51 protein-coding genes (1 of these 51 only partly in view) are annotated in these 56,928 nt (G+C 68.6%); 37 read left to right on the top strand and 14 right to left on the bottom strand.

Going from position 1 to position 56,928, the window contains the following annotated elements:
- Positions 1–604 carry the end of a sigma-54 interaction domain-containing protein gene (locus tag KHO18_RS12890; RefSeq protein ID WP_211943331.1) on the top strand. Its footprint begins 1,130 nt before the window's first position, so only the last 604 of its 1,734 coding nucleotides appear in the window; its start codon lies off the left edge, out of view; the stop codon is at positions 602–604.
- 16 nt (positions 605–620) lie between these two features.
- Here KHO18_RS12890 and KHO18_RS12885 read toward each other — a convergent pair whose 3' ends face one another.
- A complete protein-coding gene (locus KHO18_RS12885; RefSeq protein ID WP_211943316.1) occupies positions 621–1,046 on the bottom strand; it encodes a DUF1801 domain-containing protein in 426 nt (141 codons plus the stop codon).
- Positions 1,047–1,254: 208 nt separating this feature from the next.
- On the opposite strand from KHO18_RS12885, the gene ybaL reads away from it, so the two are divergent.
- On the top strand, positions 1,255–2,973 hold the full coding sequence (gene ybaL / locus KHO18_RS12880) for a cation:proton antiporter domain-containing protein (RefSeq protein WP_211943315.1): 1,719 nt from the start codon (positions 1,255–1,257) through the stop codon (positions 2,971–2,973).
- A 176-nt stretch (positions 2,974–3,149) separates the two neighbouring features.
- Positions 3,150–3,899: a metalloprotease LoiP gene (loiP, locus tag KHO18_RS12875; RefSeq protein ID WP_144195340.1), complete on the top strand. Its 750-nt coding sequence runs from the start codon at positions 3,150–3,152 to the stop codon at positions 3,897–3,899.
- A 20-nt stretch (positions 3,900–3,919) separates the two neighbouring features.
- On the opposite strand, the gene KHO18_RS12870 is transcribed toward loiP, so the two are convergent.
- Positions 3,920–4,843, bottom strand: coding sequence for a LysR family transcriptional regulator (locus tag KHO18_RS12870; protein ID WP_144195342.1), 924 nt, complete (start codon positions 4,841–4,843; stop codon positions 3,920–3,922).
- A 109-nt stretch (positions 4,844–4,952) separates the two neighbouring features.
- On the opposite strand from KHO18_RS12870, the gene KHO18_RS12865 reads away from it, so the two are divergent.
- Positions 4,953–5,381: a VOC family protein gene (locus tag KHO18_RS12865; RefSeq protein WP_144195344.1), complete on the top strand. Its 429-nt coding sequence runs from the start codon at positions 4,953–4,955 to the stop codon at positions 5,379–5,381.
- Position 5,382: 1 nt separating this feature from the next.
- On the opposite strand, the gene KHO18_RS12860 is transcribed toward KHO18_RS12865, so the two are convergent.
- Genes KHO18_RS12860 through KHO18_RS12850 form a run of 3 tightly spaced genes read right to left on the bottom strand, consistent with a single transcriptional unit; the run spans position 5,383 to position 8,029 of the window.
- A complete protein-coding gene (locus tag KHO18_RS12860) occupies positions 5,383–6,036 on the bottom strand; it encodes a DUF3299 domain-containing protein (protein WP_144195346.1) in 654 nt (217 codons plus the stop codon).
- 5 nt (positions 6,037–6,041) lie between these two features.
- Positions 6,042–7,316, bottom strand: a complete 1,275-nt coding sequence (locus KHO18_RS12855; RefSeq protein WP_211943314.1) for an ABC transporter permease — start codon at positions 7,314–7,316, stop codon at positions 6,042–6,044.
- A complete protein-coding gene (locus KHO18_RS12850; RefSeq protein WP_211943313.1) occupies positions 7,313–8,029 on the bottom strand; it encodes an ABC transporter ATP-binding protein in 717 nt (238 codons plus the stop codon). Before KHO18_RS12850 ends, KHO18_RS12855 begins: the two co-directional genes overlap by 4 nt.
- A gap of 145 nt (positions 8,030–8,174) precedes the next feature.
- Between KHO18_RS12850 and KHO18_RS12845 the strand changes: the two genes are divergently transcribed.
- Complete coding sequence (locus KHO18_RS12845; RefSeq protein WP_211943312.1) at positions 8,175–9,674, top strand: SulP family inorganic anion transporter; 1,500 nt, start codon at positions 8,175–8,177, stop codon at positions 9,672–9,674.
- Positions 9,675–9,683: 9 nt separating this feature from the next.
- On the opposite strand, the gene KHO18_RS12840 is transcribed toward KHO18_RS12845, so the two are convergent.
- Complete coding sequence (locus tag KHO18_RS12840) at positions 9,684–10,688, bottom strand: LacI family DNA-binding transcriptional regulator (protein WP_211943311.1); 1,005 nt, start codon at positions 10,686–10,688, stop codon at positions 9,684–9,686.
- Between the two features lie 193 nt (positions 10,689–10,881).
- Between KHO18_RS12840 and KHO18_RS12835 the strand changes: the two genes are divergently transcribed.
- The 21 genes from KHO18_RS12835 (at position 10,882) to KHO18_RS12730 (ending at position 34,566) form a co-directional block, all read left to right on the top strand.
- The gene (locus KHO18_RS12835) at positions 10,882–12,012 is read left to right on the top strand and encodes an L-talarate/galactarate dehydratase (protein ID WP_211943310.1); all 1,131 of its coding nucleotides are present in this window, start codon (positions 10,882–10,884) and stop codon (positions 12,010–12,012) included.
- Between the two features lie 143 nt (positions 12,013–12,155).
- Positions 12,156–12,314: a periplasmic nitrate reductase, NapE protein gene (gene napE, locus KHO18_RS12830; protein WP_144195360.1), complete on the top strand. Its 159-nt coding sequence runs from the start codon at positions 12,156–12,158 to the stop codon at positions 12,312–12,314.
- An 86-nt stretch (positions 12,315–12,400) separates the two neighbouring features.
- Positions 12,401–12,808, top strand: a complete 408-nt coding sequence (locus KHO18_RS12825) for a chaperone NapD (protein WP_144195362.1) — start codon at positions 12,401–12,403, stop codon at positions 12,806–12,808.
- Positions 12,780–15,275, top strand: coding sequence for a periplasmic nitrate reductase subunit alpha (gene napA, locus KHO18_RS12820; RefSeq protein ID WP_144195364.1), 2,496 nt, complete (start codon positions 12,780–12,782; stop codon positions 15,273–15,275). The genes KHO18_RS12825 and napA overlap by 29 nt, the downstream gene beginning before the upstream one ends.
- Positions 15,276–15,304: 29 nt before the next feature.
- On the top strand, positions 15,305–15,778 hold the full coding sequence (locus KHO18_RS12815; RefSeq protein WP_244844761.1) for a nitrate reductase cytochrome c-type subunit: 474 nt from the start codon (positions 15,305–15,307) through the stop codon (positions 15,776–15,778).
- Positions 15,779–15,797: 19 nt separating this feature from the next.
- Positions 15,798–16,388 (top strand): cytochrome c3 family protein, encoded by a 591-nt coding sequence (locus KHO18_RS12810; protein WP_144195368.1) that lies wholly within the window; start codon positions 15,798–15,800, stop codon positions 16,386–16,388.
- Positions 16,389–16,451: 63 nt separating this feature from the next.
- Positions 16,452–17,087 (top strand): cytochrome c biogenesis heme-transporting ATPase CcmA, encoded by a 636-nt coding sequence (gene ccmA / locus KHO18_RS12805; RefSeq protein WP_144195370.1) that lies wholly within the window; start codon positions 16,452–16,454, stop codon positions 17,085–17,087.
- A complete protein-coding gene (gene ccmB, locus KHO18_RS12800; RefSeq protein WP_144195372.1) occupies positions 17,087–17,752 on the top strand; it encodes a heme exporter protein CcmB in 666 nt (221 codons plus the stop codon). Before ccmA ends, ccmB begins: the two co-directional genes overlap by 1 nt.
- A gap of 4 nt (positions 17,753–17,756) precedes the next feature.
- Positions 17,757–18,518: a heme ABC transporter permease gene (locus KHO18_RS12795; protein ID WP_211943308.1), complete on the top strand. Its 762-nt coding sequence runs from the start codon at positions 17,757–17,759 to the stop codon at positions 18,516–18,518.
- 18 nt (positions 18,519–18,536) lie between these two features.
- Positions 18,537–18,689: a heme exporter protein CcmD gene (ccmD, locus tag KHO18_RS12790; protein WP_144195376.1), complete on the top strand. Its 153-nt coding sequence runs from the start codon at positions 18,537–18,539 to the stop codon at positions 18,687–18,689.
- Positions 18,686–19,147 (top strand): cytochrome c maturation protein CcmE, encoded by a 462-nt coding sequence (gene ccmE / locus KHO18_RS12785; RefSeq protein ID WP_211943307.1) that lies wholly within the window; start codon positions 18,686–18,688, stop codon positions 19,145–19,147. The genes ccmD and ccmE overlap by 4 nt, the downstream gene beginning before the upstream one ends.
- A complete protein-coding gene (locus KHO18_RS12780) occupies positions 19,144–21,153 on the top strand; it encodes a heme lyase CcmF/NrfE family subunit (RefSeq protein ID WP_211943306.1) in 2,010 nt (669 codons plus the stop codon). Before ccmE ends, KHO18_RS12780 begins: the two co-directional genes overlap by 4 nt.
- On the top strand, positions 21,150–21,689 hold the full coding sequence (locus KHO18_RS12775; protein WP_144195382.1) for a DsbE family thiol:disulfide interchange protein: 540 nt from the start codon (positions 21,150–21,152) through the stop codon (positions 21,687–21,689). The genes KHO18_RS12780 and KHO18_RS12775 overlap by 4 nt, the downstream gene beginning before the upstream one ends.
- A complete protein-coding gene (locus KHO18_RS28740; RefSeq protein ID WP_377731461.1) occupies positions 21,682–22,695 on the top strand; it encodes a cytochrome c-type biogenesis protein CcmH in 1,014 nt (337 codons plus the stop codon). The genes KHO18_RS12775 and KHO18_RS28740 overlap by 8 nt, the downstream gene beginning before the upstream one ends.
- A gap of 109 nt (positions 22,696–22,804) precedes the next feature.
- The gene (locus KHO18_RS12760) at positions 22,805–23,512 is read left to right on the top strand and encodes a FadR/GntR family transcriptional regulator (RefSeq protein WP_144195384.1); all 708 of its coding nucleotides are present in this window, start codon (positions 22,805–22,807) and stop codon (positions 23,510–23,512) included.
- A gap of 28 nt (positions 23,513–23,540) precedes the next feature.
- Positions 23,541–24,953 carry an FAD-binding oxidoreductase gene (locus KHO18_RS12755; protein ID WP_211943305.1) on the top strand — a complete coding sequence of 471 codons (1,413 nt, stop codon included), beginning with the start codon at positions 23,541–23,543 and terminating at the stop codon, positions 24,951–24,953.
- A gap of 78 nt (positions 24,954–25,031) precedes the next feature.
- A complete protein-coding gene (locus KHO18_RS12750) occupies positions 25,032–26,240 on the top strand; it encodes an efflux RND transporter periplasmic adaptor subunit (RefSeq protein ID WP_144195388.1) in 1,209 nt (402 codons plus the stop codon).
- Between the two features lies 1 nt (position 26,241).
- Positions 26,242–26,961, top strand: coding sequence for an ABC transporter ATP-binding protein (locus KHO18_RS12745; RefSeq protein ID WP_244844757.1), 720 nt, complete (start codon positions 26,242–26,244; stop codon positions 26,959–26,961).
- Between the two features lie 56 nt (positions 26,962–27,017).
- Complete coding sequence (locus KHO18_RS12740; protein WP_144195392.1) at positions 27,018–28,172, top strand: ABC transporter permease; 1,155 nt, start codon at positions 27,018–27,020, stop codon at positions 28,170–28,172.
- A 28-nt stretch (positions 28,173–28,200) separates the two neighbouring features.
- A complete protein-coding gene (locus tag KHO18_RS12735) occupies positions 28,201–29,367 on the top strand; it encodes an ABC transporter permease (RefSeq protein ID WP_144195394.1) in 1,167 nt (388 codons plus the stop codon).
- A gap of 135 nt (positions 29,368–29,502) precedes the next feature.
- The gene (locus KHO18_RS12730; RefSeq protein WP_211943304.1) at positions 29,503–34,566 is read left to right on the top strand and encodes an ESPR-type extended signal peptide-containing protein; all 5,064 of its coding nucleotides are present in this window, start codon (positions 29,503–29,505) and stop codon (positions 34,564–34,566) included.
- Between the two features lie 74 nt (positions 34,567–34,640).
- Here the strand turns inward: KHO18_RS12730 and KHO18_RS12725 are convergent, their stop codons facing one another.
- A complete protein-coding gene (locus tag KHO18_RS12725; RefSeq protein WP_144195398.1) occupies positions 34,641–35,531 on the bottom strand; it encodes a LysR family transcriptional regulator in 891 nt (296 codons plus the stop codon).
- Positions 35,532–35,666: 135 nt separating this feature from the next.
- Between KHO18_RS12725 and KHO18_RS12720 the strand changes: the two genes are divergently transcribed.
- Complete coding sequence (locus KHO18_RS12720) at positions 35,667–37,622, top strand: FUSC family protein (RefSeq protein WP_211943303.1); 1,956 nt, start codon at positions 35,667–35,669, stop codon at positions 37,620–37,622.
- On the opposite strand, the gene KHO18_RS12715 is transcribed toward KHO18_RS12720, so the two are convergent.
- The gene (locus KHO18_RS12715) at positions 37,510–38,490 is read right to left on the bottom strand and encodes an SRPBCC family protein (RefSeq protein WP_144195402.1); all 981 of its coding nucleotides are present in this window, start codon (positions 38,488–38,490) and stop codon (positions 37,510–37,512) included. The two genes, KHO18_RS12720 and KHO18_RS12715, sit on opposite strands and share 113 nt — an antisense overlap.
- Positions 38,474–38,830: an ArsR/SmtB family transcription factor gene (locus KHO18_RS12710; RefSeq protein ID WP_144195403.1), complete on the bottom strand. Its 357-nt coding sequence runs from the start codon at positions 38,828–38,830 to the stop codon at positions 38,474–38,476. Before KHO18_RS12710 ends, KHO18_RS12715 begins: the two co-directional genes overlap by 17 nt.
- A gap of 232 nt (positions 38,831–39,062) precedes the next feature.
- Here KHO18_RS12710 and KHO18_RS12705 point away from each other — a divergent pair, with 232 nt between their 5' ends.
- The 7 genes from KHO18_RS12705 to KHO18_RS12675 all read left to right on the top strand — a co-directional run bounded on the left by KHO18_RS12705 (position 39,063) and on the right by KHO18_RS12675 (position 46,403).
- The gene (locus KHO18_RS12705; RefSeq protein WP_144195405.1) at positions 39,063–39,737 is read left to right on the top strand and encodes a CDP-alcohol phosphatidyltransferase family protein; all 675 of its coding nucleotides are present in this window, start codon (positions 39,063–39,065) and stop codon (positions 39,735–39,737) included.
- 8 nt (positions 39,738–39,745) lie between these two features.
- A complete protein-coding gene (locus tag KHO18_RS12700) occupies positions 39,746–40,585 on the top strand; it encodes a HalD/BesD family halogenase (RefSeq protein WP_144195407.1) in 840 nt (279 codons plus the stop codon).
- Complete coding sequence (locus KHO18_RS12695) at positions 40,582–41,583, top strand: flippase-like domain-containing protein (protein WP_144195409.1); 1,002 nt, start codon at positions 40,582–40,584, stop codon at positions 41,581–41,583. Before KHO18_RS12700 ends, KHO18_RS12695 begins: the two co-directional genes overlap by 4 nt.
- Positions 41,584–41,655: 72 nt before the next feature.
- Entirely contained in the window at positions 41,656–42,441 is a 786-nt protein-coding gene (locus KHO18_RS12690) for a phosphocholine cytidylyltransferase family protein (protein ID WP_144195411.1), read from the top strand.
- Positions 42,438–44,147 (top strand): phosphoenolpyruvate mutase, encoded by a 1,710-nt coding sequence (aepX, locus tag KHO18_RS12685; protein WP_144195413.1) that lies wholly within the window; start codon positions 42,438–42,440, stop codon positions 44,145–44,147. The genes KHO18_RS12690 and aepX overlap by 4 nt, the downstream gene beginning before the upstream one ends.
- Positions 44,144–45,349 carry a phosphonopyruvate decarboxylase gene (gene aepY, locus KHO18_RS12680; RefSeq protein WP_144195415.1) on the top strand — a complete coding sequence of 402 codons (1,206 nt, stop codon included), beginning with the start codon at positions 44,144–44,146 and terminating at the stop codon, positions 45,347–45,349. The genes aepX and aepY overlap by 4 nt, the downstream gene beginning before the upstream one ends.
- A complete protein-coding gene (locus tag KHO18_RS12675) occupies positions 45,336–46,403 on the top strand; it encodes a 2-aminoethylphosphonate aminotransferase (protein ID WP_144195417.1) in 1,068 nt (355 codons plus the stop codon). Before aepY ends, KHO18_RS12675 begins: the two co-directional genes overlap by 14 nt.
- Positions 46,404–46,532: 129 nt before the next feature.
- Here the strand turns inward: KHO18_RS12675 and KHO18_RS12670 are convergent, their stop codons facing one another.
- Both KHO18_RS12670 and KHO18_RS12665 read right to left on the bottom strand, forming a co-directional pair.
- Complete coding sequence (locus KHO18_RS12670) at positions 46,533–46,868, bottom strand: helix-turn-helix transcriptional regulator (protein WP_186296738.1); 336 nt, start codon at positions 46,866–46,868, stop codon at positions 46,533–46,535.
- A 62-nt stretch (positions 46,869–46,930) separates the two neighbouring features.
- Entirely contained in the window at positions 46,931–48,547 is a 1,617-nt protein-coding gene (locus KHO18_RS12665; RefSeq protein ID WP_244844755.1) for a phospholipase D family protein, read from the bottom strand.
- A gap of 130 nt (positions 48,548–48,677) precedes the next feature.
- Between KHO18_RS12665 and KHO18_RS12660 the strand changes: the two genes are divergently transcribed.
- Positions 48,678–49,757 carry an alkene reductase gene (locus KHO18_RS12660; RefSeq protein WP_211943302.1) on the top strand — a complete coding sequence of 360 codons (1,080 nt, stop codon included), beginning with the start codon at positions 48,678–48,680 and terminating at the stop codon, positions 49,755–49,757.
- A 45-nt stretch (positions 49,758–49,802) separates the two neighbouring features.
- On the opposite strand, the gene KHO18_RS12655 is transcribed toward KHO18_RS12660, so the two are convergent.
- Positions 49,803–50,942, bottom strand: coding sequence for an aromatic ring-hydroxylating oxygenase subunit alpha (locus tag KHO18_RS12655; RefSeq protein WP_144195423.1), 1,140 nt, complete (start codon positions 50,940–50,942; stop codon positions 49,803–49,805).
- A gap of 242 nt (positions 50,943–51,184) precedes the next feature.
- Between KHO18_RS12655 and KHO18_RS12650 the strand changes: the two genes are divergently transcribed.
- The gene (locus KHO18_RS12650; protein ID WP_211943301.1) at positions 51,185–53,098 is read left to right on the top strand and encodes a PAS domain-containing hybrid sensor histidine kinase/response regulator; all 1,914 of its coding nucleotides are present in this window, start codon (positions 51,185–51,187) and stop codon (positions 53,096–53,098) included.
- A gap of 230 nt (positions 53,099–53,328) precedes the next feature.
- Complete coding sequence (locus KHO18_RS12645) at positions 53,329–53,850, top strand: CinA family protein (RefSeq protein WP_144195427.1); 522 nt, start codon at positions 53,329–53,331, stop codon at positions 53,848–53,850.
- A gap of 1 nt (position 53,851) precedes the next feature.
- Here the strand turns inward: KHO18_RS12645 and pdeM are convergent, their stop codons facing one another.
- Together pdeM and KHO18_RS12635 are read right to left on the bottom strand one after the other, a co-directional pair.
- Positions 53,852–54,544, bottom strand: coding sequence for a ligase-associated DNA damage response endonuclease PdeM (gene pdeM, locus KHO18_RS12640; RefSeq protein WP_211943300.1), 693 nt, complete (start codon positions 54,542–54,544; stop codon positions 53,852–53,854).
- Positions 54,541–56,928: ligase-associated DNA damage response DEXH box helicase (locus KHO18_RS12635; RefSeq protein ID WP_211943299.1), on the bottom strand; the 2,388-nt coding region annotated here is incomplete at its 5' end. The genes pdeM and KHO18_RS12635, both read right to left, overlap by 4 nt.

Raw genomic sequence — 56,928 nt, 5'->3', positions numbered from 1 at the left:
GGGCAGCCGGCAGGCGCGGCGGGTGGATTTCCGGCTCGTGACCGCCACCAACCGCGACATCCAGGCGCTGATCGACGGTGGCCGCTTCCGGCTCGACCTCTACTACCGCCTCAGCGGCGTGGTGCTGCGCGTGCCGGCGCTGGGCCAGCGGCTGGAGGACATTCCCGCCCTGCTCCATCACTTTGTGCAGGCGTTCTGCCAGCGCAACGGCGTGCCGGTGCCGCAGGTCATGCCCGATGTGGCGCGGCACCTGGCTTCGCGGCGCTGGCCCGGCAATGTGCGCCAGCTACGGCAGAAGATCGAGGAAGCGCTGGTCTTCTGCGACGGCAGCCGGCTCCGGGTGCAGGACTTCGCCCGGGGCGAGGAAAACCATATGGCGGCGATGGTGGCGACCATGACACCGCCAGCCGCCCACCCGCTTGGGCAGGTCTTCGCCTCGGAGGATGCCCCGGCCCCGGCCGCAGCCCGCCTGCGCGACCTCGCGTATGACGCGGTGCTGCAGGCCATCGCCCGGCATGGCGGCAACAAGAAGCAGGCCGCGCTGGAGCTGGGCATTTCCCGCTCCCATCTATATAAGATGCTCGAGCGCGGCGGCGAAGCCTGAACCGGGAATTCCGGAACTAGCCCTTGCCCTGGTTCAGCGCCACGGCGGCGCGGATCAGGGCTTTCAGCGCCTTGGCATCGATCTTCTCGCCCTCGCGGAAGTCGATGGCGCGCCGCGTGTTCCCGTCCAGGCTCGAATTGAACAGGCCGGACGGGTCTTCCAGCGAGGCGCCCTTGGCGAAGGTCATCTTCACGGCGCTCTTGTAGGTCTCCCCTGTGCACAGGATGCCGTCGTGGGACCACACCGGCACGCGCCACTTCCATTCCTCCACCACCTCGGGGTCGGCTTCCTTCACCAGCGCGCGCAGGCGGGCCAGGGTTTCGCCGCGCCAGTCGACCAGTTCGGCGATCCGGGCGTCGATCAGGGCTGCCGGGGACTCGTCCGCTGGCGCGGTGGCCTTGGTTGCGGTCTTGGCCGGGGCTTTGGTCTTCGTCTGGGTCATTCCCGCCTCTCCTCTCGTATTTGTCCGCCTTTTGGTGCGTGTATGGTTGTCGAAGTGGCGCGCCTTGCCAAGCCCCCGGCGCCGGGCGCTGGCCGGAATCCGCCCGTTTTTTCATGGGGTCCGCCGTCGAGGCCGGGCACCTGCCGTTACAATTGCCCCTCGCCCCAGCATTTCACTGGCCGCTTGCGCAGCACCCCGCAGACGACGCATGGACCACGACTTCACCCTCATCACCACCATCGCCGCCGGCTTCGGCATCGCCCTCGTGCTTGGCTTCCTGGCTGAACGCGTCAAGATTCCCGCCCTGGTCGGCTACCTCGTCACCGGCATCATCATCGGCCCCGGCACGCCGGGTTTCGTCGCCGATGTTCATCTGGCCTCGCAATTGTCCGAAATCGGCGTGATGCTGCTGATGTTCGGCGTCGGCCTGCATTTCTCGCTGGGCGACCTGCTGGCGGTGAAACGCATTGCCATTCCCGGGGCGGTGGTGCAGATGGCGCTTGCCACCGCGCTGGGCATGCTGGTGGCGTGGATCTGGGACTGGAGCCTGGGCACCGGGCTGGTCTTCGGCCTGTCCCTGTCTTGCGCGAGCACGGTGGTGCTGCTCAAGGCGCTGGAAACCCGCAACGTGCTGGAAACCATGAACGGGCGGATTGCGGTGGGCTGGCTGGTGGTGGAAGACCTGGCCACGGTGCTGGTGCTGGTGCTGCTGCCGCCGCTGGCCGGGCTGCTCGGCGGCACGGGCGCCGCGCCGGACCAGAGCGCCCAGGCGCTTGGCTTCACCATCCTCAAGACGCTGCTCCAGGTGGTGGCGTTTATCGCGCTGATGCTGGTGGCCGGGCGGCGCATCCTGCCGTGGCTGCTGTGGCAGGTGGCCAAGACCGGCTCGCGCGAGCTGTTCACGCTGGCCGTGGTCGCCGTGGCGATTGGCATTGCCTATGGGGCGGCCGAACTGTTTAACGTGTCCTTCGCGCTGGGCGCCTTCTTTGCCGGCATGGTGATGCGCGAGTCGGAGTTCAGCCATCGCGCCGCCGAGGAGTCGCTGCCGCTGCGCGACGCGTTCTCGGTGCTGTTCTTCGTCTCGGTGGGCATGCTGTTCAAGCCGGCCATCCTGATCGAGCAGCCGCTGCACGTGCTGGCGGTGGTGGCCATCATCGTGTTCGGCAAGTCGCTGGCGGCCTTCGCGCTGGTGCTGGCCTTCCGCTATCCGCTCAACACGGCGCTGACGGTGTCCGCCAGCTTGGCGCAGATCGGCGAATTCTCGTTCATCCTGGCCGGGCTGGGGGTCACGCTGGGGCTGCTGCCCGAGGAAGGCATGAGCCTGGTGCTGGCCGGCGCGCTGATTTCCATCGCGATCAATCCGCTGCTGTTTGCCGGCGTGGAGCCGCTGCGAAACTGGATTCTCAAGCGCTCGGCGCTGGCGCGGCGGCTGGAGCAGCGTGGCGACCCGTACGCCGAGCTGCCGATGACCACCGAGCGCAAGTATCTGGAAGGCCAGGTGGTGCTGGTGGGCTACGGCCGCGTGGGCAAGCGGATTGCCCAGGCGATGCAGGAGCGTGGCATTCCCTTCGTGATTGCGGACGAGAACCGCGAGCGCGTGGAGTCCCTGCGCCGCGCGGGCTTCGCGGCGGTCTCGGGCAATGCGGCCGACCCGGCGGTGCTGATCCAGGCCCATATCGCCCACGCGGCGATGCTGGTGATTGCCGTGCCGGAGCCGCTCTACGTGCGCCAGATGGTGGAAACCGCCAAGACGCTCAATCCCGACGTGGAGATCGTGCTGCGCACGCATAGCGAGGACGAATCCGCGCTGCTGCGCAAGGAAGGGCTCGGCACGGTGTTCTATGGCGAGGAGGAACTGGCCAAGGGCATGACCAGCCATGTACTGGGGCGCTTCGTGCCGCGCGGCGCGCATGAGGCCACGGCCTGAATCGCGTCAGGATCGATTCACGATTGGCTCAGGATTGATGCGATTGGCAGAAATCCGATTTCTTTAGCCGGCGCGCGGAAACACGGCGGACCTTGATCTGGATGCGGGTTCGCCCGCGATGAAGTGGCATAGCCTCCCATTCCCGGGAAACTCCCGCCACTACCTCGCGAACCGCTATGAAAGGCTTTCTCGTACTTCCGCTGCTCACCACCGCCCTGCTTGCCGGTTGCGCCGGCACCGATGTCAACAGCCTGGTGACCGCCGGCACCTCGCTGGCGCAGGCCGCCACCCTGACCGACGCGGATGTGAAATCGCTCTCGGACCAGGCCTGTGCCGAGGCCGACCAGACCAACAAGACCGCCGGCTCGCGCACCAACTACGCCAGGCGCCTCACCAAGATCATGGGCGGGCTGAAGAACAGCGACGTGCCCAATCTCAACGTACGGGTGTACCTGACCAAGGACGTCAATGCCTGGGCCATGGCCAACGGCTGCGTGCGCGTCTACAGCGGCCTGATGGACATGATGACGGACGACGAGGTCCGCGGCGTGCTGGGCCACGAACTCGGCCACGTGGCGCTGGGGCACAGCAAGAAGGCCATGCAGGTAGCCTACACGGCCACCGCCGCGCGCAGCATGGCCGGCGCCGCCAACGGCGCGGTGGCCGCGCTGTCTTCCTCCCAACTGGGCGAACTCGGCGAAAAGCTGGTCAACGCACAGTTCTCGCAGGCGCAGGAAACGGCTGCCGACGACTTCGCCTTCGACCTGCTGACCAAGAACAAGGCCAACACCAAGGCGCTGGTCACCGCGTTCGAGAAGCTGGCCAAGCTCGATGGCGGCAAGTCGAGCATGTTCGGCTCGCACCCCGGCTCGGAAGCGCGCGCCAAGCATATCGAGGACCGCATCAGCAAGGTCGCCTCGAAGTAAGACTGGTACGAAACGGGGGCCTAGGGCGTGGCGATGCCGCGCAACCGGGCCTCCAGCGGGGCGAGCCGCTCGCGCAGCAGTGCCTGCAACTGGCGCACCGCCGGCGAGAACTGCTTGCGATGCGGGCAGATCAGGCTGAGCGGCGCGCTCTCCCCCGGCTGGCCGGGCAACACCACCTCCAGCGTGCCCGCCTCCACATCCGCGCAGACATCGAGCCACGACTTATAGGCGATGCCCTGCCCCGCCACGGCCCAGCGGCGCGCGACATCGGCATCGTCGCAGATCATCGCCCCGTTCACCGCCACCTGCCGGCGCTTGCCCTCCACCGGAAACACCCATTTGTCATAGATGCGCCCGCCCAGCAGGTACAGCACGCAGCGGTGGCGCGACAGGTCGTCCAGGTTCGCCGGCCGCCCCTGTGCAGCCAGATAGCCGGGCGATGCGACCAGCACGCGGCGGTTCTCCGGCGCCAGCGGCAGGGCCACATAGCTCGCGTCCTCGGCCAGTCCGTAGCGGATGGCCACATCGACCGGTTCCCGGAACACGTCGCTGACACGGTCCGAGAGCAGCAGCCGCAGCGACAGGCGCGGATGGCTCGCGCAGAACGCCGTGATCCACGGCAGCAGCACGTTGCGGCCGACATCGGACGGCGCCGACACCTGCAAGATCCCGCTCAGATCCCCTTCCTCGCTCCGCGAGCGCTCATGCCCCTCGTGCAGCAGCGCGAGCACATCGGTGGCATACGGCAGGTATCGCTCGCCCTCGGCGGTCAGCCGCAGGCTGCGCGTGGAGCGCACGAACAGGCGCAGGTCCAGTTCCCGCTCCAGCCGCTGGATGGCGGCGCTGACCTGCCCGGGCGGCAGATCGGCCTCGCGCGCGGCGCTGGAAAAGCTGCCGAGCGCGGCACTGCGGACAAACAGGTTCAGGTCCTCGAGTCTGAGCATCGGATCATTGTGGTTTGGGGCGCGGGCGTGCGGAAAGCGCATTCTGCCGCATCTCCGCCGAGGGGGAGGGATCGGCGGTAAGCTGTCGCACCGAAAACGGAGACAGCCCATGAAACCCTACATCACCCTGATCACGCTGGGCGTGGACGATCTGGAGCGCTCGCTGCGCTTCTACCGCGACGGCCTGGGCCTGCCGACCGCCGGCATTATCGGACAGGAGTTCGAGCATGGCGCCGCCGTGTTCATCGACCTGCAGGGCGGGACCAAGCTGGCACTGTTCGCGCGCGAGAATCTCGCCCGCGAGGCCGGCCTGCCGGTGGCGCCGCCCAGCGCCACCGAATTCTCGATGGCCCACAACGTGCGCAGCGAAGCCGAGGTCGATGCGGTGATGGCGGAGGCGAAACAGGCCGGCGCCACCATCGTCAAGCCCGCCCAGAAAACCTTCTGGGGCGGCTATGCCGGCCATTTCCAGGACCCGGACGGCCACCTCTGGGAGGTGGCGTACAACGTCAACCTGTTGCCGCCGGACGGGATGTAGCCTAGCGGGCCGGCTGCGCGGGCTGATACGGTTCGAGCCGCGCGTCGTGCATCGCGTAGCCGGCGTCGCCCATCATGGTTTCGGCGCGCTCCACGCGCATCACGCCGCTGATCCAGACTGTATCCATCGTGCGCAGGCCCTCCAGCGGCTTGGCCGCGCGCACGTGCACGACCTGGTTCGACGGCGGGGGCGGCACGTGGATGCAGGCGCCGAAGTACGGCACGAGCAGGAATTCCCGGATCGCCTCGCCCTCCCCGTCCAGCGACACCACGAAGCCGGGCAGCCGCACCGCCTCGCCGTCGAGCGCGGTCTCGATGGGCGCGTCGCGCCAGAACTGCCGCGCTTTCTCCAGGGCGGCCTGCGCACGCGGGTCGCCATCCTCCATCTCCTGCAGCGGCAGCCCCTTGAACGGCGCCATCGGGTCCCAGCCCTTGGGCAGCAGGGCCTGCCAGTCGATTTCGCGGTAGCTACCGGCGGCCGGCGCGGCGGGCGATGGGGTCAGCGTCTGGCCCACCGTGTAGCGCTGGTCGGACTTGGCCTGATCGGCGGACGGCCACGCCAGCCAGCGCACCAGTCCGGCGATGCAGACGATGCAGACAACGGCGGCGATGGCCAGGAGGGGCGCCGACAGGCGCAGCTTGGAAGGTAGCTTCATGGATATCAGGTATGTGGCGTCAGCCCATCGCTCAGGCTCAGGCGATAGGCGCGCCAGCCCGGCAACAACGAGGCGATGGCGCCGGCGGCAAGAATCGCCCCCAGCAGCGGCAGTTCACTCGGCCGGGGCCACGCCACCGGCAGCGCCACGCCAAGGCGGGCCTCCAGCCACGGCGCGCCGGCCAGCGACAGCCCGGTCAGCAGCAGGTAGCCGGCCAGCGTGCCGGCGAGCATCAGCACAAAGCCCTCGCTCGCGAGCAGGATCAACAGGTCGATGGGACGGGCGCCGACCGCCCGCAGGATGGCCAGTTCACGCCGCCGCTCGCCCAGCGCGGCCAGGATCGAAGAGACCAGCCCCGCCAGCCCGACCACCCCGATCAGCGCGGACATCCCCAGCAAGCTCTTCTCGCCCACGCCGACGATCTGCCACAGCGCATCAAGCGCCACGCCGGGCAGCACCGCCATCAGGGCCTCGTGCGGATCTTCGTCGATCTCGCGTTGCAGCGCGAACACGCGCGAGCGCAGCTTCAGGCCCACCAGCACGCCGGTGATGTGCGTGGGCGTCAGCTGGAACTTGCCGACCAGCGCCGGCGGAATCGACATGCCCGGCACCGGCGCGCCGGCCTGCCAGTCGAGGTGGATGGCTTCCATGCCATCGAGCCGGATATGGACCGTGCGATCGACCGGCGTGCCCGTCGGGGCCAGAATGCCGGTGACCACGAAGGGCTTGTCGGCATGGTCCGCATGATGGTCGTCGTCGCCATGCGCGGGCTCGCCGTGGCTCAGCACGATGCGGTCCCCCACCCGGTAGCCCAGCCGCCGCGCCACCTCCGCGCCCAGCACGGTCTCGAACACGGCCCCGAACGGCCGCCCGTCAGCCAGCGCCAGTGCGCGGCGGTCGCCGTAACGGAAGTGCCGGAAGTAGTCTTCCGAGGTGGCCAGCACCGGAAACCCGCGATGGGAATCGCCGAGCGAGACCGGGATGGTCCACGCCACGAGCGGATGGTCGGCAATGCGCTGGGCGCTGGCCCACGACATGCCGTGCGTCACGCCGCCCAGATGGAACACAGTGGAGAGCGTGAGCTGGACCGGGCTGGTGCGCGCCCCGACGATCAGGTCGGTGCCCGAGATCGCCTGCGCGAAGCCGGCGCGCACCTGATGGCGCAGCCGCTCCACGCCCAGCAGCAGCGCCGTCGACAGCGCAATCGCCACGATCATCAGCAGCAGGTTGTAGCGGCGGTTCCAGGCGCTGCGGGCCGCCATGCCGGTGAGCGTCATCATGCCGGCGCCGCGACAAAGCCGTGCGGCATGGCGAGATGGCGGTCGAAGCGCGGCATCAGGCGCGTGTCATGGCTGACGAACACCAGGCTCGCGCCCACCGCACGGCATTCGCGCTGGAGCAGGTCCATGAAGGCCGACTGGCGATCCGCGTCCAGCGCGGAGGTCGGCTCATCGGCCAGCACCAGCTCCGGCCGACCGAGCAGCGCCCGCGCGGCAGCCACGCGCTGCTGCTGGCCGACCGACAGCCGCGCCGCGGGCCGGTGCCACAGCGGCTCCGGCAGGTCCAGCCGCGCCAGCAGCATGCCCGCCGCCGCGGCCGGGCTGCCGCCCTGCGCCACGCTGCGCTGGCGCCGATGGGCCGAGAACTTGCACCCCAGCAGCACGTTGTCCAGCACGGAGAGGTAGGGCAGCAGGTTCAGCTGCTGGAAGATGATGCCGATGTGGTCGGCGCGAAAGCGGTCGCGCCGGGCGCCGGACAGCGCACTCAGATCCGTCCCATTCACCTCGATGCGGCCGTGCGCCGGGGTCAGCACGCCGGCCAGCAGGCCCAGCAGCGTGCTCTTGCCGCTGCCGCTGGCGCCGGAGACGAAGACGTGCTCGCCAGCGCTCACCTCGAAATGGTCCACCCGCAGGTCAGGGCCGTCCTGGCCCGGCCAGGCGAAGGCGATGTCGCGGAGCGCAGCCACGGGCTGCGCGGGGTCTGGGAGTGCCATGAGGTGCGTGGGACCAGCAAAGGAGTCGCCGATATTAACGCAACTCGGTTGCAATGGCGAGGCGCTTGAGCCGTCAACGATTAGCCGAATGCCCTTACAATGACGCGCCGCATCAATCCGCCCCATCCTCCGCTTCAAGCCCCCAATGTCTTTACATACCCTCCGCCAGGAATGGCTGTCGAATATCCGTGGCGACCTGCTCGCAGGCACCGTGGTCGCCCTGGCCCTGATTCCGGAAGCGCTCGCGTTTTCGCTGATCGCCGGCGTCGATCCGCAGGTCGGCCTGTACGCGGCCTTCGCCATTGCCGTGGTCACCGCCATCGTGGGCGGCCGGCCCGGCATGATTTCCGCCGCGACGGGCGCGGTGGCGCTGCTGATCACCTCGCTGGTCAAGGATCATGGCGTGCAATATGTGTTCGCCGCCGCGCTGCTGGCCGGCCTGTTCCAGATCGGCGCGGGCCTGCTCCGGCTGGGCGGGCTGATGCGCTTCGTGTCGCGCTCCGTGGTCACCGGCTTCGTCAACGCGCTGGCCATCCTGATCTTCCTGGCGCAGTTGCCGGAGCTGATCGGCGCGCCGCTGGCGGTCTACGCGCTGACGGCAGGCGGGCTGGCCATCATCTACCTGTTCCCGCGCCTGACCCGGGCGGTGCCGTCGCCGCTGGTCTGCATCGTGGTGATTTCGGTCATCGCGGCCCTGCTCGGGCTCGATGTCCGCACGGTGGGCGACATGGGCGCCTTCCCGGACCACCTGCCCAGCTTCGCCCTGCCAGCCGTGCCGTTCACGCTGGAGACGCTGCGCATCATCTTCCCGTACTCGGTGGCGATTGCCGTGGTCGGGCTGCTGGAGTCGCTGATGACGGCCGCCATCGTCGATGACTTCACCGACACGGCCAGCGACAAGAACAAGGAATGCCGGGGCCAGGGCATCGCCAATATCGTCGCCGGCGTGCTGGGCGGCATGCCCGGTTGCGCCATGATCGGCCAGTCCATCATCAACGTGAAGTCAGGCGGCCGGGGCCGGCTGTCCAGCTTCGTGGCCGGCGCGCTGCTGCTGGTGCTGGTGGTCTTCCTGGGGCCGTGGGTCAAGCAGATTCCGATGGCGGCGCTGGTGGCGGTGATGATCATGGTGTCGATCAGCACCTTCAGCTGGCGCTCGGTGCGCAACCTCGCCACCCATCCGAAAAGCTCGTCGGTGGTGATGGTAGCCACGGTCATCGTGGTGGTGGCCACGCACAACCTCGCGCTGGGGGTGCTGGTGGGCGTGCTGCTGAGCGCGGTCTTCTTTGCCGCCAAGGTGCGGCGTGTGCTGCACGTGGACGCCACGCTGGATCCTACGCTGGACCCCGACGGCCAGACCCGCCGCTATACGGTGCGCGGACAGGTGTTCTTTGCCTCGTCCGAGCAACTGGTGGCGGCGTTCGACTTCCGCGAACCGGTCAGCCAGGTGCGGCTGGACCTGTCCCACGCGCATTTCTGGGATATCACGGCGATCGAGGCGCTCGACCGCATCGTCCACAAGTTCCGCCGCAACGGCGTGGCGGTGGAGGTCACCGGCCTGAACCGGGCCAGCGTGACGATGGTGGAGCGCTTCGGCACGCATGACAAGGCCGGCGCCGGGGCCACGCCGCCAGAAGCGGCGCACTAGCACCGGCCCTTACGTGGTGCCCCGCTCGATGATGCGGAAGCCCACGTCGATCACCGGCTCCGGCACCGCCTCGCCCCGGAAGCGCGCCAGCAACTGCCGCGCGGCCAGTTCGCCGATCTGCGCGCCATCCACGTGGACGGTGGTCAGCGGCGGGTTCATATGCGCGGCGAAATCGGCGTCGCCGAAGCCGCAGATCGCCAGATCCTGCGGCATGCGCAGGCCGCGCGCGTGTGCTTCGATCATCACACCCTGCGCGAGCTGGTCGGAACTGCAATAGATCGCCTCGATGTGCGGGTCCTGCGCCAGCAGGTCGCCCAGCGCCCTGCGGCCGTATTCGAGGCTGCTTGGCGCGGGCACCACCACGGTCGGCACGTCGTGGCCCACGGTGGACAGGAAGCCCTCGCGCCGCACGGCGGCCCGCTGGTCGTCGCCGGTGGCAATGGCCAGCCGGCGCCGCCCCTGCCCCAGGAAGTAGCCGGCGATGGCGCTGCCCACCTTGAGGTGCGAGAAGCCCACCGCCATGTCCACAGGACGATCGCTCAAATCCCACGTTTCCACCACCGGAATGCCGGCGCGGCGCAACTGGTCGCGCGCGGTCTGCGAATGGATCAGGCCGGTGACCACGATGCCGTCCGTGCGGCGGCTGATCATCGTGGCGAGCAGCGCCTCCTCCCGTTTGTCCCGGGCATGGTCATAGCCCGTCTGGCCGAGAATCAGCTGGTAGCCGGCGGCGTCCAGCGCATCGGTCAGCGCCTTCACGGTCGGCAGGAACTGCTGCACGGCGATGTCCGGCACCAGCGCGGCCACCATCAGGCTCTTGCGGGACTTCAGCCCGCCGGCCAGCAGGTTCGGGATGTAGCCGGTCACCGCCACGGCCTCGCGCACGCGGGCGATGGTTGCCTCGGACACCATGCCCGGATTGCTCAGCGCGCGCGAGGCGGTAATCAGCGAGACGCCGGCCTGGCGGGCGACATCATGGAGCGTGACGGACTTGGATGCAGGGGCTTGGGGCATGCGGGCTCGGGCGGGTTTGAGCAGATTGGATGGGTTGACCCAGTTGTATGACAACGTTAGCATTCTACCGACGATTGCCTGAACTGGCGCCAGTTTGCGCCTGGAACCAAGATAACGTGGCCGATGCGACACATTTTAGCAAGGCTTTTTGCCTAAAAATGACAACGTTGTCATACCCCGAAAAGGAACCTGCATGTCTCCCGATTCGATCGCCTGGATTCGCCTTTCCTCCTGCTATCTGCCGCTCGCCACCCCGATCAGCGACGCCAAGGTGCTGACCGGCCGGCAGAAGCCGATGACCGAGGTGGCCATCCTGTTCGCCGAGATCCGCACCGCCGACGGCCACGCCGGGCTCGGCTTCAGCTATGCCAAGCGGGCCGGCGGCCCCGGCCAGTACGCCCACGCCTGCGAGATCGCCCCGGCCCTGCTGGGCGAGGACGCCAGCGACATCGCCCGGCTCTGGGACAAGCTCTGCTGGGCCGGCGCCTCGGTAGGACGCAGCGGGCTGTCCACGCAGGCCATCGGCGCCATCGACGTAGCGCTCTGGGACCTGAAGGCGAAGCGCGCCGGGCTCTCGCTGGCCAAGCTGCTGGGCGCCCACCGGGACGCCGTGCGCTGCTACAACACCTCGGGCGGCTTCCTGCACACCCCGCTGGACCAGCTCAAGGTCAACGCGGCGGCATCCGTCGAGCGCGGCATCGGCGGCATCAAGCTCAAGGTGGGCCAGCCAGACCGCGCCGAGGACCTGCGCCGCGTAGCCGCCGTGCGCGAGCACCTGGGCGATGCCGTGCCGCTGATGGTCGATGCCAACCAGCAGTGGGACCGCCCCACCGCGCAGCGCATGTGCCGCACCTTCGAGTCGTTCAACCTGGTCTGGATCGAGGAACCGCTGGACGCCTACGACCATGAGGGCCACGCCGCGCTGGCCACGCAGTTCGACACCCCGATCGCCACGGGCGAGATGCTGACCAGCGCCGCCGAGCACTGGGACCTGATCCGCCACCGCGCCGCTGACTACCTGATGCCGGACGCGCCGCGCGTGGGCGGCATCACGCCCTTCCTCAAGGTGATGGCGCTGGCTGACCACGCCGGGCTGATGATTGCGCCGCACTTCGCCATGGAGCTGCATGTGCACCTGGCGGCGGCGTATCCGCGCGAGCCGTGGGTCGAGCATTTCGACTGGCTCGAACCGCTGTTCAACGAAAGGCTGGAGATCCGCGACGGCCGCATCGTCGTGCCCACGCGCCCCGGCCTGGGTGTTTCCATCAGCGAGCAGGCCCGCGCCTGGACACGCGCGCAGGCAGCGTTCGGCAACGAGCCCTGAGGCTCGCCCCGGGGGCGGTCTCTGACGTATCAGTCCGCCTCCACACATCACGCCGTGCCATATTGGCCCAAAGCGCGCTTGACACCACCGGATGCGCTGCCTTAAATGATCCGGTCCCCACGAAATCCATGCCGGACTTTGCGATGGCTGTCGCCGACGATCCGCAGCGCAAGAAAGAAGAACTCCGGAGCTTCCTGTTCCTGACCGCCGTGATGGTGCCGGTGCTGTCCGTCATCATCGTGGCCGGGTACGGGTTCATCGTCTGGATGACCCAGCTCGTCAGCGGCCCGCCCACGCATTGATTGGCATGGATCGACGTCGCCCGTTGGGGTGACGCCTGCAGTTCCTGTAGCACTGAACGACGCGGCCTGCCGCCGCAAGGACAGTCATGCCAGGTACCACGCATTCCCCCCCCGAGCCGCCACGCCCCACGGCGCAGCCGGGAGAAGCCGGCTCACCGAGCAGCGAACCCGGCACCGACGGCGCCGACGGCGTTTTCGATGCGCAGCAGTGGCACATCGCCGGCGTGCTCGTGCACACCCAGCCGGCGAGCCTCGATGCCGTGCGCGGCGCCATCGCCGGTTTGGCCGGTGCCGAGATCCACGCCGCCAGCGACGCCGGCAAGCTCGTCGTCACGCTGGAAGCCCCCACCTCACGCGCCATCGCGGCGCATCTGACGTTCCTCCATCAGCTGGACGGCGTGCTGGCGGCCACCCTGGTCTACCAGCACAACGAGGATGCGTGCGACATGGACACGGAGATTGTCGATGAAAGTCACTCGCCGGGACTTTATTAAGCAGACCGCCGTGGCCGCCACCGCCTCGGTGGGCGGCATTCCGCTGGGCGCGGACGCGGCCAACTTCGTCACGGACAGCGACCTGACCCGCCTGAAATGGGACAAGGCGCCCTGCCGCTTCTGCGGCACCGGCTGCGGCGTGACCGTGGCGGTCAAGGAAAACAAGGTGGTGGCCACCCAGGGCGACCCGCTGTGCGAGGTCAACAAGGGCCTGAACTGCGTGAAGGGCTACTTCCTCTCCAAGATCATGTACGGGCAGGACCGGCTGACCAAGCCGCTGCTGCGCATGAAGAACGGCCAGTACGACAAGAATGGCGAGTTCCAGCCGGTGAGCTGGGACAAGGCGTTCGACGTGATGGCGGCCCAGTTCAAGCGCGTGCTGAAGGAGAAAGGCCCCACGGCGGTCGGCATGTTCGGCTCGGGCCAGTGGACGATCTGGGAGGGCTACGCGGCCTCCAAGCTGATGAAGGCCGGCTTCCGCACCAACAATATCGACCCGAACGCCCGGCACTGCATGGCCTCCGCCGTGGCCGGCTTCATGCGCACCTTCGGCATGGACGAGCCGATGGGCTGCTACGACGACATCGAAGTGGCCGACGCCTTCGTGCTCTGGGGCTCGAACATGGCCGAGATGCACCCGATCCTGTGGACCCGGGTAACGGACCGCCGCCTCTCCGCGCCCAAGACCCGCGTGGCGGTGCTGTCCACCTTCACCCACCGCTCCTATGAACTGGCCGACCTGCCGATCATCTTCACGCCGCAGACCGACCTGGCGATCCTGAACTACATCGCCCACTACATCATCACCAACAACAAGGTGAACAAGGACTTCGTCAACAAGCACACGGTGTTCAAGCAGGGCGTGACCGACATCGGCTACGGGCTGCGCCCGGACCACCCGCTGCAGAAGAAGGCCAAGAACGCGGCGGACCCCAACGCCGCCACGCCGATCTCGTTCGACGATTTCGCCAGGTTCGTGGCGAAGTACGACGTAGCCACCGTCAGCAAGCTCTCCGGCGTGCCGCGCGACAAGCTCGAACAGCTGGCCGCCCTCTACGCCGACCCCAACATCAAGGTGGTGTCGTTCTGGACCATGGGCTTCAACCAGCACACGCGCGGCAGCTGGGCCAACAACATGGTCTACAACATCCACCTGCTGACCGGCAAGATCGCCACGCCGGGCAACAGCCCGTTCTCGCTGACCGGCCAGCCCTCGGCCTGCGGCACCGCGCGCGAGGTGGGCACGTTCTCGCACCGGTTGCCGGCGGACATGCTGGTGGCCAACCCCAAGCACCGCGAGACCGCCGAACGGATCTGGAAGATCCCGGCTGGCACCATCCCCGAGAAGCCCGGCTACCACGCCGTGCTGCAGAACCGCATGCTCAAGGACGCCAAGCTCAACGCGTACTGGGTGCAGGTGAACAACAACATGCAGGCGGCGGCCAACCTGATGGAGGAAGGGCTGCCGGGCTACCGGAACCCGGAGAACTTCATCGTGGTCTCGGACGCCTACCCCACCGTGACCGCGCTCGCGGCGGACCTGATCCTGCCCGCCGCCATGTGGGTGGAGAAGGAAGGCGCCTACGGCAACGCCGAGCGGCGCACCCAGTTCTGGCATCAACTGGTCGATGCCCCCGGCGAGGCCCGCTCGGACCTGTGGCAGCTGGTGGAGTTCTCCAAGCGCTTCAAGATCGAGGAAGTCTGGCCGGCGGACCTGATCGCCAAGATGCCGGAGGTCAAGGGCAAGACGCTGTTCGATGTGCTCTACCGCAACGGCCAGGTGGACAAGTTCCCGCTCAAGGAAGTCAACCCGGCCTATCACAACGATGAGGCCAAGGCGTTCGGGTTCTACATCCAGAAAGGACTTTTTGAAGAATATGCGAGCTTCGGCCGGGGCCACGGCCACGACCTGGCCCCGTTCGATGCCTACCACGAGGCGCGCGGCCTGCGCTGGCCCGTGGTCAACGGCAAGGAGACCCTGTGGCGCTACCGCGAGGGCAGCGACCCTTATGTAAAGGCCGGCACCGGCTTCCAGTTCTACGGCAACCCGGATGGCCGCGCGGTCATCTTCGCCCTGCCCTACGAGCCCGCCGCCGAGTCGCCGGACAAGGAATACCCGTTCTGGCTGGCCACGGGCCGGGTGCTGGAGCACTGGCATTCCGGCTCGATGACCCGCCGCGTGCCGGAGCTGTACCGCGCCTTCCCGAACGCCGTGGTGTTCATGCATCCCGAGGATGCCAGGGCGATGGGGCTGCGGCGCGGCGTGGAGGTGGAGGTGGTGTCCCGGCGCGGGCGCATGCGCTCCCGGATCGAGACGCGCGGGCGCGACCAGCCGCCGCGCGGGCTGGTCTTCGTGCCGTGGTTCGACGCCAGCCAGCTGATCAACAAGGTGACGCTGGACGCCACCTGCCCAATCTCGCTCCAGACCGACTTCAAGAAGTGCGCGGTCAAGATCGTGAAGGTATAGGGGGCCACGCCATGCGATCAACAGTCTGGATGGGTTGGATCCTCGCCAGCCATTTCGTCCTGGCCGGCGCCCAGGCCCAGTCCGAGGGGCGCGGGCTCACCGATGCCATGCGCGGCCCCACGCCCATCGGCAGCGAGTCCAAGCCGCCCCTGCTCTATCCCACCGAGAACAAGGACGTGCGCCGCAACCGCAACTACACCATGCAGCCGCCGACCATCCCGCACAAGATCGACGGCTACCAGCTCGACAAGGACTACAACCGCTGCATGTTCTGCCACGCGCGCACCCGCACCGAGGAGACCCAGGCCATTCCAGTGAGTATCACGCACTATATGGACCGGAACAACAACGTCCTGGCCGATGTCTCGCCCCGGCGCTACTTCTGCACCCAGTGCCACGTGCCGCAGGCCGACGCCAAGCCGCTGGTCGGCAACACGTTCACGGACGTGGAGACCATGCTGAAGAAACCGGCGGCGCCCAAGGGCACTGCAGCCAAGAAATAAGACCTGGCGGACTAGCGCGATGCTCGACCTGCTCAAACGATACTGGCGCACCATCAACCGCCCCAGCGCGTATTTCAGCCTCGGCTTCCTGACGCTGGGCGGCTTCATTGCCGGCGTGGTGTTCTGGGGCGCGTTCAACACGGCGCTGGAGTTCACCAATACCGAGAAGTTCTGCACCGGCTGCCACGAGATGCGCGACAACGTGTACCAGGAGCTGCAGGGCACCATCCACTTCACCAACCGCAGCGGCGTGCGCGCCAAGTGCTCGGACTGCCACGTGCCGCACAACTGGACCGACAAGATGGCCCGCAAGATGCAGGCGTCGAAGGAGGTCTGGGCCAAGATCTTCGGCACCATCGACACCCGCGAGAAGTTCCAGTCCCACCGGCTGGAACTGGCCCAGCACGAGTGGGCACGCTTCAAGGCCAATGACTCGCTCGAATGCCGCAACTGCCATGACTACCAGTCGATGGACTTCACCCGGCAGAGCCCGCGCGCCCAGACCATGCACTCCACCTACCTCGCCAACAAGGAGCGGACCTGCATCGACTGCCACAAGGGCATTGCGCACCGGCTGCCCGATGTCTCCAAGGCCGAGGGCAGCGAATGACCCACGCCGCGCCCTGCCGTTCCCGTTCCCGCGCCCGACCCCGTTCCGGCTGAGGCCCGCCCCATGCTCGCGGCCCACCAGCTCGCCTTTGCCCGCGCCGGCCGCGCCGTATTCCGTGGCATCGACCTCGACCTGGCGCCCGGGCAGGCCATCGCCCTGACCGGGCCCAACGGCAGCGGCAAGTCCACGCTGCTGCGGGTGCTGGCCGGGCTGCTGGTGCCGCTGGCCGGCGCCGTGACCTGGCAAGGCCGGCCCGTGCGCGGCGGCGATCCGGACTATGGGCGTTCGGTGGCCTACCTCGGCCACCACAACGGGCTCGATGCCGACATGAGCGCCATCGAGCAACTGGTCTACGCGGCGCGGCTTGCCGGGCACCGGGTCACGCCGGAGGCGGCGCGGACGGCGCTGGCCGATGCGGGGCTCGCGCGGATGGCCGATGCGCGGCTGCGCACGCTCTCCCAGGGCCAGCGGCGGCGCATCGCGCTGGCACGGCTGGCCCTCACGCCCCGCCCGCTGTGGCTGCTGGATGAGCCGCTGGCGGCGCTAGACGCCCCCGCCGCCGACCACTTCCGCACCCGCCTCGATGCCCATCTGGACGCCGGCGGCATGGCCGTGATCGCCCTGCATGGCCCCTTGGCGCTGCCACTGGCAACGGCGCGCGGCAGCCTGCGCGGGCTCGCGCTGGAGGGCACCGCCTGATGCATGCCTTCGGCGCCACGCTCGTCCATGACCTGAAACTGGCCTGGCGCCGGCGCGACGGCCTCGTCGCCACGCTGGTCTTCTTCGTCATCGCCGCCAGCCTGTTTCCGCTCGCCATCGGCCCCGATCCGCAGCAGTTGCGCGCGCTGGCCCCCGGCATCCTGTGGGTGACGGCGCTGCTGGCGTCGATGCTGTCGCTCTCGCGCCTGTTCGCCGCCGACCATGCCGAAGGCAGCCTGGAGCAGATGCTGCTGTCCCCGGCGCCGCTGGCGCTGCTGGTGCTGGCCAAGATCTGCGCGCACTGGCTGACCAGCGGCCTGCCGCTGCTGCTGCTGACGCCGGTGCTGGCCCAGCAGTATTCGCTGCCGGCCGGGGCGACGTGGATGCTGGCGGCGTCGCTGCTGATCGGCACGCCGGTGTTGAGCCTGATCGGCGCGGTGGGCGCGGCGCTGACGCTGGGCGTGCGCGGCGGCGCGGTGCTGCTGTGCATCCTCGTCCTGCCGCTCTGCGTGCCGGTGCTGGTCTTTGGCGCCGGGGCCGGCGCGGCGGCGGATGCAGGGCTCGACGTCATGCCGCAGTTGTCGCTGCTGGGCGCCTGCCTGGCGCTGGCGCTGTGCCTGTGTCCGCCGGCCGCCGCTGCCGGCCTGCGCATTGCCATGGAGTGAGACGATGGGATCCTCGGCCGACCTGCCCCGCTCCGCCAGACTGGCCCAGCCCTCCCGGTCGCGCTGGCTGGCCTACGCCTCCCCGGCCCGCTTCGACCCGCTGGCCCGGCGGCTGGCGCCGTGGTTCGCCATGGCCGCAGCGCTGTGTCTGATCGCCGGGCTGTATGTCGGCTTCGGCGTGGCGCCCACGGACGCCCAGCAGGGCGAGGTCTACCGCATCATCTTCATCCACGTGCCGGCGGCGTGGATGTCGATGTTCATCTACCTGGTGATGGCCGGCTACTGCGCGCTGGCGCTGGTGCTGCGCACGCGGCTCTCGTCGATGATGGCCTCCGCGCTGGCGCCCACCGGCGCGCTGTTCACCTTTATCGCGCTCTGGACTGGCGCGCTGTGGGGCCAGCCGACCTGGGGCACGTGGTGGGTCTGGGACGCCCGGCTGACCTCCGAACTGATCCTGCTGTTCCTCTACCTCGGCTTCCTCGCGCTGGAGAACGCCATCGACGACCCGCGCCGCGCCGAACGTGCCTGCGCGGTGCTGGCGCTGGTCGGCGTGGTGAACATTCCCATCATCTATTTCTCGGTGCAGTGGTGGAACACGCTGCACCAGGGCGCGTCGGTGAGCCTGACTGCCGCGCCGTCCATGGCGCACACCATGCTGGCCGGCATGCTGCTGATGACGCTGGCCTGCTGGATGTACACGATTGCCGTGGCGCTGGTGCGCGTGCGCTGCATCCTGCGCGAGCGCGCCGAGCCACGGCTGGCGTAGCGAGAACCGGAGCCGATCATGCTGAACCTGCTGCTGTCTTCGCCCCATCTGGGCTATGTGGCCGGCGCCTTCGGGGTGGCGTTTGCCGCGCTGGGGCTGGAAATGATGCTGCTGGCCCGGCGCGCGCGGGCCGCGCGGCGGCTGGCGGCTGGCGACGATCACCGCGCATGACAACGACAACGCGGCGCCGTCGCCTCGGCTGGCTGCTGGCCGCGCTGGCCTGCGCCGGCGTGGCCACGGCGCTCGTGCTCAACGCCTTCCGGGGCAACCTCGTCTTCTTTTTCAGCCCGACGCAGGTGGCCGCGCAGGAAGCCCCGGCCGGGCGCGCGTTCCGGCTGGGGGGGCTGGTCGAGACCGGCTCGCTGCGCCGCGAGGGCGACGGCATGACCATCCGCTTTATCGTCACGGACACCGTGCGGCAGGTGCCGGTGGTCTATCGCGGCCTGCTGCCGGACCTGTTCCGCGAAGGCAAGGGCGTGGTGGCGCGTGGCCAGCTACGCGACGGCGTGTTCCAGGCCACCGAAGTGCTGGCCAAGCACGACGAGAACTACATGCCGCCCGAGGCCGCCGAGGCCCTGAAGCAGGCCGCCCAGACCAGGGCACGCACCCCGGAGGCCACGCCACGATGATCGTCGAACTCGGCCACTTCGCCCTGATCCTCGCGCTGTTCGTTGCCGTGATGCAGGCGGTGCTGCCGATTGCCGGCGCCGCGCGGGGTCCGGGCGGCGACGCCACGCTGATGGCCGTGGCCCGCCCCGCCGCCGTGGCCCAGGCGCTGCTGGTGCTGGCGGCCTATGGCGCGCTGACCCTGGCCTTCCTCGACAACGACTTCAGCGTGCGCTACGTGGCGGCCAACTCGAATACCGCGCTGCCGGCGATCTATCGCGCGGCGGCGGTCTGGGGCGGGCACGAGGGCTCGATGCTGCTGTGGACGCTGATGCTGGCGCTCTGGACGCTGGCCGTGGCGCGCTTCAGCCGCGGCCTGCCGCCGGCGCTGCGGGCCCGCGTGATCGGTGTGCTGGGCGCCATCAGCGTGGGCTTCCTGCTGTTCCTGCTGTTCGCCTCCAACCCGTTCATCCGCCTGCTGCCGCCGGCCATGGAGGGGCGCGACCTGAACCCGCTGCTGCAGGACCCCGGCATGGTGTTCCATCCGCCCCAGCTCTATATGGGCTATGTGGGCTTTGCCGTGGTCTTCGCCTTCGCCGTGGCTGCGCTGCTGGGCGGGCGGCTGGACGCCGCCTGGGCGCGCTGGGCGCGGCCGTGGACCACGCTGGCGTGGAGCTTCCTGACCCTCGGCATCCTGCTCGGCAGCGCCTGGGCCTACTACGAACTGGGCTGGGGCGGCTGGTGGTTCTGGGACCCCGTGGAGAATGCCTCGCTGATGCCCTGGCTCGCCGGCACGGCGCTGATGCACTCGCTGGCCGTCACCGAGAAACGCGGCGCCTTCCGCGCGTGGACCGCGCTGCTGGCCATCTTCACGTTCTCGCTGAGCCTGCTCGGCACCTTCCTGGTCCGCTCGGGGGTGCTGACGTCCGTGCATGCCTTCGCCGTGGACCCGACGCGCGGCGTGTTCATCCTCGCCCTGCTCGGCGCCATCACGGGCGGCGCGCTGGCGCTCTATGCCTGGCGCGCGCCGCGCGTGTCGGTGCGCGCGGCGTTTGCGGCGGTGTCGCGGGAATCCTTCCTGCTGGCCAACAACGTGCTGCTGGCCGTGGCGGCGGCCACGGTGCTGCTCGGCACGCTTTATCCGCTGCTGCTGGACGTGCTCGGCCTCGGCAAGATCTCGGTGGGGCCGGCTTACTTCGAACAGGTCTTCGTGCCGCTGATGGCGCCGGCCGTGCTGCTGATGGGCGTGGCCCCGCTGGTGCGCTGGCGCCACGCCGCCCTGCCCGACCTGGCCGCGCGGCTGCGCTGGGCCGCCATCGGCAGCCTGCTGGTGGCCCTGGCGCTGCTGGCGATGCTGCGCAACGGCTCCGCGCTGACCGGGCTCGGGCTGTGGCTGGCCACCTGGTGCGTGGCCAGCGGGCTGACCAGCCTCGCCAGCCGGCTGCGTCATCGCGGCTGGGCGGCCCTGCGGCAGTTGCCGGCCGGGTATTACGGGATGCTGCTCGCGCATGTCGGCGTGGGCGTGTTTATCGCCGGGGTAACGCTGGTGAAAAGCCAGGAAAGCCTGCGCGAACTGCCGATGCGGGCCGGCGAGGTGGTCAGCGTGGGCGGCTATGCGTTCCGCTTCGAGGGCGTGGCGCCGGTGCGCGGCCCCAACTACGCGGCGTTCCGCGCCACGCTGGTGGCCAGCCGCGACGGGCGGACGGTGGCCACGCTGGCGCCGGAACGGCGCGTCTACCGCAGCCAGGACATGCCGACCACCGAGGCCGCCATCGACAATGGCTTTACCCGCGACCTCTACGTGGCGATAGGCGAACAGGTGGCCGACGGCCAGTGGGCGGTGCGGCTCCACGTGAAGCCGTTTGTCGGATGGATCTGGGGCGGCTGCGTGCTGATGGCGCTCGGCGGCGTGCTGGCGGCTTGCGACCGGCGTTACCGGCGGCGGACGGTGGAGGTGGTGACGGAGGCCGCGCTCCCGACCCCGCGCCCCGCCGTGCCGCTGGCCACCACCCGGGAGCCGCTGCGATGACGCGCTTCCTCCTCCCTCTCGCCGTCTTCCTGGCCCTGGCCGCCGCGCTGGCTGCCGGGCTGCGGCATGATCCGCGCGAACTGCCATCGGCGATGGTCGGCAAGCCCGCCCCGGCGTTGCGGTTGCCGCTGCTGAAAGCTTCCAGTGAAGTACGCGCCACATCCGATCTCAAGGGCAAGGTGTGGATGCTGAACGTGTGGGCGTCCTGGTGCACGGCGTGCCGCGTCGAACATCCGGTGCTGACCGACTTCGCAGGCAAGTCCGAGGTGCCGCTGGTCGGCCTGAACTACAAGGACCAGCCCGACGCCGCGCGCGACTGGCTGCGGCGCATGGGCGATCCGTACGTGGCGTCGCTGGTGGACGCGGATGGCAAGGCCGGCATCGACCTGGGCGTGTATGGCGTGCCGGAAACCTATGTCATCGACCGTGCCGGGGTGGTGCGCTACCGGCAGGTGGGGCCGGTGACGCCGCAGGTGCTGGAGCAGAAGATCCTGCCGCTGCTGCGCACGCTGGAACGGGAGCCCGGCCATGCGTAGATTGGCGCTCGCCTGCCTGCTCTGGATGGCGTGCGCCGCCCACGGCGCCGACGATGCCGCCAAACTGGACGCCCGCGTGCATGCGCTGGCGGAACAGCTACGCTGCGTGGTCTGCCAGAACCAGACGCTGGCCGATTCCAACGCCGACCTCGCGGTGGACCTGCGCAGCCAGATCCGCGAACAACTGCGCGGTGGCGCGAGTGAGACCGCCGTGAAGGACTTCCTCGTGCAGCGCTATGGCGACTTCGTGCTCTACGACCCGCCGGTGCGGCCCTTGACGTGGCTGCTGTGGTTCGGGCCGGCCCTGCTGGTACTCGGCACCGCCGTGGTCGTGGTGCGGGCGAGGCGGCGGCATCGGGCCGTGTTTCGTCCTCGCACCGATCCGCCGGAATTGGCTGATCTAGTTGCGCCACCGGGGCGGTCCCGCTGGGTAGTCGCCGCCTCGCTGGCCCTGCTGCCGGGCGGGGCGATGCTGCTCTACCTCCACCTCGGCAACCCCGGCATGGTCCGCGCAGCCTGGGCCTGCACGCCGGCCACGCTGCCGGCTGGCGATGGGCACACCGTAGACATGCAGCAAATCGACGCCATGGTGTCCCGGCTGGCCCTGCGCCTGCGGCAGGAGCCGGGCGATGCCAACGGCTGGTACATGCTGGCGAGGTCTTATACGGCGCTGGAACGGTTTGACGACGCGGCGGCGGCCTACGCGAAGGCCGTGGCGCTGGTGCCGGATGCGGCGGCGCTGCGGGCCGACTATGCCGATGCGCTGGCCAGCGCGGCTGGGGGGCAACTGGAGGGCGCGCCAATGGAGCAGGTGCGCGCGGCACTGGCGCTGGATGGGGATGAGCCGAAGGCGCTGGCGCTGGCGGGGACAGATGCGGCTGAGCGGGGGGCGTTGGCGGAGGCGATTGGGTATTGGGAGCGGCTTTATCGGTTGCTGCCGGCGGAATCTGAGACGGCTCGGAGGGTCAGGGGGAATTTGGAGGCGGCTCGGGGGGCGTTGAAGTAAGCGGTGTTGGCTATTGTGCGTTGCGAACAAAAGCCAACCCCGCAAAGACCCAAAACCTAACGTTTACCCCTAGTTTTCATATAACCATAAAAGTGTAACGTCTCACCCCATGCAGACAACCCGCCCCATCACCCTCACCGAACGCGTCATCCAGCAGCTCCGCGCCGAGATTGCCGATGGCGTGTATCCGGTTGGCGCCCGCCTGCCCACCGGCAAGCAGCTGGCCGAGCGCTACGGCGTCAGCACCGCCGTGATCCGGGAGGTGACCGAGCACCTGCGCTCGCAAGGGATGATCGAGAGCCGTCAGGGGCTGGGCAGCACCGTGCGCGCGCGCGTCAGCGATGCCGGGTTCCGGCTCTCCGGCCAGGCCGGCGCCGATGCCGCCGATCTGGCGGCGATCTACGAACTGCGTCTGGACCTGGAAAGCGCCGCCGCCGCGATGGCCGCGCGGCGCCGGACCGACGACGATCTCCAGCGCATGGCCGACCTGCTCGGTACCCTTGCCGCCCAGTTGCACGACATCGACCGGGGTGCCGAATCCGACACCCAGTTCCACGTGGCCGTGGCCGCCGCCACCCACAACAAGTACTACCAGGACCTGCTCCAGTACCTGAACCTGCAGCTGCACCACGCCGTGCGCACCGCGCGCGGCAATTCCCAGCGGCAGCCGGGGCTGCCCGAGCAGGTGCATGGCGAGCACGTGGCGATCTTCGAGGCGATCCGCGCGGCGGACCCCGAGGCCGCCCGGCTGGCCGCTGCCGCCCATCTTCGCAATGCCGCCGCGCGGCTTGGCCTGCCGCTGCGGGCCGCCGCCTGAACCCCCTCTATATATAGATAGGTATCCCATGTCCGACGCCGCCTTCCTGCAACGCCTGACCGACACCCTTGGCCCCGACGTGGTGGCCACCGCGCCCGATGACGTGGCGCCGTGGACCAGCGACTGGCGCGGCCTCTACAAGGGCCAGGCGCAGGCCGTGATCCGGCCGCGCACGACCGAGCAGGTCTCCCGGGCGCTGGCGCGGTGCCAGCAGGCCGGCGTGCCGGTGGTGCCGCGCGGCGGCAATACCGGCCTGTGCGGCGGTGCCGCGCCGGACAGCCGGCCCGTCAACGTGATCCTGAGCCTGGACCGCATGGACAAGATCCGCTCGATCGACACCATCGCCAACACCATGGTCGTGGAGGCCGGCTGCATTCTCGGCAACCTGCGCCGCGCCGCCGAGGAGGCCGACCGGCTGTTCCCGCTCTCGCTGGCGGCCGAGGACTCGTGCCAGATCGGCGGCAACCTCGCCACCAACGCCGGCGGCGTGAACGTGGTGCGCTACGGCATGACGCGCGAGCTGGTGCTGGGCGTGGAGGCGGTGCTGCCCGATGGCGAGGTCTTCCACGGCCTGCGCACGCTGCGCAAGGACAACACCGGCTACGACCTCAAGCAACTGCTGATTGGCTCGGAAGGCACGCTGGGCGTGATCACGGCTGCCGCGCTGCGCCTGCTGCCGCGCGCCGATTCCCGCGCCGTGGTGCTGGCCGCGGTGGCGTCGTCCGAGCAGGCGCTGAAGCTGTTCTCGCTGCTGTTCGCCCGTTGCGGCGCCCGGCTCCAGGCCTTCGAGTTCTTTACGGGCGACTGTCTGGAACTGGTGCTGACCCATGCCGAAGGCGTGCAGGCGCCCTTCCCGGAACGCCATCCCGCCTATGTGCTGGTGGAAATCGCCGATACGGCGCCCGAGGATGTGCTCAATGCCCTGCTGGAGTCCGTGATTGGCGACGCGCTGGAGCAGGGTCTCTGCCTGGACGCGGCCGTCTCGGCCTCGCTGGCCCAGTTGCAGAGCCTGTGGCGGCTGCGCGAGGAAATCTCCGAGGCCCAGCGCGCCGACGGGCTGCACCTGAAGCACGATGTCTCGCTGCCGATCGAGCGGATTCCGGCCTTCATGGCGTCGATGGAGGCCCGGCTGCTGGCGAAGCACCCGGGCATCCGCCCGTTCATCTTCGGCCATTTTGGCGACGGCAACCTGCACTACAACCTGTCGCGCCCGCTCGGCGCGGACGCGAAATGGGCGCTCAACGAGGGCAAGGCGGTCAGCGAGGACGTGCTGGACGAAGTGGCCCGCTACGACGGCAGCATCAGCGCCGAGCACGGCATCGGCCAGCTCAAGCGGGACTCGTTCCTGGCGCTGAAAGACCCGCTCGAACTGCGCCTGATGCGCGCCATCAAGCAGGTGTTCGACCCCAGCGGCATCATGAATCCGGGCAAGCTGCTCTGAGTTCCCGGCGGCTTCCGGCGCCGGGATCACACGGCGCTATACTGTCAGCCCCTTTTCCGCACCCTACCGGTTGAAAAATTGGCTGATCAAGACCTGAGCAGGCTGAAAATCGATCGCAGTGCCATGGCGCCCGCGCCGCGTGGGCGCCGCCGCTGGCTCCGCTACGCGGCCATTGCCGTGGTCGTGCTGGCCGTGATCGGCATTGGCGCCCGGCTGGCCGGCCCGCAGGCGGTGGAGGTGGTCACCGTCTCCAGCGCCTACCCCTCCCAGAACTACACCCTGCTGAACGCCACCGGCTACGTGGTGCCGCAGCGCAAGGCGGCGCTGGCCTCAAAGGCGCAGGGCCGGCTCGAATGGCTGGGCGTGCTGGAGGGCTCGCGCGTCAAGAAGGACGAGATCATCGCCCGGATCGAGAGCCGGGACGTGGAGGCGTCGCTGGCCCAGGCCAGGGCGCAGGTGCAGGTGGCGCAGGCCAACCTGCAACTCCAGCAGGCCGAACTGCGCGATGCCGAGGTGAACCTGCGCCGCTCCGAGACGCTGCTGGCGCCCAAGGCCATCTCGGTGCAGCAGTACGACGCCGACCTGGCCCGCTACAACAAGGCCCGCGCGTCGATCAACAACTCGCAGGCGTCCATCACCTCCGCCCAGGCCAACGCCCGCTCGGCGGAGGTATCCGTCGAGCAGACCGTGATCCGCGCGCCGTTCGACGGCGTGGTGCTGATCAAGCACGCCAACGTCGGGGACAACATCACGCCGTTCTCGGCCGCGTCGGACACCAAGGGCGCGGTCGTCACCATCGCCGACATGGAAACCCTCGAAGTCGAGGCCGATGTCTCCGAGTCCAACATCGCCAGGATCATCGTCGACCAGCCCGTGGAACTGCTGCTGGACGCCCTGCCCGACCTGCGCATGGCCGGCCGGGTGTCGCGCATCGTGCCCACCGTGGACCGCTCGAAGGCCACCGTGCTGGTCAAGGTGCGATTTGTCGACCGTGACCCGCGCGTGCTGCCGGACATGAGCGCCAAGATCGCCTTCCTCTCCAAACCGGTGCCGCCCGAGGACCGCAAGGCGCTGGTGGCGGTGCAGCCGGCCGCCATTGCCGAGCGCGACGGCAAGCCGGTGGTGTTCCAGGTGGTGGATGGCAAGGCCAGGCAGGTGCCGGTGACCAAGGGCGCCCGCGTGGGCGAGCTGGTGGCCGTGCAGGGCGTGAAGCCCGGCGACACGCTGGTGCTGGCGCCGGCCGACAAGCTGTCCGATGGCAGCAAGGTCACCGTGGCGAAGAAGTGACGTGACGACTGACGTGACCCACAATCCTACCCACCGCCCTGAACCGCTCGTCTCCATCCGCCACCTCGCCAAGTCGTACCGGCGCGGCGCGCAGACGGTGCCGGTGCTGTCCGATATCACGCTCGATATCGCCGAAGGCGACTTCATCGCGCTGATGGGGCCGTCCGGTTCGGGCAAGAGCACGCTGCTGAACCTGATCGCGGGCATCGACCGCCCGGACAGCGGCGAGCTGCGCGTGGCCGGGGTGGATATCGCCGGGTTGCCGGAATCCTCGCTGGCCGACTGGCGCGCCGCGCACGTCGGCTTTATCTTCCAGTTCTACAACCTGATGCCGGTGCTCACCGCGTACGAGAACGTGGAGCTGCCGCTGATGCTGACGCGCCTGTCGCGCCAGGAGCGGCGCGAGCGCGTGGAGATGGTGCTGCGCATGGTCAACCTGGCGGACCGGATGGACCATTACCCGTCCGAGCTGTCCGGCGGCCAGCAGCAGCGCGTGGCGATTGCCCGCGCGCTGATCACCGACCCCACGCTGATCGTGGCCGACGAGCCCACTGGCGACCTGGACCGCACCTCCGCCACCGAGATCCTGGCCATGCTGCAACGGCTCAATACCGAGGCCGGCAAGACCATCATCATGGTCACCCACGACGCCCACGCGGCCGAGGCGGCGCGCTCGCTCGTCTACCTGGAAAAGGGCGAACTGCTGGCCGGCCGGCGCTAGGCTCAGATCCAGGACACCAGGACATCAGGACACCAGGACCCCAGGACCCCATCGCCATGTACCTGCCCCGGCTGATCGCCCGCAACGCCCTGCGCCACAAGCTGCGCACGGCGCTGACCGTGCTTGGGCTGGTGATCGCCGTGCTGGCCTACGGGCTGCTCCAGACCGTGGTGGATGCCTGGTACGCGGGCGCGGCGGCGGCGTCCAACGCGCGGCTGGTCACGCGCAACTCGATCTCGCTGGTGTTTCCGCTGCCGCTGAGCTACGAAAATCGCATCCGGGGCGTGGAGGGCGTGACGCAAGTCGCCCGCTCAAGCTGGTTCGCCGGCACCTATCGCGACCCGAAGAACTTCTTCGCCCAATTCGCCGTCTCGGACAACTACATCGATCTGTATCCCGAACTGATCCTGCCGCCCGAACAGCGCGCGGACTACCGGCGCGACCGCCGGGGCGCGCTGGTGGGCCGGCAATTGGCCGACCAGTACGGCTTCAAGATCGGCGATGTCATCCCGCTCAAGGGCACGATCTACCCCGGCACGTGGGACTTCGTCGTGCGCGGCATCATGGAAGGCCGCGACGAATCTACCATCACGCGGCAGATGCTGTTCCACTACGAGTACCTGAACGAGAGCATCCGCAAGAAGGCCGTCGGCAAGCCGGACCAGGTGGGCGTGTTCATCCTCGGCATCGACAACCCGGACAATGCCGCCGCGGTCTCGCGCCGCGTGGACGATGTCTTCCGCAACTCGCTGGCCGAGACCATGACCGAGACGGAGCAGGCGTTCCAGCTCGGTTTCGTGGCGATGTCCAACCAGATCATCGCGGCCATCCGCGTGGTGTCCTACGTGGTGATCGTGATCGTGATGGCCGTGATGGCGAATGCCATGGCGATGAGCGCCCGCGAGCGGACCACCGAATATGCGACGCTAAAAGCACTTGGATTCGGGCCGGGCTTCCTGTCGATGCTGGTGTTCGGGGAGTCGATGTTGATCTGCATCGTGGGCGGTGCCATCGGCATGTTGCTGACACCGCCGGCAGCCAGTTTCTTCAAGCAGGCGGTGGGCGGCGTGTTCCCGGTGTTCACCGTGTCTCAAGAAACCGCCGTGATGCAGGCCGCGTGCGCGCTGGTGGTGGGCGCGGCGGCGGCCATCGTGCCGGCGGTGCAGGCGGCGCGCGTGCGCATTGTCGAGGGCCTGCGGGCCATCGGCTGACCGGCCCGGCTCCCTCCCCCCTCCTCCTATGGTCATCCCGCTCCACTACATCGCGCGCAACGTCTGGGCCCGGCGGCTCACCACCACGCTCACGGCCGGCGGGCTGGCGCTGGTGGTGTTTGTCTTCGCCGCCATGCTGATGCTGGACGCGGGCCTCAAGCAGACGCTGGTGACCACGGGCGAGCCGGACAACGTGGTGTTGATCCGCAAGGGTGCCGAAACCGAGATCCAGAGCGCGATTTCGCGCGACCAGGCGGCCGCCATGGAGATGCATCCGGCCGTGGCAATGAACCGGGACGGCCGGCCCATGGCCTCGCGCGAGGCTGTGGTGCTGATTTCGCTGACCAAGAGCGGCGCGGCCTCGCCGGCCAACGTGGTGATCCGTGGCGTGTCCCCGCAGGGCGTGACGCTGCGCCCGCAGGTGCACATCACGGCCGGGCGCGTGTTCCGGCCGGGTTCGTCCGAGATCATCGTCGGCAGCAGCATCGCCAAGGGCTTCGGCAACGTGCGCATTGGCGACCACCTGCGCTTTGCCCAGCGCGACTGGACCGTGGTGGGCCATTTCGACGCCGGCGGCAGCGGCTTCGACTCCGAGATCTGGGGCGATGTAGACCAGCTCATGCAGTCGTTCCGGCGCACCAGCTATTCGTCGATGGTGGTGCGGCTGGGCCAGGCGGACGGCTTCGACAAGTTCCGGGCCGACATCGACGTGGACCCCCGCCTCGCCAACGAGGCCAAGCGCGAGCAGCAGTTCTACAGCGACCAGTCGCGCGCGCTCTCCACCTTCATCAACATCCTTGGGCTGACGCTGACCACGATCTTCTCCGTGGCGGCGATGATTGGCGCCATGATCACGATGTACGCCTCGGTGGCCAATCGCGTGGGCGAGATCGGCACGCTGCGCGCGCTGGGCTTCCAGCGCACCAATGTGCTCGCGGCGTTTCTTATCGAGGCGGTGCTGCTGGGCTTTGTCGGCGGCGTGGCCGGGCTGGCCTGCGCGGCGCTGATGCAGTTTGCGTCATTTTCGACGACGAACTTCCAGACCTTTGCCGACCTGTCGTTCCGTTTCCTGCTCACGCCCGGCATCGTCGTCAAGACGCTGCTGTTCTCGATGGCGATGGGCTTCATCGGCGGATTCCTGCCGGCGCTGCGTGCGTCGCGCCTGAATATCGTGGATGCGCTGCGCGCGCGTTGATCGGAAACCCGTTCGGGTGATCGGATAGATCCGGATCGGGGGGGCCCCCCCGGCGTCTCCCGGTTTCTAAAGTTTCTACCATTCAGCGCAGACCGCTTCATTTCTACCCTCCATGCACACTCATGGAGAGCAGAAATGAACACCACCTATCGCGCAGTCTTTAACGAATCCCTTGGCACCTGGGTTGCCGTTTCCGAAATCGCCAAGTCCCACGGCAAGCGCAGCAGCGTGCGCAAGGCCGTCGTCGCCACGGCCGTAGCGGCCGCCCTGCTTGCCATGCAAGCCACCGGCATGGCGCAGGAGATTGGCGCCGAAGCCGCCTGGGCGGAACAGCCGGTTGCCACGCAAGAGCTGGGCGAGGTCGGCCCGGGCACCCCGGACGCCGCCGTGTGCGAGCCGCAACTGGATGCCGATGGCATGCCGATTGCCGACACCTGCGAGGAAAATTCAGGTTCTTCCGATCATCGGGCCTTGATTGGCTCGGGCATCGTGGCCGGCGCCGCCGGTCTTGCCGCGCTGTTTAGCGGCAGCCACAGCGATGCCGCCGCGCCTGTTACCCCGGCGGCCCCGGTTACTCCGACGGAGCCGCCCGCGCCCCTCATTCATAGCACCGAAAACCTGGCGGTCGCCAACGGCGCCACCGGCCTGCGTCTGGATGAAGACAACACCGTGCTCCTTATCAACGGCCACACCGCCATCTCCGGCGAGGGTTCGACCGGCACCGCCATCCATGGCAAGGGCGCCAGGGTGGTCATCGGCGGCGAAACCACGGTCTCCGAAGGCGGCACGGGCGTCAGGATCGAGGGCGATCAAGGCTCGGTGTCCCTGGACGGCACGACCGCGGTGTCCGGGCCGGCCTCCACCGGCGTCGACATGACGGGCGACAACGCCAAGGTCTCGCTCGGTGGCAAGGACGCCGCTGCACCGACCACCGTCACGGTGGACGGCGGCGGCACCGCCGTCCGGATCACCGGCAACGGTGCCGACGTCGAGGCGTCCAACATCGACGCCACCAGCACTGGCGCCGGCTCCTCGCTGTTCTCGATCACCGGCGATGACGCAAGCGCCAACCTCAGCGGCACGCTGACCGTGCGCGACGGCGCCCGGGGCGTCGACATCACCGGCAATCGCGCCACGGTACAGTCCGCAGCCAAGATCGACGTGGCGGACGCCGGCTCCATCGGCATCCGTGTGGCCACCGACAACCCCGCCGAAGGCGACTTCACAAGCTTTACCAGCACGGGGGACATTCAGGTCAGCCAGAACGCCATCGGCGCCAGCATTGCCGGCAGCCGGGCGGATGTCACGCTGGACGGCGACATCGCCGTCACGGTCGCCCGCAATGCAGCGGGTGTCCTGCAGGGTGGCCAGGGCGTGGTGGTCGAGGGCGACCATGGCAACGTCAGGATCCAAGGCAATGTCACGGTGGCCAATCAGGATATCGGCACCAGCGGGGTGCAAATGGATGCCTCCGCCGTCACCCGCGGCGTGTCCGTCAGCGGCAACGACAACCATGTCTCGGTGGATGGCAAGATCAGCATCGCCGCGACCGGCCAGATCAATGGAAGCGGCCAGTCGCGCCAATGGACAGGCCTGCACGTCACCGGGGACAACAACACTGTCAATGTGGATGACGGCGTCACGGTGCGACTCGAGGCGTCTGACGCCAGTAGGGACCATATCAATCCGACGGGCATCGCCGTGAACGGCAAGAGCGCCGTGACATTGAGCGGTCAATCGAGCGTCAAGAACGACTCCATATGGGGCCAGGACACCAAGTTCGCCACGGTTCAGGGCGGCGGCGCCTTGCAGATGGCCGAGGCGTCCGTCCTCGACATCGACCATGTGGCGAGCGTGGGCAGCGCCTATAACGAGTCAGGGGTTCTTGCCGCAGGCGGCGCCGGCAGCACGATCTCCAACGCCGGTGCCATCCGCGCAACCGTGGACTTCACGATGCTCATGTCGGCTGACAACGGGGCCCGTTTGCAGAATACCGGCACGATTTCAGCGAGCAACACGAGAGTGTCCAACAATCGGTCCTCAGCCATGCAATTGGCACGCGGTGCAGGTTCGACTGCCGACAACAGTGGAGAAATCCAGCTGACCTCGACTGTCACGCCGCGCTGGGGCAACGGGTTCAATCTGATTCCGGTGCGATGGGCGAACGATACCGGCTATGCCCAGTTGGCGAACAACTACGGCACGGTCACCAATGGCGCCAATGGTTCCATCGTCCTGGAGGGCGCAGGGCTATTCGGGCCGTCCGCCAGCGCCAACGGCACCGCGCTGAACGCCGGCCACGTATCGCTCAATGGCGCGGTGGCTGTCGTCGACGCCCAAGGCCAGATCACCGGCCACACACCCTATACCACCACGACGTCCTATTACCGTGGCGCCGGCATGGTGGCAGGTTCCACTGACGCCGGTTACGGCGAAAATGCCAGGGCCACCAACACGGGCACGATCAGCGTGAAGAACTCCGGCTTCGGCATGCTGGCGCTCTCCGGCGGCACGACCGTCAATACCGGCACCATCAATCTTGACGCCGACGCCGCAACGGTTGCCGACGGCACCGCGCACCAATTGATCGGACTCGGCGCACTCGCCGGCGGTACCGCCATCAACGAGCAGGGCGGGGTCATCAACGTCAACACCGATCTGGGCCGCGCCTTCTATACCGAAGGCAACGGCCTGGTCGTCAACCATGGCAGCGTGAACTTCAACGGCGCGGCCATGGACCCGAGCGACTCGCATATGGGGGCCACGCCGAGCACGGCCACGCCACTTGCCGGCGTCATTGCCGGAACAGGCCAGTCGGTTACGCTGGATGACCCCCTGGGTTATGTCGCCGCCAACCATCTCACCAACTATGGCGCAGTGACCAACGCCGCCACGCTGGACATGCGCAGCCGTTGGCTGCTCAACCAGCAAGGCGCCAGCTTCTCGTCGCCTTCCACCCCGCTGACACTTGCGAAGTTCGAGAACAAGGGCACGCTGACGGCCGGCACGGTGACGAGCGGCGTGGGATACAACCGGGCCGGCGCCACGATGAATGTGGGGCTGCTGTCGCTGGTATCGGGCAACAACTTCTTTAACGAAGGCAACTTCCACGGCAGCGCAACGGCGGGATCCTATACCAACAAGATCGCCAACACCGGCGACTGGACCGTGAGCGAGGGCGATGCCATCTACGGCCGGCTCAAGCTCATCAATCAGGAGGGCGGCACGCTGCGCAATACGGCGCCGGGCACAGGCGCGCTGGTCAACATCAGCTCCCTGCCTGGCGGCCAGACGTTCAACAACGCCGGCACGATCACGGCCACCGACGGCTACAGCGCCCTCAAGACCGGCCATGGCGAAGTGACCGACAATCCGAACAACTGGCTGGTCAACCGTTCGACGGGCGTGATCGACGGCATGATGAACGGCACCGAGAAGGCACTGATCAGCATGGGCCGCGCCACCAGTTTCGGCAACGAAGGCACGATCAACGTGCAGGGCGACGGGGCGATTGGCATCCGGGGCGCCGCGTCGAGCTACACCACCAATATCATCAACGCCGGCACCCTCAACGTCGGCACCGAAGCCGGCAAGGCGGACGGCACGAACGGCACGGGCCTGATCGGCATCCAGGGCAGCAACGCCGCGAACCGGATCTACAACAACGCCACGGGGGTCATCAACGTCTACGCCGATGATTCGTACGCCTTCGGCGGCAATGGCAAGGTCGTCAACAACGGCACGGTGAATCTGGAATGTGACACCGGCTGCGCGATCTTTGCCCCGGGCAGCGCCGCGGCCATCACTGGCAGCGACAAGGCCATCGAGGCCCAGGAGGGGCTTCCCGGGCAGGGCTTGGTGCCCACGCCGACACCCGAAGCGGCGCCCCGCATGGTGCTGCGCGGCTACCAGGTCGGCACCAATGCCAACGGTACGGCCGGCACCCTGCGTGGCAGCCATCTGGACGTCTCCGAGGTCAAGGTCGACACCGCCTTCGCCGCCGGCACCGCCGCCAAGGCGGTCACCTTCGACAACGTGTTCCAGGGCACTGATATCACCGGCGCCCAGAACATCCAGTCCGACAGCGCCGTCTGGACCGCCAACGCCGCCCAGGACGCCAAGGGCATCGACGTGACGATGACCAAGAACGCCTACCAGGACGTGGTGACCGACGCCAAGCTCAAGGACGCCGCCGCCGCCCTCGAAGGTGCCTACAGCAATAACGCCGTGTTCCAGAGCCTGAACCTGGCCACCGCCGCCGAAGTCACCAAGGGCGTGAGCCAGCTCACCGGCCAGGGCTTCGGCCAGGCCATGAACCAGGCCAAGGTGCTCAGCAACCGCTTCAACGTGCTGGCCGACAACGTCAAGGAAACCCCGAGCGGCCTGGGCTTCAACATGGTCACCCGTGGCACCCCCGGCGCCCGCCTGGCCGGCTCCGAGTACGACATGGCCGTGCTGTCCTCGCGCTTCAGCGTGGGCGACCAGGGCAAGGTGGCCGTGCGCTACGGCGTGGCCAACCTGGCCAGCATCGACGCCGGCTCCAACGCCGCCACCAGCAACGGCCTCTCGGGCGTGAGCCAGTTCGCCGGTGTGCAGTACGTCAACCCGATCGCCGCCGGGCTGGAACTCTCCGGTGACCTGCAGTTCGAGCAACATCGTCTCGAATCGAGCCGCTCGCTCAACTACGGCAGCGTCAACGAGACTGCCTCCTCGAAGAACGGCCAGGACAAGTACCGCGCCAACTTCGTGGTGGGCAAGCCGGTGGAAGTGGCCAAGGGCTTCACCGTCACGCCGATGATGGGCCTGGACATGCGCCAGACCCGCGACCACGCGGTGAACGAGCAAGGCGCCGGGGCCTACAACCTCAACGTCTCGGGTGCCACCACCACGGCGATGGACGCCATCGGCGGTGTGAAGCTGGGCTATCAGCACGCCAACGGCCTGAACGCCAGCGTGCGCCTGCAGGGCGGGCCGAACCTGTTCTACGGCGCCGGCCAGCGCCAGGCCAGCCTGGCTGGTGCCCCGGATGCGCGCTTCGCACTGCCGGATGCCACCCAGCGCAGCCGCTTCAACTACAACAGCACCGTCAGCGTGGGCTACGCCAAGGACCTGCTCAACCTGTCCGCCAACGGCTACACGGCCGACCAGGACGGCGTGAAGGACTATGGCGTGATGTTCAAGGTGGTCAAGCAGTTCTAAGACGGATCCGAATCCGCCTCTCCATGCAGTGACTTCGGCCGGGCGCCTTGCCCGGCTTTTTTTCGTTTACCTGATTACCCGATCACCTCTTCGCAGACCGCCAGCCACGCGCGCGCCGCGTGAGACAGGTAGCGGCCCGGCGGCCAGACGTGGGCCATCGCCCAGTCCATGGTCGGCTCGGTCAGGCGGGCCATGGCGAGGGTGTCGGCGGCGTCCAGCCGCGCCAGCAGCGGTTCGGGCAGAAAGGTGGTGCCGAGGCCGGCGGCGGCCATCGACACCAGGAAGTCCCAATGGCCGCTCTGCGCGACCACGCGCGGCGTCATGCGCGCCGTGGCAAACGCCTGGCGCAGCTTGCAGGTCAGCGAGAACTCGTCGGTCAGCAGCACCAGCGGCGTCTCGCGCAGCGCCTCGAGCCGTACCGTCTTGCCGCCCGCCCAGGGCACGCCGCGCGGGCCCACCACCCAGATCGGATAGCGCGCGAACTCGCGCGTGGCAAGGTCCAGCCCGCTGTCGCCGGGCAGCAGCGTGGCACCTACCTCAAGTTCACCATTCGCCACTTGTTGCTCGACCACCTGCCCGCCATGCTCGGACAAGGTCAGTTCCAGATTGGGATAGCGCTGACGGAACGCGCTGACGGCAGGCGAGAAGAACAGGTTGACCATCGGCGGCAGGCCCACGGTCAGCTGCCCGCGCCCGAGTGACGACAGATCCGCCACCTCCAGCGTCAGCCGATGCACCACGCCCAGCGCCTCCTGCCCCCGGTCGTAGACCACCCGGCCCACATCGGTCAGGCGCACGGACTTGCCTTCGCGGATCAACAGCGGCTGGCCCACTTCGTCCTCCAGCTGGCGCACCATCTTGCTGATGGTGGACTGGGTGACGTAGAGCGACGCCGCCGCCTGCGTGAAGCTCTTGAGCCGCGCGGTTTCCACGAAGTAGCGCAGCGCGCGGATGTCGATGGGCATGGCATTCCCCGGGATCGATGATGATGAAAATTCCGACTGGATCGGCGAATTTTAAATCATGGATGGAATGATCGCCAGTTCGCTACACTGCCCCGCAACGCTCCCACACACTTCCGCCCCCGGAAGATTCCCATCATGGCTGGCTGGCCGCATGCCCGACAGTGGCTGTTCTCACTGAAGGCATTCGCGGCCGCGATGCTGGCGCTCTATATCGCCCTGTCCTTCGGCCTGCCTCGCCCCTACTGGGCCATGGCCACGGTTTACTTCGTCTCGCATCCGCTCACGGGCGCCACGCGCTCCAAGGCTGCCTATCGCGTGGCCGGCACGGTGCTGGGCGCCACCGCCGCCGTGGTCACGGTGCCGGCGCTGGTCAATATGCCGATTGTGCTGACGGGCGCCATCGCGCTGTGGATCACGGGGCTGGTCTACCTCTCGCTGCTGGAGCGCGGCCCGCGCAGCTATGTGTTCCTGCTGGCCGCCTACACGCTGCCCATCGTGGCGCTGCCGGCCGTGAGCCATCCGGGAGAGATTTTCGATGTGGCGGTGGCGCGTATCGAGGAAATCGTGATCGGTATCGTCTGCGCGGGGCTGGTCGGGGCGATCGTGCTGCCGGCCAAGGTGGCGCCGGCGCTGCGCGAACGCGCCGGGGAGTGGATTCGCGATGCCCGGGCCTGGGCGGCCGATATCCTCGCCGCCGACGCGCACGCCAGCGCCAGCCGCCACCGCCTGGCGGCGGACATGCTCGCGCTGGACCAGATGATCGCGCACCTGTCGTTCGATACCGAGAGCCGGCACACCCTGCACCATGCGCGGGCGCTGCGCGAGACCATGTCGCGGCTGATGCCCACGCTCTCCGCGCTGGACAGCGTGCTGCGCGCCCAGCCGCGCGCGGCTGACACCAACCCCGACCCCGCCCTGCAAGACGCTGCCGATTTCCTGCGCGGCCGGATGGACGAACTGCTAGCCACCTGCGACGCCCTCCAGCACGGCATTGGCGACCGTCCCACGCAAGCCGCCCCGCCGGCCCCGGCCCGCATCGCCCCGCAGGAAAGCCCCACAGCAGGCCGCTATCACGACCACGGCATGCTGCTGTTCGGCGCGGCCTCCACGGGGCTGGCCGTGTTCTGCGCGGGGCTGATCTGGATATTTTCCGGATGGGAGGATGGGGGCGGACCGGTGGCGGTGGCGGCCATCGCATGCTGCTTCTTCGCCACCCTCGACGAACCGCGCCGCGTGGCGCCGGTGTTCGCGCGCTGGAGCCTGGCGTGCCTGACCGTGGCGTCTTACTACCTGTTTCTGGTCGTACCGCACGCGCAGACCTTCGAGGCGCTGGTCGGCATGCTCGCCCTGCCCTACCTCGGCATCGGCCTGCTGATCTCGCGGCCCGGCTTCCAGTTGATTGCGATGCTGCTGTCGGTGAACACGGCCTCGTTCGCCAACATCCAGAGCATCTACGATGCCAACCTGCTCGGCGCCTTCAATACGAGTCTGGCCAACGCGGCGGCGATGCTGTTTGCACCGCTCTGGGCCACGCTGGCGCGGCCGTTCGGGGCCCATGTGGCCGCGCACCGGCTGATCCGCGCCAGCTGGCAGGATCTGGCGCAGGCCGCCACGTGGCGCGGCGACCCCGCGCCGCTGGGCGCGCGCATGCTGGACCGCTTCGGGCAACTGATGCCGCGCCTCGGCGCCAGCGCGGACCGGCTGGCCTCGGACGGCTTCACGGAGCTACAGGTGGGCTACTGCACGCTGACGCTGCAACGCGCGCTACCGACGCTGCCGGCGCCGGCGCGCAAACCCGTCCGGCGCGTGCTGAGCGGGGTGGCCCGGCACTACCGGGGGCGGCTCAGGACCGGCGCGGCGGTACCGCCGCCGGCCCGGCTTGCCGGCCAGATCGACGCTGCGCTCGCCTGCATCGGCGCACTCACACTAATAGAAACAGAGATGCGGGCGGTGCGCAGCGCGTTGGTGGTGCTGCGGGTTACGCTGCCGGCTCCACAAACTTCGCCAGTGCCTCCAGCAGGTGCTTCGAGCCCGCTTCCCGCGAGCCCGCATCGTCATAGCCATCGAGAAAAGCGCCCTGTTCCGTCATGACGAGCCGCGTGCCGTCGCCGGCCGGCTTCATCTCGAAGGTCGCCAGCGAGACGGAGATCTTGCGCTCGCCCATGTGCATCTCATAGGCGTAGACCAGACGCTCGCCGGGCACCACATCGAAATACATGGCATCGAAGGTCGAGACCAGCCCGTTGGCCCAGCTGCCCTTCAGGTGCTCGCGGCCGCCGGGGCGGGCATCCATGGTCCGCGCCAGTTCCTGATAGCCCTCGCCGCCCCCGAACCATTGCGCCTTGGCCTTGGGGTCGGTGAGCGCCCGGAAGACCTGCGCCGGCGTGGCCTTGAACGTCCGCTCGATGCGGAACATGCCGTGCACCACCGAGCGCGCGGCGGGCGGTGCATCGGCCATGCGGGCTACCTCCACCTCCAGCCGGTCCAGCGTCTGGGCCCAGCCCTGCTCGGCGCCGCGCGTGAAGTTGCCGGCGGAGGGGTCCAGCAGCGTGTAGTGCTGTTCGACATCGAGCTGCGTGCCGCCGCAGACGTTGTCGAACGACACCGTGGTCAGGGCGTTGAACAGCGCGGCGCCGTCGCCGCCCACCACGGTCATGTCGATCACCAGCCGCGCGTTCGGCAGGATTTCGACAAAATGGCCGCGCACCCAGTGCGATTGCCCGTCCGGCGCGCGCATGCAGTAGTCGAACCTGCCGCCCACGCGGGGCTCGACCTCGGCCTCGGGAATCGTGAACCCTTGCGGGCAGAACCAGTGCTTGACGTGCTCGGCAGACGTCCACGCCTGGAACACGAGTTCCTTCGGGGCGTTGAACGCGCGCGAGACCGTCAGCGGGCGCGGCTGCGCCAGTTGCGCCAGTTGCGCCAGTGGGCTTGCCGTATCTTCAGTTGCCGTCGTCATTGGGGGTTGCCTCCTTCTTCATGGTTTCCAGGTAGTCGCCCAGGCGGTCGAAGTGGCCTTCCCACTCGGCCCGCCGGGCGCTGATCCACTGCTCGGCCTGACTCAGCGCGTTCGGCGCCATCCGGCACGTGCGTACCCGCCCAACCTTCTGCGACTGCACCAGCCCGGCCTGTTCCAGCACGGCCAGGTGTTGCATGACGGCCGGCAACGACATCGCCAGCGGCCGGGCAAGATCGGTCACGGACGCGGGGCCGCGTGACAGTTGCACCAGCAGGGTCCGGCGCGTGGTGTCGGCCAGCGCCTGGAACGTCATGTCGAGAGGATCTGATTGGTTAAGCATGTGCTTTAGTATAGCGACGGCAAATAGTTAAGCAAGGACTTTAGCAATATCGAAGAAGCGCCGCATGCGGCGCCCCCGCCACCCTGCGGCGCCAGCGCCCGCCGGGCCCGCGCCCAGTGCGCCGTCCCGCAAAAAGGCGTATTCTGGTGCGCTTGTCATTCCCGCGCCACCGGCGTAGTGTTGCGCATCGCCCGGCCCCTCCGCGCCGGGATGCGTTCCAGATTGTTGACGGATGAACCAGAAATCCCCGAATTTCCCGGATGAGCCGCCCATGCCGCCCACCTGGGATGCCCGCCTTGCCCGCCGCCTTGTGCGGCCCCTCCGGAATACCCGAGTCACCCCGAACCACCTGACCACGCTGCGCCTGCTCATCGGGCTTGCCGGCGTTGCCTGTCTGGCGCAGGGGGGTTACGCGTGGACCAACTACGGCGCCCTGCTGGTCGTCATCTCCAACTTCATCGATCACACCGATGGCGAACTGGCGCGGATCAGCGGCAAAGGCAGCAAGATCGGGCATTTTTACGATCTGGCCAGCGACGCCCTGATTACCGTGTTGTTGTTCGTCAGCATGGGCATGGCGATTGGCGCGACCGCGCCCGCGACCACCGAGGCGATCGGCCCGGTGGGCCGCGGCACCGTGGCCGGGCTGGCGGTGGCACTGATCTTCTTCCTGCGCATGCGTATAGAATCGCGGGTTGGCAAAAGTGGCACCAAGCAGGCTTCCGCCGCCGGGTTCGAGACCGAGGACGTGCTGTACCTGTTGCCGCTGGTCACGCTGACCAGCAGCATCGGACCGTTCCTGGCGCTGGCCTCGGTGGGCGCGCCGCTGTTTGCCCTGCTTGTCATCATCGACTACTGGCGCGTCATGCGGCGCCCCCAGACGGTCGGCACCCCAACGAAACATTGAGGCGGCCAATGACGGAACAGGCTACCCGCGACATCGCGCTAGATTCCCCGCTCGATCCCGGGCTCCATCCCACCATCGACGCTCCCGCGCCGCTTCCGCGCCATGCTGGCCACCCCGATGCCGCCGTGGCACGCGCGACGGCCGGGCTGGACACGCCCGCGCTGCGCGCCGACTTCGACCGCCAGGGCGCGTTCCTCTACCTCGACAAATTCCTGCCGCCCGAGCAGTGCGCCGAACTGGTGGCGCTGGCCCGCGCGCTCCAGCCGGGGCTGAACCGCAACTACCTGCCCGGCCACAAGCAGGGCGGCAGCGTCAGCCGGCACACCATCGACGAGCAGGCGCCGTTCATTGCCGAGCTCTATCGATCGCCCGCGCTGATTCATTGGCTCGAACAGGTCACCGGCGACAAGCTCCAGGTCTGCCCGCCCACGGACCCGCACGCCTACGCGCTCTATTACTACACGCGCCCGGGCGACCATATCGGCTGGCACTACGACACCTCCTATTACGATGGCCGGCGCTACACGCTGCTGATCGGCGTGCTGGACGAGTCCTCCTGCCGGCTCGAATACGAACTCCACACCCGTAACCCCGAAGTGCCCGACGAACCGGGCGCGGTGCAGATTCCGCCGGGCGGCATCGTGCTGTTCGATGGCGACAAGCTGCGCCACCGCATTACCCCCGCCGGCCCGAACGAGATCCGCGTGTCGCTGACCTTCGAATACGTGACCGATCCGGGCATGCGGCCGTGGCTGCGCTTTATCTCCAATATGAAAGACGCGGTGGCCTATTTCGGCTTCCGGCAGGTCTTCAGGCGCCTGCTATCGGGCGGGAAGTCCAGTAAGTGACTCGCGCTGCATTTATTCTGCTGACGATTGGCGCGGCGCTGTTTGTCGCGCTACTCGCCTGGCAAGGCTTTGGCGCGGTCACGACCACGCTGATGTCCGCCGGCTGGGGTCTGGCCGTGGTTGCCGCGTTCCACGTGGTGCCGCTGGCGCTAGACGCCGCCGCCATCGCCGTGCTGGTAGACCGCTCCGCGCACCATGGCTCGTTCTGCACCGCGCTGCGTGCGCGCTGGGCCGGCGAGTCGGTCAACAGCCTGCTGCCGGCCGGCCAGATCGGCGGCCCGGTGCTAATGGTGCGCTACCTCGCCCATCACGGCGCCCGCATGCGCGACGCCGCCGCGGCCATCACCGTCAGCACGACCACGCAGGCGCTCTCGCAGATGCTGTTCGCGCTGCTCGGCATCCTGCTGTTCGGCGCGCAGGGCAACCTCTCCGACCAGCGCGGGCCGATCATCGCCGTGACGGTGGTCCTCGCCCTGTGCGTGCTGGCCTTCTGCATCCTCCAGCGGCGCGGCATGTTTGGCCGCGTGCTGCGCGTGGCCGCGCGCGTGTTCGGCAAGCGCAACTGGGACGGCCTGGCGCTGCGTGCCGATGCCGTGGACGAAGCCATCCGCGCCCTGTACCGCGACCGCCGCAAGGTGGCCGCCAGCTTCCTGCTGAACCTGGCCGGCTGGATTGTCGGCACGGGCGAGGTCTGGCTGATTCTTTACTTCCTGGGTCATCCCGTGAGCTGGCACGAGGCGCTGTTGCTGGAGAGCGTGGGGCAGGCAATTCGCGGCGCGGCGTTCGCCATTCCGGGCTCGCTCGGCGCGCAGGAAGGCGGCTATCTGCTGCTGGCGCCGCTGGTGGGCCTGCCGCCCGATGCCGCGCTGGCGATGTCGCTGGCCAAGCGCGTGCGCGAACTGGTGCTCGGCATCCCCGGGCTGCTCTACCTGCACCACAGCGAGCGCCGCTACCAGCGCCGGCGCACCCGGCAGGCGGCGTGGCAGGGCTCCGAATAACGAACATCCGTCGACCCGGGCAATCCTCAGGTAATTCCCAGGCAAATCCTCAAGCAAGGTGAACAGACAATAATGCGAGCAATCATTCTCGCCGCGGGCCTGGGCCTGCGGCTTCAGCAACAGCCGGGCAAGCAGTTTCCGAAGTGCCTGCTGCGCTTTGACGGCATCACCCTGCTCGAGCGCCACCTGCGCATGCTCGACGCAGCCGGCGTCACGGAAGTCGTGCTTGCGCTGGGCTTCGAGCCCGCCCAGGTGCAGGCCGAACTGGCCAACATCGCGCGCCCGGCCGGCCACCCGCCGGTGGAGATCGTGCTGAACCCGCGCTTCGACCTCGGCAGCGTGCTGACCGTGCACACCGTGGCGGACGCCCTCACGCGCGGCGGCGACGTCCTGCTGATGGACGCCGACGTGCTCTACGATGAGCGCATTCTCAACGCACTGGTGGCCGGCGAGACCGTCAACCGCCTGCTGATCGACCGCGATTTCGAGGCCGGCGACGAGCCCGTCAAGCTCTGCCTGCGCGACGGCGTGCCGGTGGAACTGCGCAAGCAGCTGATGGCCGACCTCCAGTACGACACCATCGGTGAATCCGTAGGATTTTTCCGATTCCAGGAACACACGGCACGCCGGCTGGCCGAAATCGTCAAGGGTTACGTCGATTCGGGCCGCGCCAACATGCCGCACGAGGAAGCCGTCCGCGACCTGCTGCTCGAGTCGCTGGCCCAGCGCAGCCACCAGTTCGACACGGCCGACGTGACCGGCGCGCCGTGGATCGAGATCGATTTCCCCGGCGACGTCGAACGCGCCGCCAATGAAGTCCTGCCCCAACTTCTGCCCATCGTGGGATTCGCACAATGAACGCCATCGACCCGAACCTGCTCGCCACCTCCCGCGCCGCCCGCCTGCGCCAGATGCTGGTGTCCAACCAGCTCGAATTCATCATGGAAGCCCACAACGGGCTGTCCGCGCGCATCGTGCGCGAGGCCGGCTTCAAGGGCATCTGGGCCTCCGGGCTGGCCATCTCGGCCCAGTTCGGCGTGCGTGACAACAACGAGGCCAGCTGGACCCAGGTGGTGGACAACCTCGAGTTCATGGCCGATGCCAGCGACCTGCCGATCCTGCTCGACGGCGACACCGGCTACGGCAACTTCAACAATGTGCGCCGTCTGGTGCGCAAGCTGGAGCAGCGCGGCATTGCCGGCGTCTGCATCGAGGACAAGCAGTTCCCGAAGACCAACAGCTTCATCGACGGCGAGCGCCAGCCGCTGGCGGAAATCGACGAATTCTGCGGCAAGATCAAGGCCGGCAAGGACTCGCAGACGGACGACGACTTCTCGATCGTCGCCCGCGTGGAAGCCCTGATCGCGGGCTGGGGCATGGAAGAGGCCCTGCGCCGGGCGGAGGCCTACCGTCAGGCCGGCGCCGACGCCATCCTGATCCATAGCAAGCTGTCCAAGCCGGACGAAATCCTGACCTTCGCACGCGAATGGGCGGGCCGGGGTCCGCTGGTCATCGTGCCGACGAAGTACTACAGCACGCCGACCGAGGCCTTCCGCAAGGCGGGCATCAGCCTCGTGATCTGGGCTAACCACCTGATCCGCGTGGCCGCCTCGTCGATGCAGGCCGTGGCCCGCGAAATCCACGAGAGCGAGACGCTGGTGAACGTGGAAGACCGCATCGCCTCCGTCAACGAGATCTTCCGCCTGCAGGACGCCGACGAGTACTCGGCCGCCGAGAAGATCTACCTGTCCGGCGCGCAGGTGCCGGGCGCCGCCGTGGTGCTGGCGGCGGGCCGTGGCAAGGGCCTCGAGGCGCTGACCGAAGACAAGCCCAAGATCATGCTGCCGGTGGCCGGCAAGCCGCTGCTGCGCTGGCTGGTCGATGGCTTCAAGAAGCAGGGCATCAACGACATCACCGTGGTGGGCGGCTACCAGGCGCAGGCCATCGACACGGCCGGCATCAAGCTGGCGGTGAACGAGCGCCACGCCCAGACCGGCGAGCTGGCCTCGCTGGCCTGCGCGGCTGATGCCATGCAGACCGACACCGTGATCGCCTACGGCGACCTGCTGTTCCGCAGCTACATCCTGCGCGACCTGCTCGAGTCCGATGCCCCGTTCAGCGTGGTGGTGGATTCCTCGCAGACCGCGCCGTCGAACCAGAGCGTGCGCGACTTCGCGTGGTGCTCGGGCGGCGACGACCGCGACCTGTTCGGCCAGACCATCACCCTGAAGAAGGTCTCGGACACCCTGCCCGCCGCCGGCGAAGCCCAGCCCAATGGCCGCTGGATCGGCCTGTTCAGCGTGCGTGGCGAAGGCCGCGCCAAGCTGCAGGCGCTGCTGGCCAAGCTGCGCGAGCGGCCGGACTTCGACCAGCTCGACCTGCCCGACCTGCTCAACGCGCTGGTCGAAGCCGGCGAGAAGATCGAGGTCAAGTACGTGCACGGCCACTGGCGCGGTGTGAACGATCTGGACGATTTCCGCCGTGCCGGCGACTTCGCCCATACGCAGACGCCGTACGCCCTGGGGAATGTCGACGGTGAGGCCAACGGCGAGGCCGCCCGATGATCGAGGCGGTCCAGTTCGTGGAGGCCGCGCGCGAGCGTGGCTTCCAGTGGTACGCGGGTGTGCCCTGCTCCTACCTGACGCCGTTCATCAACTACGTGGTGCAGGACAACTCGCTGCATTACGTCTCGGCGGCCAATGAGGGTGATGCGGTGGCCTTTATCGCCGGCGTGACGCAAGGCGCACAAAACGGCGTGCGCGGCGTGACGATGATGCAGAACTCGGGCCTCGGCAACGCCGTGAGCCCGCTCACCTCGCTGACGTGGACGTTCCGCCTGCCCCAGTTGCTGATCGTGACGTGGCGCGGCCAGCCCGGCGTGCATGACGAGCCCCAGCACGCGCTGATGGGCCCGGTCACGCCGGCCATGCTGGAAACCATGGAGATTCCATGGGAGCTGTTCCCGACCGAGCCAGCCGATGTCGGCCCCGCGCTGGACCGCGCCGTGGCCCATATGGACGCCACCGGCCGGCCCTACGCGCTGGTCATGCAGAAAGGCAGCGTGGCGCCCTATCCGCTGACGGCCCAGACGCCGCCGCAGGCACGGCCCAAGGCCACGCCGCAGGTGTCGCGCCGCAACGTGCCGGCCGCCGAACTGCCGAGCCGACGCGACGCACTGGCGCGCGTGATCGCTCATACGCCGGTCGACGGCACCGTGGTGCTGGCCTCCACCGGCTTCTGCGGCCGTGAACTCTATGCGCTCGATGACCGGCCGAACCAACTCTACATGGTCGGCTCGATGGGCTGCCTCACGCCGTTCGCGCTCGGCCTCGCGCTGGCGCGGCCGGACCTGCGCGTGGTGGCCATCGATGGCGACGGCGCCGCGCTGATGCGCATGGGCGTGTTCGCCACGCTGGGCGCCTACGGCCCGGCCAACCTCACGCATGTGCTGCTGGACAACAACGCGCACGACTCCACGGGCGGCCAGTCGACGGTGTCGCACAACGTGTCGTTCGCCTCGGTGGCGGCCGCGTGCGGCTACGCGTCGGCGGCCGAGGGCGATCACCTGGACCTGCTCGACAGTGTCCTGCAAGGCGCCGCCACGGCCAAGGCCGGCCCGACCTTCGTCTGCCTGCAAACCCGCGCCGGCACGCCGGATGGCCTGCCGCGCCCGACCGTGACGCCGGTGGAAGTCAAGACCCGCCTCGGCCGCCAGATCGGCGCCGATCAAGGCACAAGCCAAGGCACCGACCATGCTGCTGCTTAACCCGGGCCCCGTTACGCTCTCCGAGCGTGTGCGCCAGAGCCTGCTGCAAACCGACCTGTGCCACCGCGAAAGCGAGTTCTTCGACCTCCAGGACGAAGCCCGCGCGCGGCTGCTGAAGATCTACGCGCTCGACCCCGCCGCATGGTCCGCCGTGCTGATGACGGGCTCGGGCACCGCCGCGCTGGAGTCCATGATCGCCGGTCTCGTCCCCGAGCAGGGCAAGCTGCTGATCGTGCAGAACGGCGTCTATGGCGAGCGCATCGCGCAGATCGCCACGCAGTACCGCATCGCGCACACGCTCGTGAAGCACGACTGGATGGACGCGCCCGACCTCGACCGCATCGCCGCCGCCCTCAAGGCTGACAAGGCGATCACGCACGTGGCGGTGATCCATCACGAGACCACCACCGGGCGGCTCAACGACATCGCCGCCGTGGACCGGCTCTGCCAGGAACACGGCGTGCGCCTGCTGGTGGATGCGGTGAGCAGCTTCGGCGCGGAGGCCATCGATTTCGGCGGCAGCATCGACGCGGTGTCCGCCACGGCCAACAAGTGCCTGCACGGCGTGCCCGGCGCGGCCTTCGTCATCGCCCGGCGCAGCGCGCTGGCGCAGGCGGCCAGCCGCACCTACTACCTGGACATCGGCCGGCTGGCCAAGCTCCAGGACCAGCGCAACACGCCGTTCACGCCGTCCGTACACGCGTACTACGCGCTGGTGGAAGCGCTGCGCGAGCACGAGGAAGAAGGCGGCTGGCAGGCGCGTCATCAACGCTACGCCGCACTGGCCGAACAGGCCCGCGCGGGGCTGGCGGCACTCGGCATCGAGCCGCTGTGGCCCGCCTCGCAGTCGTCCGTGGTGCTGCGCGCGTACAAGCTGCCGCAAGGCGTAACGTACGAGCAACTTCACGACGGCCTGAAGACACGCGGCTTCGTGATCTATGCCGGCCAGGGCGGCCTGTCCGCGCAACTGTTCCGCATCTCCACCATGGGCGCGCTCACTCCGGCCGACATCGACCGGCTGGTGGACGGCTTCAAGGCGCTGACGCAGCGTTAGTCGGCAGGTCGCCTGGCCGTTTAGCGGCCTAGAGGGAATCCGGCAGCGGGGTAAAGCAGACGGCCCAGTCGTCGGCTTCCTGCTCGCCGACCCCCTCGTCCGTCAATCCCTGTTTCCAGCGGCCTTGCCTCAGAAGTCATTGTCGAGTGCCCGCCGAATGCGCACGCGGCGCTCGCCGGGCTGATATTCGAGTGCGGCGCCTTCCTGGTCGAGCGCGGTGTCGGCCACGACGTCCAGTTCGCGGTCCAGGCCCATGACCCAGAGGGCGCGGGCGAAGGCGCCGATGGCGGTGTCGGCGCTGCCGCGCTCGATGGCCTCGATGGTCGAGCGGGACAGGCCGGCGCGCTCCGCCAGATCGACCTGGCGCAGTTTGCGATGCAACCGGGCGTCCCGGATACGGGCGCCGAGCGCGGCGAGGCGCAATCCGACTTCAGGGGGTAGCGGCGAGGCAACGGAGCGTGTCATAACAGGCATTATTTGCGTTACTGCTTGTTATGGCAGGCACAGACACGCATGCGCCCCGATCGTCACAATTCCGACTCCATCGGCAGCAGCCGCATGAAGCCCTGCCCGATGCGGTTCCAGCCGCTCATGTCCGGCTCGCTGGTGTAGGTACGCAGCACGCCGTCCTCGCGCGTGATCCAGGCCAGTTGCAGATGGCCGGTCTGGGGGTCGGGGAGCAGCACCACCTGGTAGGCGGCGTCCAGCAGGGCATCGTCGAGCCGCTTGCCGAGCATGTCGCACAGCGGCGCGCTGTCTACCACGATGCCCATCTCGGTATTGAGCCGCGCCGAGCGCGGGTCCAGGTTGAGCGAGCCGATGAACAGCAGCCGGCGGTCGACCATATAGGTCTTGGCATGCAGGCTGGCCCGGCTGCTGCCGCCCATGCCTCGCCCCTTGTTCTCCTTCGCCATCTCCGCGTAGGCGCTGGGCTTGAGTTCGTAGAGCAGCACGCCCGCCTGGACCAACGCCTCGCGGCGCGGCGCGTAGCCGGCGTGTACCGCCGAGACATCGGTGGCGCCGAACGAGTTGGTGAGGATGTGGACCTGCACGCCGCGCTGCTGCAGGCCAACCAGCCAGTCCATGCCGGCCTTCCCGGGCACGAAGTACGGGGAGACCAGCGTGAGGTCGTGCTGCGCGCCGCCCAGCACCTTGAGAAGCGCCGGAATCGCGTGGGTCGAGTTGTCCTCGGGCGGCAGCGTGACCTTGGCGGCACGGTCGGCAATCACCGTGGCGCGGCCCCAGTAGGCTGGCAGCGCCTCCTGCTGGATGGCGCGGATCACGCCGGACTCCAGCACGGTCTTGCCATACGGCGTGGCACGCAGCTTCACCTTGCGGTCATCGAGGTACTGGCGCACGCGCTGCTGGAAGGCCACGGTTTCGGCGTCCGACTGGCGCTTCGCCAACGTGGCGAGCGGATAGGTGGCCTCGGCATTCCAGTAATCGTCGAACACGGCCGAGACCTGCGGCACCACCGGGCCGGCCGCCAGCAGGTCCAGGTCGCTGAAATCGACATCGGACTTGGCCGCGAAGTAGGCATCGCCGATATTGCGGCCGCCCACCACGGTGAGCTGGTTGTCCGCCGTCATCGACTTGTTATGCATGCGCCGGTCCACGCGCCGGAAATCGGTGGCGAACTCGAACATCCGCATGCCCCGGTTGGCAAACGGGTTGAACAGGCGCACCTCGACGTTGGGATGGGCGTCCAGCGCCGCCAGCGCCTGGTCCTGGCCGTCCGTGTGGAGGTCGTCCAGCAGCAGCCGCACGCGCACGCCACGGTCAGCGGCGGCCATGACCTCGGCCAGCAGGGTCAGGCCGGTGTCGTCGGCATCGAAGATGTAGTACTGGAGGTCCAGGCTGCGCTGGGCGGTGCGGGCCAGCGCCAGCCGCATGGCGAAGGCATCGGCGCCGGCGGTGAGCGGATAGAACACCGATTCCCCGGGATGCTGCGCCAGGCGCGGCGCCAGCACGCGCCCGAGTGCGGTATCGGCGGTATCGGCGGTATCGGTGGTATCGGCGGTATCGGCCGAGGCCAGCGCCAGGGTCGGCGGCTGGGCCGGATGCGGCGGCAGGCTGGCGCAGCCCGCTCCCAGCATCGACACCACAATCGCTCCTGCCGCCATCAGCCAGTTTGCAACGCGCATCGGACCGCTCCTGGATTGTTCCACCCGCAACAATTGAATAGGTCGAAATCGACGTTTGCGATCTTACCGCGCGCTGCTAAGCTTGCGTTACTTGCAGTTTGCAAGCTTTATAACCGTGACGGATATGTTTATGCCCACCCTGTTCGATCCCCTGCAAATTGGTGACCTGGCGCTGCCGAACCGCATCGTCATGGCGCCGCTGACCCGGCTGCGCGCCGCCGAGCCCGTGCATGTCCCCAACGCAGTCATGGCCGAGTACTACGCCCAGCGCGCCTCCGCCGGCCTGCTGATTTCCGAGGGCGTGCCCATCTCCGAAGACGGCGTGGGCTACCAGAACGTGCCGGGCCTGTGGTCCGACGCGCAGGTGGCAGGCTGGAAGCAAGTGACCGATGCCGTACACGCCGCCGGCGGCCGCATCGTGGCGCAACTGTGGCACGTGGGCCGGATTTCCGACCCGAGCCTGCTCAATGGCCGCCTGCCGGTAGCGCCGAGCCCGATCGCGGCTGGCGGCAACGTGAGCCTGCTGCGCCCGCAGCGTCCCTTCGTGGTGCCGCGCGAACTCACGCGTGACGAGATCCGCGCCGTGGTGGCCGACTTCGGCCGGGCCGCCGCCAACGCCAAGGCGGCCGGTTTCGATGGCGTGACCATCCACGCCGCCAACGGCTACCTGCTCGACCAGTTCCTGCAGGACGGCAGCAATGTGCGGACGGACGAATATGGTGGATCGATCGAGAATCGCGCGCGCATCCTGCTGGAAGTGGCGGACACCGTGACGGCCGTGTGGGACGCCAAGCGCGTGGGCGTGCATCTGGCGCCGCGTTCGCCCAGCCATTCGATGGCAGACAGCCAGCCGGCGGAGACCTTCGGCCATGTGGCGCGGGCGCTGGGCCAGCGCGGGCTGGGCTTCCTGTTCGTGCGCGAGACGCCGGGCGAAGGTGCGCTGCTGCCGCAGCTGAAGCGCGCCTTCGGCGGGGCGATCATCGCTAACGATGGCTTCGACCAGGCGGCCGCCACGGCCGTACTGGCGACGGGCGATGCCGACGCCGTGGCGTTTGGCCGCGCGTACATCGCCAATCCGGATCTGGTGGAGCGCCTGCGGCTGGGTGCCGACCTCAACGCGATCGACCCGGCCACGATGTACGGCACGGGCGGCATCGAGACGCGCGGGTATACGGACTACCCCACGCTGGAAACCGCGTCGGCGTCGTAAGCCTTGCTCCCCGCTCCCGCTTGCAGGAGTGGGGAGAAAAACCTTTCAGACCTTCTGGATCGGAATCACCGTCCGGCCGCCGCACTCGCGCAGCAGGTCGCGCAGGTCGCGGATGACCGGGAACACCTCGTGGTTCCAGTCCGCGCCCTGCTTGTCGTGGGCGGCCTGTTCCATCTCCACGATCTCGCGGTCTTCCTTGAAAATCCGTTCGGTGAACCAGACCAGCAGCGGCCACGCCAGGTCCAGCGCGAACGGCAGCCCCGGCCGGCGGATCGACAGCGTGCCGAAGGTCCGGTTGGTGCGCTGCGCCGCGTCCAGCGGCACATAGGCAATCCACAGGTCCATCACCAGCGTGCCGCTGCCCGATCGAATCTGCAGCGTCTGATACGGATAGACAGTGCGTACCGTCATCACATCCTTGCTGTTCTCCCCGCCGTCCTTGCTGAACACCAGCGCCTCGCCCACGGGCTGCTTGCCGCCCTCGCGGGTGAAGGTGTAGTCGACCTCGACAAAGCCCTCGCCACGCCGCCGCCCGACCGAGCGGGCGCGCATCATGCCCATCTGCCGCCGATGCAGGAACTGATGGTTCATATCCATCAGGTTCTCATGCATGAACGAGTAGTGGCACTTCACCTCGCGGCCCAGGCGGCGGGTCTTGTACTGCCTGTCCGCCACGGAGGCGAAGGCGGGCAGCGGGCGGCTGTCCGCCAGCGCGGGGTCGCCGGGGAAGACGAAGATCAGGCCGGCCACCTCCTTGCACGGGTAGGCGCGCACGCCGTTGGGCAGGCGCTCCTTGCCGAGGTAGGGTACGTCGATGCAGCGGCCGGAGCAGTCGTAGGTCCAGCCGTGGTAGCAGCAGCGGATCGATTCGCCATCCACCACGCCCGCGTGCAGCGGCACCTGCCGATGGGCGCAGCGGTCTTCGAGCGCGAACACGTTGCCGCTCTCGGTACGCACCAGCACGATCGGATCGCCCGCAAAGCGCACGCCGTGCGCCTTGCCGCGCTTCACCTCCTTCGACCAGGCCAGCGGATACCAGTAGTCGGGATGGATCGGCACGCGCCGCAGGTCCCGCACGCCAACGTCACCCGCCAGCGGCTGCGGCGCCGCAACGCTGGACGGCGGTTCGGCCACCGGTACGGCAGGTTCGATGGTACGGCGGTCAAGCGCAGACTCTGCAAACATGCGTGGCATCTCCGTGGGGCAGGACTGGCAGGGAAGCGAACGAGTCTACCCCATTGCGTCCCCTCGGTATGTCGGCATTTCTCCGACGTTACCCCGCTCCGGCACGCCCCGCGCCACGTGTTGCGGAGCGGCGACAGCCCCGGCCTGCACGATGGGTGGGATTCCCCTGCCCACGGGTAGCCACAGGGCGAGAAACGGCCAAAATCTATGTATCCTTGGAGGATCTGAAGCCAGCCAACACGATGCCGCGCCCCGCATCCCCACCCTCCCCGCCCCCTGCCTCGCCCAACGACGTGGACAGCGAACGCCTGCGCACGCTGGTGGAGTCCGTCACGGACTACGCCATCTTCACACTGGACCCCGAGGGCCGCGTCAGCAGCTGGAACGCCGGCGCGCAACGGATCAAGGGCTATAAGCGCGACGAGATCATCGGCCAGCATTTCTCGCGCTTCTATACCGACGAGGCGCGCGCCCGCAACTGGCCGGGCATGGAGCTGGAGACCGCCGCGCGCATCGGCCGCTTCGAGGATGAAGGCTGGCGCGTGCGCAAGGACGGCAGCCGCTTCTGGGCCAACGTGGTCATCACGGCGCTGCGCAACCCCCAGGGCCACCTGCTCGGCTTCGGCAAGGTCACGCGCGACATGAGCGATCAGCGCCTCGCCGCCGAGGCCCTGCGCCAGAGCGAGGAAACCTTCCGCATGCTGGTGGAGAACGTCAAGGACTACGCCATCTTCATGCTCGACCCCCATGGCCGGGTGATGAGCTGGAATGCCGGCGCGTCCTACATCAAGGGCTACCGGCGCGACGAGATCGTCGGCAGGCACTTCTCGGTCTTCTATCCCGCCGAGGACCTGGCGACTGACAAGCCCGGCCGCGAACTGGCCATCGCCCGCGCCAAGGGCCGCGTGGAGGACGAAGGCTGGCGCGTGCGCAAGGATGGCTCGCTGTTCTGGGCCAACGTGACCATTACGGCGGTCTATGACGAGCGCCAGAACCTGCGCGGCTTTGCCAAGGTCACGCGCGACATGAGCGAGCGCAAGCGGCTGGCGGAACTGGAGCAGTCCGAGCGCCGCATGAACGAGTTCCTGGCCACGCTCTCGCACGAGTTGCGCAACCCGCTCGCCCCCATCCGCAACGCGCTGACCGTGATGCGGCTGCGCCCGCAGGAGCCCGCCGTCACGAAAAAGAGCCTGAGCCTGATCGACCGGCAGATGACCCACCTCACCCGGCTGGTGGACGATCTGCTCGACGTGGGCCGCATCGCCGCCGGCAAGATCGAACTGCGCCGCGAGCCGATACAGGCGCGCGAGATCATCGCGCTCGGCATCGAGGCCGCCGAGCCGGCGCTGGCCGCCAAGTCCCAGCCGGTAGGCGTGACCGCCGCGACCGAGGACATCCCGCTGTTCGTGGACCGCACGCGGCTGGTGCAGGTGATCCAGAACCTGCTGCTCAATGCCTCCAAGTTCTCGCCGCCGGGCGCGTCGATCTCGATTACGTCGATGGTGCGCCACCGCACGCTGGTGATCCAGATCATCGACCATGGCCGGGGCATCGCGCGGGAGTCGCTCGACAACATCTTCGACCTCTTCGTGCAGGAAGACCGGCCCGGCAGCACCGCGCAGGGCGGGCTGGGCATCGGGCTGTCGCTGTGCCGCTCGCTGGTGGAGATGCACGGCGGTTCGGTCTCGGCCACGAGCGAGGGGCCCGGGCTGGGCGCCACCTTCACGGTGCAGCTGCCGCTGGCGGCGGCGTTCAATCCGGCCGGCGAGAACGCCGATGCCGCCGGCGGCACGCCCCGGCCGCTGCGGGTGCTGCTGGTGGACGACAACCGCGACGCCGCCGACAGCATGGCGATCCTGCTGGAGATGTCCGGCCACGCCGTGACGATTGCCTACGATGGCATGGAAGCCGTGCACGCGGCGGCACGCGTGCGGCCGGACGTGGCGCTGGTGGACCTGGCCATGCCGGGCATGGACGGCTTCGCAGTGGTCCATGCGCTGCGCCAGATGCCCACGCTGGCCAACACGCGCTATATCGCGATGACCGGCTTCGGGCAGGCGTCTGACCGCCAGCAGACCCAGAAGGCCGGCTTCCACCGGCATCTGGTCAAGCCGGTGGAGCTGGAGGCGCTGCTCCAGGCCATCGACGCCAGCTAGCCCTGCCGGCGTCATCCCCGTCGTTGCCAGGGCATTCGCCAACCGTGGTGACGCATAGGTCTCTGCAAGACAGGCGCCCCCAGCGCCCGCGCCGGTGCGCAGGCTGGGCAAGTCTTACAAGGGGATGGATGGGGAGCGATGCAGTTTTGCGCGCGCTCGGTCGCCGGCGCCCGCTGCGCTGCTGGCACAAAACCTGCCACTCCACCCCACCATCCATCCCAGGCATCGACATGAAGGAAAGTCCGGAAATCCGGGACATGGCGCATTTCCTCTCGCGCCACGGTCTCAGGCTGGCCACGGCGGAGTCGTGCACTGCCGGGCTGATCGCGTCGCGCATTGCCGAGGTGCCCGGCTGCGGCGACGTGTTGCGCTGCGCCGTGGTGGCCTATGCGCCGGACATCAAGACTTCCGTGCTGGGCGTGCCGGCCGAGGTCATCCGCCGCCACGGGCTGACCAGCGAGGCGGTCTCGCTGGCCATGGCGCACGGCGTGCTGCGCCTTGCCGATGCCAATCTGGCGATTGCCAACACGGGGGTGGCCGATGGCAACGCGCCCGACGACACCCCGGCCGGCACGCAGTGCTTCGCCTGGGTGCTCCGGCTGCCGGGCCGCACCGCCCCGCTGGCCGTGTTCACGGAGACGCGGCGCTTCGACGGGGACCGCAACGCCGTGCGCTGCGCCGCCGCCGACTACGCGCTGCTGCGCATCCAGCACTACTACGAGCAGGCGCGGCGCGGCGCCAGCCGCGAATGAACTACCCAGGCACTGGCCAGACCCGCCCATCGCCCACCCCATAGATGCGGTTCCCTGGCGCGCGCCGCACCGTGGCATGGCCCGTGAAGGCGCCGAAGGCCGGCAGGATGGCGCCCGCCTCCCCCAGCACGAAGCACGGCAGCCGCAGCGCATCGGCGCCGCTGCCGCGCAGCACCACGGCCGGATGGAGGTGGCCGGCCAGCACATAGCCGTCCGGGGAAGCGCCCGGCATATGGCATAGCGCGAACGGGCCGGCCCGCAGCGGTTCCGTGACCACGGTCATGCCGAGTTCCGGCGGCGGGTCGCCGGCATGGGTGTCGTGGTTGCCGCGCACCAGCGTGCAGCGTACCCGGGCCGGCAGCGCCCGGCGCCAGTCATGCAGCGCTGCGATGACCGCCGCCGTGCGCGCGGCGCGGGCGTGCAGGAAATCGCCCAGAAACACCAGCTCCCGCGCCGGATAGCGCATGGCCAGCGCGTGCAGCCGCGTCAGGTTCTCCGCCGTGGTACCGGGCGGCACCGGCTGCCCCAGCGCCCGGAACGCGGCGGCCTTGCCGATGTGGACGTCGGCCACCAGCAGCATCGCCGCGCCGGGCCACCAGATGGCATGCTCGGGCAGCAGCCACAGCGTCTCCCCGGCCACTTCCACGGCCTGGGCGCCGAAGGCATGCAACGTGGCGGCGTCCGGCTGGCTCATAGCAGCGGGAGCGGTTTCGATGGCTTGCGCGGGCGCCCCGAGCGACGTGCGCGACCGCTGGCCCCGCTTCTTCCACCACTGCGACCGCCTGACTTGACGTGATCGGCCATGCCGAAGCGCGCCACCTCGGCCACTTGCGTGGCATCGGCATCGGTATCCGCCATATCCCCCACCGGCCCAGCCGCCGCCTCCAGTTCGGCCAGCATGCGGGCGATGCGGTCGGCCAGCTTCTCCGTGCTCAGCTTCTCGCGCAGGAACTCCACCACCAGCGGAAAGGCCAGCGGCGACGGACGTTTCAGGGCGTGCAGGTCCAGCCGCAGCGCGGCCAGCCGGGCCAGCGTGTCGGCCAGCCGGTGGGCGTCCAGCTCCTGCATCAGCACCTCGCGCTCGGCCTGCCCAAGCAGCAGGTTGGCCGGGTCGTGCTTGCGGAAGACCTCGTAGAACAGGCTCGATGACGCCTGCAACTGCCGCGCGCTCTTGTGGGCGCCGGGGTAGCCCTGGAAGATCAGCCCGGCCACGCGGGCGATCTCGCGGAAGCGCCGCAGCGACAGCTCCCCCGCGTTCAGGCTGCCGAGCACGTCGGCGGCCAGGTCGCGCTGGCGTTCCTCGGCCAGTACCCGCGGCAGCCAGTGCGCCCAGTCGAGCGGCGCCGAGGCCAGCAGTTCGAGCCCGTAGTCATTCACGGCCACCGAGAAGGTCGCCGGCACCTGCTGCCCGAGACGCCACGCCAGCAGGCTGCCCAGCCCCAGATGCACCGAGCGGCCCGCGAACGGATAGAGGAACAGATGCCAGCCTTCGCGCGAATGGAGGGTCTCGGCCAGCAGCGTGCCGCGCGTGGGCAGCGCCGACCAGCGCGCCTGCAGGTCTACCAGCGGCTGGATCAGCGCCAATTCGGGCGTGCTGGCCGGGTCGAGGTGACCAAGCTGGGCGGCTTCGAGCGTATCGACCACGGCCTCGGCCAGTTCGGTGGAAAGCGGCATCTTGCCGCCGTTCCAGCGCGGCACCGAGGGCCGCTTGCCGGCGGCGCGGCGCACGTAGGCGGTCATCTCCTGCACGCGCACCAGTTCCAGCAGCCGGCCGCCGAACAGGAAGCAGTCACCGGGCGCCAGCCGCGCGATAAAGCCCTCTTCCACCGTGCCCAGCGAGGCCCCGCCACTGCCGGCCCGGGTCCAGAATCGCACCTGCATCGTGGCGTCGCTGACGATGGTGCCCACGCTCATGCGGTGCCGGCGCGCCAGCCGGGCATCGGGCACGCGCCAGACGCCGGCCTCGTCGGGCATCGCCCGGCGATAGTCGGGATAGGCGGACAGCGTGCGCCCGCCCTGCCGCACGAAGTCGAGGCTCCATTGCCATTCCTCGTCGCTCAGGGCCCGGTAGGCCCAGGTGGTGCGCACCTCGGCCAGCAGGTCATCGGCCCGGAAGCCGCCGCCGAGCGCCACCGTCACCAGATGCTGGACCAGCACATCGAGCGGCTTGTCCGGGGACTCGCGCGCCTCGATGCGGCCGGCGCGCACCGCGTTGCGCGCCGCCACGGCTTCCACCAGTTCCAGGCTGTGCGTGGGCACCACGGTCACGCGCGATGCCCGCCCCGGCGCATGGCCAGACCGCCCGGCGCGCTGCAACAGCCGCGCCACGCCCTTGGGCGAGCCGATCTGGAGCACGCGCTCCACGGGCAGGAAGTCCACGCCCAGATCCAGGCTCGACGTGCACACCACGGCGCGCAGTGCGCCGTTCTTCAGATGCACCTCCACCCAGTCGCGCACGGCGCGGTCCAGCGAGCCGTGGTGCAGCGCGATCTGGCCGGCCCACTCGGGCCGCGCATCGAGCAGGGCCTGATACCAGAGTTCGGCCTGCGAGCGCGTGTTGAGGAACACCAGCGCGGTGCTGGTGGATTCCAGCTCACGCACCACGTGCGGCAGCATCGACAGCCCGAGGTGTCCCGCCCACGGAAAGCGCCCGGCGGCGTCCGGCAGCAGCGTGTCGATGACCAGCGTCTTCGGCGTATGGCCGTGCACCCGCACGCGGCGATCGTCGGGCAGGCCGGCCAGCAGCACATCGCTGGCATGGTCGAGGTTGCCGAGTGTGGCCGACAGCCCCCAGACCATCAGCCCTGGCTGCCATTGCCGCAGCCGTGCCAGCGCCAGCTGCACCTGCACGCCGCGCTTGGCGCCGATCAGTTCGTGCCATTCATCGACCACCACCACCCGCACGCGGCCCAGCGCCTCGCGGGCGTCGGCGCGGGTCAGCAGCAGGGAGAGGCTCTCCGGCGTGGTCACCAGCGCCGTGGGCAGGCGGCGCGCCTGCGCGGCGCGTTCGCTGCTGCCGGTGTCGCCGGTGCGCAGGCCCACGGTCCAGTCCAGGCCGAGTTCGGCCAGCGGGGCCTG

It is taken from the genome of Cupriavidus campinensis, assembly GCF_905397395.1.
Classification (GTDB): domain Bacteria; phylum Pseudomonadota; class Gammaproteobacteria; order Burkholderiales; family Burkholderiaceae; genus Cupriavidus; species Cupriavidus campinensis.
Note: the sequence above shows the minus strand (reverse complement) of the source record. Positions and strands in the feature narration are given on the sequence as shown.

Bases quoted from the DNA above. Each gene is read 5' to 3' on its own strand.
- KHO18_RS12780 (WP_211943306.1), top strand. From the start codon at position 19,144: ATGATCGTCGAACTCGGCCACTTCGCCCTGATCCTCGCGCTGTTCGTT.
- KHO18_RS12700 (WP_144195407.1), top strand. From the start codon at position 39,746: ATGACGGAACAGGCTACCCGCGACATCGCGCTAGATTCCCCGCTCGAT.
- KHO18_RS12650 (WP_211943301.1), top strand. From the start codon at position 51,185: ATGCCGCGCCCCGCATCCCCACCCTCCCCGCCCCCTGCCTCGCCCAAC.
- KHO18_RS12665 (WP_244844755.1), bottom strand. From the start codon at position 48,547: ATGCGCGTTGCAAACTGGCTGATGGCGGCAGGAGCGATTGTGGTGTCG.
- KHO18_RS12675 (WP_144195417.1), top strand. From the start codon at position 45,336: ATGCTGCTGCTTAACCCGGGCCCCGTTACGCTCTCCGAGCGTGTGCGC.
- KHO18_RS12840 (WP_211943311.1), bottom strand. From the start codon at position 10,688: ATGCCCCAAGCCCCTGCATCCAAGTCCGTCACGCTCCATGATGTCGCC.
- KHO18_RS12715 (WP_144195402.1), bottom strand. From the start codon at position 38,490: ATGACGACGGCAACTGAAGATACGGCAAGCCCACTGGCGCAACTGGCG.
- KHO18_RS12795 (WP_211943308.1), top strand. From the start codon at position 17,757: ATGGGATCCTCGGCCGACCTGCCCCGCTCCGCCAGACTGGCCCAGCCC.
- KHO18_RS12835 (WP_211943310.1), top strand. From the start codon at position 10,882: ATGTCTCCCGATTCGATCGCCTGGATTCGCCTTTCCTCCTGCTATCTG.
- KHO18_RS12810 (WP_144195368.1), top strand. From the start codon at position 15,798: ATGCTCGACCTGCTCAAACGATACTGGCGCACCATCAACCGCCCCAGC.
- KHO18_RS12705 (WP_144195405.1), top strand. From the start codon at position 39,063: ATGAACCAGAAATCCCCGAATTTCCCGGATGAGCCGCCCATGCCGCCC.
- KHO18_RS12760 (WP_144195384.1), top strand. From the start codon at position 22,805: ATGCAGACAACCCGCCCCATCACCCTCACCGAACGCGTCATCCAGCAG.
- napE (WP_144195360.1), top strand. From the start codon at position 12,156: ATGGCTGTCGCCGACGATCCGCAGCGCAAGAAAGAAGAACTCCGGAGC.
- KHO18_RS12855 (WP_211943314.1), bottom strand. From the start codon at position 7,316: ATGATGACGCTCACCGGCATGGCGGCCCGCAGCGCCTGGAACCGCCGC.
- KHO18_RS12730 (WP_211943304.1), top strand. From the start codon at position 29,503: ATGAACACCACCTATCGCGCAGTCTTTAACGAATCCCTTGGCACCTGG.
- loiP (WP_144195340.1), top strand. From the start codon at position 3,150: ATGAAAGGCTTTCTCGTACTTCCGCTGCTCACCACCGCCCTGCTTGCC.
- KHO18_RS12845 (WP_211943312.1), top strand. From the start codon at position 8,175: ATGTCTTTACATACCCTCCGCCAGGAATGGCTGTCGAATATCCGTGGC.
- KHO18_RS12870 (WP_144195342.1), bottom strand. From the start codon at position 4,843: ATGCTCAGACTCGAGGACCTGAACCTGTTTGTCCGCAGTGCCGCGCTC.
- KHO18_RS12670 (WP_186296738.1), bottom strand. From the start codon at position 46,868: ATGACACGCTCCGTTGCCTCGCCGCTACCCCCTGAAGTCGGATTGCGC.
- KHO18_RS12815 (WP_244844761.1), top strand. From the start codon at position 15,305: ATGGGTTGGATCCTCGCCAGCCATTTCGTCCTGGCCGGCGCCCAGGCC.
- KHO18_RS12725 (WP_144195398.1), bottom strand. From the start codon at position 35,531: ATGCCCATCGACATCCGCGCGCTGCGCTACTTCGTGGAAACCGCGCGG.
- ccmD (WP_144195376.1), top strand. From the start codon at position 18,537: ATGCTGAACCTGCTGCTGTCTTCGCCCCATCTGGGCTATGTGGCCGGC.
- ybaL (WP_211943315.1), top strand. From the start codon at position 1,255: ATGGACCACGACTTCACCCTCATCACCACCATCGCCGCCGGCTTCGGC.
- KHO18_RS12710 (WP_144195403.1), bottom strand. From the start codon at position 38,830: ATGCTTAACCAATCAGATCCTCTCGACATGACGTTCCAGGCGCTGGCC.
- KHO18_RS12735 (WP_144195394.1), top strand. From the start codon at position 28,201: ATGGTCATCCCGCTCCACTACATCGCGCGCAACGTCTGGGCCCGGCGG.
- pdeM (WP_211943300.1), bottom strand. From the start codon at position 54,544: ATGAGCCAGCCGGACGCCGCCACGTTGCATGCCTTCGGCGCCCAGGCC.
- KHO18_RS12755 (WP_211943305.1), top strand. From the start codon at position 23,541: ATGTCCGACGCCGCCTTCCTGCAACGCCTGACCGACACCCTTGGCCCC.
- KHO18_RS12775 (WP_144195382.1), top strand. From the start codon at position 21,150: ATGACGCGCTTCCTCCTCCCTCTCGCCGTCTTCCTGGCCCTGGCCGCC.
- ccmA (WP_144195370.1), top strand. From the start codon at position 16,452: ATGCTCGCGGCCCACCAGCTCGCCTTTGCCCGCGCCGGCCGCGCCGTA.
- KHO18_RS28740 (WP_377731461.1), top strand. From the start codon at position 21,682: ATGCGTAGATTGGCGCTCGCCTGCCTGCTCTGGATGGCGTGCGCCGCC.
- aepX (WP_144195413.1), top strand. From the start codon at position 42,438: ATGAACGCCATCGACCCGAACCTGCTCGCCACCTCCCGCGCCGCCCGC.
- aepY (WP_144195415.1), top strand. From the start codon at position 44,144: ATGATCGAGGCGGTCCAGTTCGTGGAGGCCGCGCGCGAGCGTGGCTTC.
- KHO18_RS12865 (WP_144195344.1), top strand. From the start codon at position 4,953: ATGAAACCCTACATCACCCTGATCACGCTGGGCGTGGACGATCTGGAG.
- ccmB (WP_144195372.1), top strand. From the start codon at position 17,087: ATGCATGCCTTCGGCGCCACGCTCGTCCATGACCTGAAACTGGCCTGG.
- KHO18_RS12860 (WP_144195346.1), bottom strand. From the start codon at position 6,036: ATGAAGCTACCTTCCAAGCTGCGCCTGTCGGCGCCCCTCCTGGCCATC.
- KHO18_RS12825 (WP_144195362.1), top strand. From the start codon at position 12,401: ATGCCAGGTACCACGCATTCCCCCCCCGAGCCGCCACGCCCCACGGCG.
- KHO18_RS12660 (WP_211943302.1), top strand. From the start codon at position 48,678: ATGCCCACCCTGTTCGATCCCCTGCAAATTGGTGACCTGGCGCTGCCG.
- KHO18_RS12850 (WP_211943313.1), bottom strand. From the start codon at position 8,029: ATGGCACTCCCAGACCCCGCGCAGCCCGTGGCTGCGCTCCGCGACATC.
- ccmE (WP_211943307.1), top strand. From the start codon at position 18,686: ATGACAACGACAACGCGGCGCCGTCGCCTCGGCTGGCTGCTGGCCGCG.
- napA (WP_144195364.1), top strand. From the start codon at position 12,780: ATGAAAGTCACTCGCCGGGACTTTATTAAGCAGACCGCCGTGGCCGCC.
- KHO18_RS12645 (WP_144195427.1), top strand. From the start codon at position 53,329: ATGAAGGAAAGTCCGGAAATCCGGGACATGGCGCATTTCCTCTCGCGC.
- KHO18_RS12885 (WP_211943316.1), bottom strand. From the start codon at position 1,046: ATGACCCAGACGAAGACCAAAGCCCCGGCCAAGACCGCAACCAAGGCC.
- KHO18_RS12740 (WP_144195392.1), top strand. From the start codon at position 27,018: ATGTACCTGCCCCGGCTGATCGCCCGCAACGCCCTGCGCCACAAGCTG.
- KHO18_RS12655 (WP_144195423.1), bottom strand. From the start codon at position 50,942: ATGTTTGCAGAGTCTGCGCTTGACCGCCGTACCATCGAACCTGCCGTA.
- KHO18_RS12720 (WP_211943303.1), top strand. From the start codon at position 35,667: ATGGCTGGCTGGCCGCATGCCCGACAGTGGCTGTTCTCACTGAAGGCA.
- KHO18_RS12690 (WP_144195411.1), top strand. From the start codon at position 41,656: ATGCGAGCAATCATTCTCGCCGCGGGCCTGGGCCTGCGGCTTCAGCAA.